The organism is Streptomyces sp. NPDC047971, assembly GCF_040653355.1.
In the GTDB taxonomy this organism is placed as follows: Bacteria; Actinomycetota; Actinomycetes; order Streptomycetales; family Streptomycetaceae; genus Streptomyces.
The window spans coordinates 1-55,487 of the sequence record NZ_JBEZNW010000001.1 but is presented as its reverse complement, the minus strand read 5'-3'; the positions used below and the strand labels follow the sequence as shown (position 1 = coordinate 55,487).

57 protein-coding genes (1 of these 57 running past the window's edge) are annotated in these 55,487 nt (G+C 72.5%); 36 read left to right on the top strand and 21 right to left on the bottom strand.

Translation table 11 applies throughout. The features are described from left to right. Both AB0D99_RS00285 and AB0D99_RS00280 read left to right on the top strand, forming a co-directional pair. On the top strand, nt 1-400 hold the 3' portion of the coding sequence (locus AB0D99_RS00285) for a hypothetical protein (RefSeq protein ID WP_362354988.1). It extends 161 nt beyond the left edge of the window; the window shows 400 of its 561 coding nt (coding positions 162-561); the start codon falls outside the window, past its left edge; it ends in the stop codon at nt 398-400. Next, nucleotides 301-1,764, top strand: a complete 1,464-nt coding sequence (locus tag AB0D99_RS00280; RefSeq protein WP_362356009.1) for a protein kinase — start codon at nt 301-303, stop codon at nt 1,762-1,764. Before AB0D99_RS00285 ends, AB0D99_RS00280 begins: the two co-directional genes overlap by 100 nt. Nucleotides 1,765-1,804: 40 nt before the next feature. Here the strand turns inward: AB0D99_RS00280 and AB0D99_RS00275 are convergent, their stop codons facing one another. Continuing rightward, complete coding sequence (locus AB0D99_RS00275) at nt 1,805-2,659, bottom strand: helix-turn-helix transcriptional regulator (protein WP_362354985.1); 855 nt, start codon at nt 2,657-2,659, stop codon at nt 1,805-1,807. 101 nt (nt 2,660-2,760) lie between these two features. On the opposite strand from AB0D99_RS00275, the gene AB0D99_RS00270 reads away from it, so the two are divergent. Further along, nucleotides 2,761-3,309, top strand: coding sequence for a YceI family protein (locus tag AB0D99_RS00270; protein ID WP_362354982.1), 549 nt, complete (start codon nt 2,761-2,763; stop codon nt 3,307-3,309). 95 nt (nt 3,310-3,404) lie between these two features. Here AB0D99_RS00270 and AB0D99_RS00265 read toward each other — a convergent pair whose 3' ends face one another. Continuing rightward, nucleotides 3,405-5,759 (bottom strand): excinuclease ABC subunit UvrA, encoded by a 2,355-nt coding sequence (locus AB0D99_RS00265; protein ID WP_362354979.1) that lies wholly within the window; start codon nt 5,757-5,759, stop codon nt 3,405-3,407. A gap of 9 nt (nt 5,760-5,768) precedes the next feature. Beyond that, nucleotides 5,769-6,800 carry an LLM class flavin-dependent oxidoreductase gene (locus AB0D99_RS00260; RefSeq protein ID WP_362354976.1) on the bottom strand — a complete coding sequence of 344 codons (1,032 nt, stop codon included), beginning with the start codon at nt 6,798-6,800 and terminating at the stop codon, nt 5,769-5,771. 127 nt (nt 6,801-6,927) lie between these two features. On the opposite strand from AB0D99_RS00260, the gene AB0D99_RS00255 reads away from it, so the two are divergent. Continuing rightward, nucleotides 6,928-7,410 carry a hypothetical protein gene (locus tag AB0D99_RS00255; RefSeq protein WP_362354973.1) on the top strand — a complete coding sequence of 161 codons (483 nt, stop codon included), beginning with the start codon at nt 6,928-6,930 and terminating at the stop codon, nt 7,408-7,410. An 8-nt stretch (nt 7,411-7,418) separates the two neighbouring features. Here the strand turns inward: AB0D99_RS00255 and AB0D99_RS00250 are convergent, their stop codons facing one another. The 3 genes from AB0D99_RS00250 to AB0D99_RS00240 are packed head-to-tail and all read right to left on the bottom strand — an operon-like array spanning nt 7,419 to nt 9,231. Continuing rightward, nucleotides 7,419-7,634: a dodecin gene (locus AB0D99_RS00250; protein ID WP_362003037.1), complete on the bottom strand. Its 216-nt coding sequence runs from the start codon at nt 7,632-7,634 to the stop codon at nt 7,419-7,421. Nucleotides 7,635-7,666: 32 nt separating this feature from the next. Further along, nucleotides 7,667-8,431, bottom strand: a complete 765-nt coding sequence (locus AB0D99_RS00245) for a GntR family transcriptional regulator (protein WP_362354969.1) — start codon at nt 8,429-8,431, stop codon at nt 7,667-7,669. 32 nt (nt 8,432-8,463) lie between these two features. After that, nucleotides 8,464-9,231: a GntR family transcriptional regulator gene (locus tag AB0D99_RS00240; RefSeq protein ID WP_362354966.1), complete on the bottom strand. Its 768-nt coding sequence runs from the start codon at nt 9,229-9,231 to the stop codon at nt 8,464-8,466. Between the two features lie 173 nt (nt 9,232-9,404). On the opposite strand from AB0D99_RS00240, the gene AB0D99_RS00235 reads away from it, so the two are divergent. The 8 genes from AB0D99_RS00235 (at nt 9,405) to AB0D99_RS00200 (ending at nt 18,702) form a co-directional block, all read left to right on the top strand. Continuing rightward, a complete protein-coding gene (locus AB0D99_RS00235) occupies nt 9,405-10,664 on the top strand; it encodes an extracellular solute-binding protein (RefSeq protein ID WP_362354963.1) in 1,260 nt (419 codons plus the stop codon). Continuing rightward, nucleotides 10,661-11,563, top strand: coding sequence for a sugar ABC transporter permease (locus AB0D99_RS00230; RefSeq protein WP_362354960.1), 903 nt, complete (start codon nt 10,661-10,663; stop codon nt 11,561-11,563). The genes AB0D99_RS00235 and AB0D99_RS00230 overlap by 4 nt, the downstream gene beginning before the upstream one ends. Then, complete coding sequence (locus tag AB0D99_RS00225) at nt 11,560-12,393, top strand: carbohydrate ABC transporter permease (RefSeq protein ID WP_362354957.1); 834 nt, start codon at nt 11,560-11,562, stop codon at nt 12,391-12,393. Before AB0D99_RS00230 ends, AB0D99_RS00225 begins: the two co-directional genes overlap by 4 nt. Nucleotides 12,394-12,402: 9 nt before the next feature. Continuing rightward, the gene (locus AB0D99_RS00220) at nt 12,403-13,905 is read left to right on the top strand and encodes a beta-N-acetylhexosaminidase (RefSeq protein ID WP_362354954.1); all 1,503 of its coding nucleotides are present in this window, start codon (nt 12,403-12,405) and stop codon (nt 13,903-13,905) included. Continuing rightward, nucleotides 13,902-15,344, top strand: a complete 1,443-nt coding sequence (locus AB0D99_RS00215; protein ID WP_362354951.1) for a cellulose binding domain-containing protein — start codon at nt 13,902-13,904, stop codon at nt 15,342-15,344. Before AB0D99_RS00220 ends, AB0D99_RS00215 begins: the two co-directional genes overlap by 4 nt. 203 nt (nt 15,345-15,547) lie before the next feature. Beyond that, nucleotides 15,548-16,798: an extracellular solute-binding protein gene (locus tag AB0D99_RS00210; RefSeq protein ID WP_362356006.1), complete on the top strand. Its 1,251-nt coding sequence runs from the start codon at nt 15,548-15,550 to the stop codon at nt 16,796-16,798. A 138-nt stretch (nt 16,799-16,936) separates the two neighbouring features. Continuing rightward, nucleotides 16,937-17,827 carry a GNAT family N-acyltransferase gene (locus tag AB0D99_RS00205; RefSeq protein WP_362354948.1) on the top strand — a complete coding sequence of 297 codons (891 nt, stop codon included), beginning with the start codon at nt 16,937-16,939 and terminating at the stop codon, nt 17,825-17,827. Beyond that, the gene (locus AB0D99_RS00200) at nt 17,824-18,702 is read left to right on the top strand and encodes a lysophospholipid acyltransferase family protein (RefSeq protein ID WP_362354945.1); all 879 of its coding nucleotides are present in this window, start codon (nt 17,824-17,826) and stop codon (nt 18,700-18,702) included. The genes AB0D99_RS00205 and AB0D99_RS00200 overlap by 4 nt, the downstream gene beginning before the upstream one ends. Here AB0D99_RS00200 and egtD read toward each other — a convergent pair. From egtD to egtA, 4 genes are read right to left on the bottom strand one after another with little or no spacing between them, the layout of a single operon-like run. Beyond that, complete coding sequence (gene egtD / locus AB0D99_RS00195; RefSeq protein ID WP_362354942.1) at nt 18,597-19,562, bottom strand: L-histidine N(alpha)-methyltransferase; 966 nt, start codon at nt 19,560-19,562, stop codon at nt 18,597-18,599. The two genes, AB0D99_RS00200 and egtD, sit on opposite strands and share 106 nt — an antisense overlap. Continuing rightward, nucleotides 19,559-20,311 carry an ergothioneine biosynthesis protein EgtC gene (gene egtC / locus AB0D99_RS00190; protein WP_362354939.1) on the bottom strand — a complete coding sequence of 251 codons (753 nt, stop codon included), beginning with the start codon at nt 20,309-20,311 and terminating at the stop codon, nt 19,559-19,561. Before egtC ends, egtD begins: the two co-directional genes overlap by 4 nt. Further along, nucleotides 20,311-21,627 carry an ergothioneine biosynthesis protein EgtB gene (gene egtB / locus AB0D99_RS00185; RefSeq protein WP_362354936.1) on the bottom strand — a complete coding sequence of 439 codons (1,317 nt, stop codon included), beginning with the start codon at nt 21,625-21,627 and terminating at the stop codon, nt 20,311-20,313. Before egtB ends, egtC begins: the two co-directional genes overlap by 1 nt. Next, nucleotides 21,624-22,883 carry an ergothioneine biosynthesis glutamate--cysteine ligase EgtA gene (gene egtA / locus AB0D99_RS00180; RefSeq protein ID WP_362354933.1) on the bottom strand — a complete coding sequence of 420 codons (1,260 nt, stop codon included), beginning with the start codon at nt 22,881-22,883 and terminating at the stop codon, nt 21,624-21,626. The genes egtB and egtA overlap by 4 nt, the downstream gene beginning before the upstream one ends. A gap of 132 nt (nt 22,884-23,015) precedes the next feature. Here egtA and AB0D99_RS00175 point away from each other — a divergent pair, with 132 nt between their 5' ends. Continuing rightward, nucleotides 23,016-23,846, top strand: a complete 831-nt coding sequence (locus AB0D99_RS00175; protein WP_362354930.1) for a TIGR02452 family protein — start codon at nt 23,016-23,018, stop codon at nt 23,844-23,846. Between the two features lie 4 nt (nt 23,847-23,850). On the opposite strand, the gene AB0D99_RS00170 is transcribed toward AB0D99_RS00175, so the two are convergent. Further along, nucleotides 23,851-24,267: a type II toxin-antitoxin system PemK/MazF family toxin gene (locus AB0D99_RS00170; RefSeq protein WP_362354927.1), complete on the bottom strand. Its 417-nt coding sequence runs from the start codon at nt 24,265-24,267 to the stop codon at nt 23,851-23,853. Nucleotides 24,268-24,382: 115 nt separating this feature from the next. Here AB0D99_RS00170 and AB0D99_RS00165 point away from each other — a divergent pair, with 115 nt between their 5' ends. Next, the gene (locus tag AB0D99_RS00165; RefSeq protein WP_362354923.1) at nt 24,383-24,544 is read left to right on the top strand and encodes a hypothetical protein; all 162 of its coding nucleotides are present in this window, start codon (nt 24,383-24,385) and stop codon (nt 24,542-24,544) included. Nucleotides 24,545-24,752: 208 nt separating this feature from the next. Here AB0D99_RS00165 and AB0D99_RS00160 read toward each other — a convergent pair whose 3' ends face one another. The 3 genes from AB0D99_RS00160 to AB0D99_RS00150 all read right to left on the bottom strand — a co-directional run bounded on the left by AB0D99_RS00160 (nt 24,753) and on the right by AB0D99_RS00150 (nt 27,194). After that, the gene (locus AB0D99_RS00160) at nt 24,753-26,171 is read right to left on the bottom strand and encodes an SPFH domain-containing protein (RefSeq protein WP_362354920.1); all 1,419 of its coding nucleotides are present in this window, start codon (nt 26,169-26,171) and stop codon (nt 24,753-24,755) included. A gap of 82 nt (nt 26,172-26,253) precedes the next feature. Beyond that, nucleotides 26,254-26,472, bottom strand: a complete 219-nt coding sequence (locus AB0D99_RS00155) for a hypothetical protein (RefSeq protein ID WP_362354917.1) — start codon at nt 26,470-26,472, stop codon at nt 26,254-26,256. Nucleotides 26,473-26,486: 14 nt separating this feature from the next. After that, nucleotides 26,487-27,194, bottom strand: a complete 708-nt coding sequence (locus AB0D99_RS00150; RefSeq protein WP_362356004.1) for an alpha/beta fold hydrolase — start codon at nt 27,192-27,194, stop codon at nt 26,487-26,489. Nucleotides 27,195-27,367: 173 nt separating this feature from the next. Here AB0D99_RS00150 and AB0D99_RS00145 point away from each other — a divergent pair, with 173 nt between their 5' ends. The 3 genes from AB0D99_RS00145 to AB0D99_RS00135 all read left to right on the top strand — a co-directional run bounded on the left by AB0D99_RS00145 (nt 27,368) and on the right by AB0D99_RS00135 (nt 30,034). Further along, complete coding sequence (locus AB0D99_RS00145) at nt 27,368-28,390, top strand: LacI family DNA-binding transcriptional regulator (protein ID WP_362354914.1); 1,023 nt, start codon at nt 27,368-27,370, stop codon at nt 28,388-28,390. A 33-nt stretch (nt 28,391-28,423) separates the two neighbouring features. Further along, nucleotides 28,424-28,690, top strand: coding sequence for a hypothetical protein (locus tag AB0D99_RS00140; protein ID WP_362354911.1), 267 nt, complete (start codon nt 28,424-28,426; stop codon nt 28,688-28,690). A 156-nt stretch (nt 28,691-28,846) separates the two neighbouring features. Further along, entirely contained in the window at nt 28,847-30,034 is a 1,188-nt protein-coding gene (locus AB0D99_RS00135; RefSeq protein ID WP_362354908.1) for a thiolase family protein, read from the top strand. An 85-nt stretch (nt 30,035-30,119) separates the two neighbouring features. Here AB0D99_RS00135 and trxA read toward each other — a convergent pair whose 3' ends face one another. Further along, nucleotides 30,120-30,485: a thioredoxin gene (gene trxA / locus AB0D99_RS00130; protein ID WP_362354905.1), complete on the bottom strand. Its 366-nt coding sequence runs from the start codon at nt 30,483-30,485 to the stop codon at nt 30,120-30,122. A gap of 197 nt (nt 30,486-30,682) precedes the next feature. Here trxA and AB0D99_RS00125 point away from each other — a divergent pair, with 197 nt between their 5' ends. Next, nucleotides 30,683-32,134, top strand: coding sequence for an NAD(P)/FAD-dependent oxidoreductase (locus AB0D99_RS00125; RefSeq protein ID WP_362354902.1), 1,452 nt, complete (start codon nt 30,683-30,685; stop codon nt 32,132-32,134). Continuing rightward, complete coding sequence (locus tag AB0D99_RS00120) at nt 32,131-32,994, top strand: 3'-5' exonuclease (RefSeq protein WP_362354900.1); 864 nt, start codon at nt 32,131-32,133, stop codon at nt 32,992-32,994. Before AB0D99_RS00125 ends, AB0D99_RS00120 begins: the two co-directional genes overlap by 4 nt. 43 nt (nt 32,995-33,037) lie before the next feature. Here the strand turns inward: AB0D99_RS00120 and AB0D99_RS00115 are convergent, their stop codons facing one another. Next, nucleotides 33,038-33,652: a TetR/AcrR family transcriptional regulator gene (locus AB0D99_RS00115; RefSeq protein ID WP_362356001.1), complete on the bottom strand. Its 615-nt coding sequence runs from the start codon at nt 33,650-33,652 to the stop codon at nt 33,038-33,040. A 141-nt stretch (nt 33,653-33,793) separates the two neighbouring features. Here AB0D99_RS00115 and AB0D99_RS00110 point away from each other — a divergent pair, with 141 nt between their 5' ends. Both AB0D99_RS00110 and AB0D99_RS00105 read left to right on the top strand, forming a co-directional pair. Continuing rightward, nucleotides 33,794-35,188, top strand: coding sequence for a cytosine permease (locus tag AB0D99_RS00110; protein WP_362354897.1), 1,395 nt, complete (start codon nt 33,794-33,796; stop codon nt 35,186-35,188). Nucleotides 35,189-35,218: 30 nt separating this feature from the next. Further along, nucleotides 35,219-36,883 (top strand): amidohydrolase, encoded by a 1,665-nt coding sequence (locus AB0D99_RS00105; protein ID WP_362354895.1) that lies wholly within the window; start codon nt 35,219-35,221, stop codon nt 36,881-36,883. Nucleotides 36,884-36,931: 48 nt separating this feature from the next. On the opposite strand, the gene AB0D99_RS00100 is transcribed toward AB0D99_RS00105, so the two are convergent. The 3 genes from AB0D99_RS00100 to AB0D99_RS00090 all read right to left on the bottom strand — a co-directional run bounded on the left by AB0D99_RS00100 (nt 36,932) and on the right by AB0D99_RS00090 (nt 38,534). After that, nucleotides 36,932-37,582 carry a DUF305 domain-containing protein gene (locus AB0D99_RS00100; RefSeq protein WP_362354892.1) on the bottom strand — a complete coding sequence of 217 codons (651 nt, stop codon included), beginning with the start codon at nt 37,580-37,582 and terminating at the stop codon, nt 36,932-36,934. Nucleotides 37,583-37,694: 112 nt separating this feature from the next. Then, on the bottom strand, nt 37,695-38,105 hold the full coding sequence (locus AB0D99_RS00095; protein WP_362354889.1) for a DUF6153 family protein: 411 nt from the start codon (nt 38,103-38,105) through the stop codon (nt 37,695-37,697). Nucleotides 38,106-38,189: 84 nt separating this feature from the next. Then, nucleotides 38,190-38,534 carry a tetratricopeptide repeat protein gene (locus tag AB0D99_RS00090; protein WP_362354886.1) on the bottom strand — a complete coding sequence of 115 codons (345 nt, stop codon included), beginning with the start codon at nt 38,532-38,534 and terminating at the stop codon, nt 38,190-38,192. A 154-nt stretch (nt 38,535-38,688) separates the two neighbouring features. Here AB0D99_RS00090 and AB0D99_RS00085 point away from each other — a divergent pair, with 154 nt between their 5' ends. The 7 genes from AB0D99_RS00085 (at nt 38,689) to AB0D99_RS00055 (ending at nt 47,771) form a co-directional block, all read left to right on the top strand. Next, on the top strand, nt 38,689-39,654 hold the full coding sequence (locus tag AB0D99_RS00085) for a pirin family protein (RefSeq protein WP_362354883.1): 966 nt from the start codon (nt 38,689-38,691) through the stop codon (nt 39,652-39,654). A gap of 133 nt (nt 39,655-39,787) precedes the next feature. Continuing rightward, the gene (locus tag AB0D99_RS00080; RefSeq protein WP_362355999.1) at nt 39,788-40,285 is read left to right on the top strand and encodes an SDR family oxidoreductase; all 498 of its coding nucleotides are present in this window, start codon (nt 39,788-39,790) and stop codon (nt 40,283-40,285) included. 164 nt (nt 40,286-40,449) lie between these two features. Then, on the top strand, nt 40,450-42,267 hold the full coding sequence (locus AB0D99_RS00075) for an ABC transporter ATP-binding protein (RefSeq protein WP_362354880.1): 1,818 nt from the start codon (nt 40,450-40,452) through the stop codon (nt 42,265-42,267). Next, nucleotides 42,264-44,003, top strand: a complete 1,740-nt coding sequence (locus AB0D99_RS00070; protein ID WP_362354877.1) for an ABC transporter ATP-binding protein — start codon at nt 42,264-42,266, stop codon at nt 44,001-44,003. The genes AB0D99_RS00075 and AB0D99_RS00070 overlap by 4 nt, the downstream gene beginning before the upstream one ends. A 111-nt stretch (nt 44,004-44,114) precedes the next feature. Next, nucleotides 44,115-46,286, top strand: coding sequence for an aminotransferase class III-fold pyridoxal phosphate-dependent enzyme (locus AB0D99_RS00065; RefSeq protein ID WP_362354874.1), 2,172 nt, complete (start codon nt 44,115-44,117; stop codon nt 46,284-46,286). A gap of 28 nt (nt 46,287-46,314) precedes the next feature. Further along, complete coding sequence (locus AB0D99_RS00060; RefSeq protein WP_362354871.1) at nt 46,315-46,929, top strand: methyltransferase domain-containing protein; 615 nt, start codon at nt 46,315-46,317, stop codon at nt 46,927-46,929. 197 nt (nt 46,930-47,126) lie between these two features. Then, a complete protein-coding gene (locus AB0D99_RS00055; RefSeq protein ID WP_362354868.1) occupies nt 47,127-47,771 on the top strand; it encodes a ScbR family autoregulator-binding transcription factor in 645 nt (214 codons plus the stop codon). Nucleotides 47,772-47,856: 85 nt separating this feature from the next. Here the strand turns inward: AB0D99_RS00055 and AB0D99_RS00050 are convergent, their stop codons facing one another. After that, the gene (locus AB0D99_RS00050) at nt 47,857-48,198 is read right to left on the bottom strand and encodes a YkvA family protein (RefSeq protein ID WP_362354865.1); all 342 of its coding nucleotides are present in this window, start codon (nt 48,196-48,198) and stop codon (nt 47,857-47,859) included. A gap of 240 nt (nt 48,199-48,438) precedes the next feature. Between AB0D99_RS00050 and AB0D99_RS00045 the strand changes: the two genes are divergently transcribed. From AB0D99_RS00045 to AB0D99_RS00015, 7 genes are all read left to right on the top strand, one after another. Then, nucleotides 48,439-49,068, top strand: a complete 630-nt coding sequence (locus tag AB0D99_RS00045) for a hypothetical protein (protein WP_362354862.1) — start codon at nt 48,439-48,441, stop codon at nt 49,066-49,068. Continuing rightward, nucleotides 49,068-49,829, top strand: a complete 762-nt coding sequence (locus tag AB0D99_RS00040) for a hypothetical protein (protein WP_362354859.1) — start codon at nt 49,068-49,070, stop codon at nt 49,827-49,829. The genes AB0D99_RS00045 and AB0D99_RS00040 overlap by 1 nt, the downstream gene beginning before the upstream one ends. A gap of 168 nt (nt 49,830-49,997) precedes the next feature. Then, nucleotides 49,998-50,684, top strand: a complete 687-nt coding sequence (locus tag AB0D99_RS00035) for a DUF4230 domain-containing protein (RefSeq protein ID WP_362354856.1) — start codon at nt 49,998-50,000, stop codon at nt 50,682-50,684. Nucleotides 50,685-50,775: 91 nt separating this feature from the next. Further along, on the top strand, nt 50,776-51,315 hold the full coding sequence (locus AB0D99_RS00030; RefSeq protein ID WP_362354853.1) for a VanZ family protein: 540 nt from the start codon (nt 50,776-50,778) through the stop codon (nt 51,313-51,315). A gap of 95 nt (nt 51,316-51,410) precedes the next feature. After that, nucleotides 51,411-52,364 (top strand): aldo/keto reductase, encoded by a 954-nt coding sequence (locus tag AB0D99_RS00025; RefSeq protein WP_362354850.1) that lies wholly within the window; start codon nt 51,411-51,413, stop codon nt 52,362-52,364. 150 nt (nt 52,365-52,514) lie between these two features. Beyond that, on the top strand, nt 52,515-52,958 hold the full coding sequence (locus AB0D99_RS00020; RefSeq protein ID WP_362354847.1) for an ATP-binding protein: 444 nt from the start codon (nt 52,515-52,517) through the stop codon (nt 52,956-52,958). 133 nt (nt 52,959-53,091) lie between these two features. Next, nucleotides 53,092-53,952 (top strand): RNA polymerase sigma factor SigF, encoded by an 861-nt coding sequence (locus tag AB0D99_RS00015; protein ID WP_362354844.1) that lies wholly within the window; start codon nt 53,092-53,094, stop codon nt 53,950-53,952. Between the two features lie 323 nt (nt 53,953-54,275). Here the strand turns inward: AB0D99_RS00015 and AB0D99_RS00010 are convergent, their stop codons facing one another. Then, nucleotides 54,276-54,722 carry an SsgA family sporulation/cell division regulator gene (locus AB0D99_RS00010; RefSeq protein ID WP_362354841.1) on the bottom strand — a complete coding sequence of 149 codons (447 nt, stop codon included), beginning with the start codon at nt 54,720-54,722 and terminating at the stop codon, nt 54,276-54,278. 270 nt (nt 54,723-54,992) lie between these two features. On the opposite strand from AB0D99_RS00010, the gene AB0D99_RS00005 reads away from it, so the two are divergent. Then, entirely contained in the window at nt 54,993-55,361 is a 369-nt protein-coding gene (locus AB0D99_RS00005; protein WP_362354838.1) for a PRC-barrel domain-containing protein, read from the top strand. The last annotated feature ends 126 nt before the right edge of the window (nt 55,362-55,487 follow it).

Sequence of the window (55,487 nt, the reverse complement as noted above, 5' to 3'; positions counted from 1 at the left end):
CGGCGCGGTTGTCGGGGAGCTGGCCCTGGGAGTGGCCGGGGGCGTCGGCCTGTGGTTCGCGCTGCCCCACGAGGTCCTCGGGGACTCGCTCGTGCTGGGGCGCCCGGTCGTCTTCCAGACCGGGGAGTGGCTGTCGGACGTCTACGGATACTCCCTGGCGATGGCGTGGATCCTGTACGTCCTCTTCGCCGCCCTGGCGTCGGTGCTCTGGCCGGTGCTGTGGTCGCGGACCCATCACACTCTGGTGACCACCGGCGTCGACGGGGGGTCGTGGACCGCGACCCCGACGGCCGCCGGCGCGTGGGCGCTCTGGTGGCCGTCCGCTTCGCGCTCGGGCTCTTTCTCCCGGTGGGCCTCGCCCTGGCGGCCTTCGCCTGCCAGGCCGTCGCCTACGGGGTGAGTCGCCGGTACCGGCACGGCGCGGCGCTCCCGGACACCGTGGCCCCGGCCCGGGCGGGCAGGGTCCACGGCGCGGAGACTCCCGTCGGACGGCCCCCGGCCGGGCAGGACGGCGACGGCCGGGCCTCCGAGCCGCCGAACCCCTCCGACCAGGCCCTCGCCGAGGCGCCGAACCCCTCCGACCCCGCCCTCGCCGAGGCGCCGAACCCCTCCGACCCCGCCCTCGCCGAGCCGCCGAACCCCTCCGACCCCGCCCTCGCCGAGCCGCCGAACCCCTCCGACCCCGCCCTCGCCGAGGCGCCGAACCCCTCCGACCCCGCCCTCGCCGAGGCGCCGACCTCCGGGCCCGGGCCGGCCCCGGCCGCCCGGCCCGTCGCGTACGTGCCGACGCGGCAGGACCGCCCCGACGCCCGCGTGCCGGCGCAGGCAGGCCCGGTCGCCGACGCCCTGACGCCCTTCCCCCACCGGCCGCTCCTCCCCGGCGAACCCCAGACGATCGGCGGCTACCAGCTGCTCGGCCGGATCGGGTCCGGCGGCATGGGAACGGTCTACCTCGCCCGGCGGGAGGGCGCGGCGACCCAGGTCGCGCTCAAGACGATCAACCCCGAACTCCTCGACAACGCCGATCTGCTGCGCCGCTTCCAGCGCGAGTCCGAGGTGCTGTCGATGGTCTCCGGCGCCTATACCGCCCGCGTGCTCGACTCCGGTGTCGACGCCGTACGCCCCTACCTGGCCATGGAGTTGCTGGACGGACGTCCCCTCGACGTCCATCTCGCGGAGCAGGGACCGATCCGTGCCCCCGAGGCCCTGCGGGCGCTGGCGCTCGCACTGGCCGTGGCGCTGTCCGGGGTGCACCGGCTCGGTCTGGTCCACCGCGACCTCAAGCCCGCCAACATCATGCTGACGACGGCCGGCCCGCGGCTGCTCGACTTCGGCATCGCGGACCTGGTGGACGGCACCAGACTCACCCGCACCGGCGCCGGACCGGGGACCCTGACCTACATGGCGCCGGAACAGTTCGGCGAGGAACGCGTCGGTCCGGCCGCCGACGTATGGGCGTGGGCCTGCTGCGTGGTCTGCGCGGCGCACGGCACCAGCCCCTTCTCGGCGACCAGCACGGGCGCGGTGATCCGTCGGATCGTGGACACCGGCCCCGAGCCGTCCGCGCTGGCGGCGGTACGGGGCCTGGACCCGGACCTCGCGGCAGCCGTGGAACGGGCGCTGGCCGTCGACCCGGTGGGACGTCCGGCGGACGGCGCGGGTCTGGTGGAGCTGCTCACCTCGCCGGCGGAGGCGCGGCACGAGCCGACGCTCGTGGACGTCCGCGAGGAGATCACCCGGGGCTGGCGCACCCTGGCCCTCTGACGGTCACGGCCCCGCCGGCCCGCCCGCCGCGGGGCCCCGCTCAGCCGCCGACCGCGCGCAGGGTCCCGGGGCGGCGGCCCATCAGGCCGTCGAGCGCCGACGACGTCGCCTCGTCCGCCGGCAGATGCACCACCAGGTGCTGGCCGTCCGCCTCGGGCAGCTCCAGCACCTCGTAGGCGAGCCGCAGTTCCCCGGCCTCCGGGTGGACGAACCGGTCGACGCCCGAGCGGGCCCGCAGCAGCCCCGGCGAGCGCAGCCGGTCGGAGAAGGCCGGGCCCGCCGTCACCGTCAGCTCCCGGGCCAGTTCGGCCATGTGCGCGTCCGAACCGGTCACCGCGAAGGACAGCGCCCCCACCTGCTGGTCGGCCACCCGGTCCCAGTCGGGGAACACCTCACGGGCCCGGGGGTCGGTGAACACGAAACGCAGCAGGTTCGGCGGATCCCCGTCCAGCAGCCCGGCAGGACCGGCCAGCCGTGCGTAGCCCTCGGTGTACGCCACGGTCTCGCCCAGCATGTTCGTCACCGCGGCCGGGGTGGGACCCAGCCGGTCCAGCAGCGCGCGGACCGTCGCCCGCACCTCGCGGGCCGGATCCGGGGTCATCGCGCACATGTGCCGCTGCATCCCCGACTTCATCAGGTTGCGCAGGTGCACCCGGGCGTCCAGCGGCAGTCGCAGCGCCTCGCTGAGCGCGCCCAGGACCTGTGGGGACGGATTGCGGTCCCGTCCCTGCTCCAGCCGGGCCAGGTACTCGACGCTGATCCCGGCGAGCATCGCCAGCTCCGTCCGGCGCAGCCCCGGCGTCCGCCGCCGCGGCCCCGCCGGAAGCCCGGCCTCCGCGGGGGTCATCGCCTCGCGGCGGGCGCGCAGGAAGGCCCCCAGTTCGTTGTCGCTCATCCACCGATCGTACGAGCGCGGGACCGGCGGAGGGTGGCCCTGTCACTACCAGCCTCGGCACGGCCTTCCTCCGCCTCCCGCCGGGCGGCAGCGTGAAGCCCATGACCACCGAATCGCACAGCACCACCGCCCTTCCGCTGGCCCCCGGCGACTGGGTCTTCGACCCGCTGCACTCCTCCGTCGGCTTCACCATCCGTCACCTCGGCATCTCCAAGGTGCGCGGCCGCTTCAACGAGCTGACGGCCGAACTCCGCGTCGGCGACACCCTCGACACCTCTTCCATCACCGCGACCGTCGCCCTCGCCTCGATCGACACCGGCAACGCCGACCGCGACGCCCATGTCCGTGCCGCGGACCTCCTGGACGTGGCGAAGCGGCCGACGATGGGCTTCCGCTCCACCCGTATCGCCGGCACGGGCGAGGAATGGACCCTGGAGGGCGACCTCACCATCGGCGACGTGACCCGGCCCATCACCTTCGACGTCGACTTCGGCGGCGTCGTCGACGTCCCCATGGACGGCAGCAGGCACGCCGGATTCGACGCGACGGGAGAGTTCCGGCGCAGCGACTTCGGGCTCGACTTCGCTCCCGGCTTCCTCGGCGACGTGATCAAGGTGAACCTGGAGGTCCAGTTCGTCGAGCCCCGGTAGACGCCGGCCGTCTCACACGTCGAGCCGGGCCGCTGCCGGACACGGCGGCACGTCTCACACGTCGAGCCGGCCTGCCGGAGACGGCGCGGCACGTCTCACACGTCGAGCCGGGCCGCCAGATACGGTGCGGTCCGGCTCGACGCCGCGCGCGCCACGTCGGTGGGCGTTCCCTCGGCGACGATCAGGCCGCCGTCCTCGCCGCCGCCGGGGCCGAGGTCGAGCACCCAGTCCGCCGTGGCGACCACGTCCATGTCGTGCTCGACGACGATCACCGTGTGACCGGCGTCGACCAGGCCGTGCAGCTGCCCCATCAGCACCTCGACGTCGGCGGGATGCAGGCCGGTCGTCGGCTCGTCCAGGACGTAGAGGGTGTGGCCGCGGCGGAGCCGCTGGAGCTCGGAGGCGAGTTTGATGCGCTGGGCCTCGCCGCCGGAGAGCTCGGTCGCGGGCTGGCCGAGCCGCAGGTAGCCCAGACCGACGTCGAGCAGGGCGCGCACGCTGCGCGCGGCGGCCGGGGTGTCCGCGAAGAACCCGGCCGCGGCCTCCACCGTCAGATCGAGCACCTCGGCGATGGTGAGCCCGCGCAGCCGCACCTCCAGGGTCTCCGGGTGGTAGCGGGCGCCGTGGCAGTCGGGGCAGGGCGCGTACGTGCTCGGCAGGAAGAGCAGCTCGACCGAGACGAATCCCTCGCCCTGACAGGTCTCACAGCGCCCGCCGGGCACGTTGAAGGAGAACCGCCCGGCCTTGTAGCCGCGGGCGCGCGCCTCGTCGGTGGCGGTGAAGAGCTTCCGTACGACGTCGAAGAGGCCCGTGTAGGTGGCGAGGTTGGAGCGGGGAGTCCGTCCGATGGGCCGTTGATCGACCGTCACCAGTCGTTCCACTCCCGCCAGTTCCTCCGACAGCTCGCTCACCAGCGTCGACTTCCCCGATCCCGAGACACCGGTCACGGCCGTCAGGACCCCGAGCGGGAAGGCCGCCTCCAGGTCCCTGAGGTTGTGCCGGGTGACCGGGCCGGTCCGCAGCCAGCCGGTGGGCTCGCGCACCGCCCGCGCGGCCGGCCCGGCGCGGTCGAAGAGGAAGCGGCGGGTCGCGGACTCCTCGACGCCCGCCAGCTCGTGCGGCGGGCCGCTGTGCAGCACCCGGCCGCCGTGCACCCCCGCCAGGGGGCCGACGTCCACGATCCAGTCGGCGTGACGCACCACGTCCAGGTGGTGCTCCACCACGAAGACCGAGTTGCCGGCCGCCTTGAGCCGGTCGAGGACCACCAGGAGCGCCTCGGTGTCGGCCGGGTGCAGCCCCGCCGACGGCTCGTCGAGGACGTACACGACGCCGAAGAGCCCGGAGCGCAACTGGGTGGCGAGCCGCAGCCGTTGCAGTTCGCCGTTGGACAGGGACGGGGTGCTCCGGTCCAGGCTCAGATAGCCGAGGCCGAGCTCCGTGACCGTGCCGATCCGCGCGAGCAGGTCCCCGGTGAGCACCTGCGCGGTCTCCGAGCCGTCGTGCGCGGCGAGCAGTCCCGCCAGCGCCGTCAGCGGCAGCGCGGCCAGCTCGGCGATCGTGCGGCCCGCGAAGGTGACGGCGAGGGCCTCCGGACGGAGTCTGCTGCCCCCGCACACCGGGCACGGCTCACTGGTCAGGAAGCGCTCCGCCTTGGCGCGCAGAGTCGCGCTCCTGGAGTCGGAGAAGGTGTGCATCACATAGCGCCGGGCGCTCATGTACGTCCCCTGGTACGGGCGTTGGATGCGCCCCGCCTCCCGTACCGGATGGACCGTGACGACCGGCTGCTCCTCCGTGAAGAGGATCCACTCACGGTCCTTGGCGTCCAGCTCCCGCCACGGCCGGTCGACGTCGTGCCCGAGGGCGTCCAGGACGTCGCGGAGGTTCTTGCCCTGCCAGGCGCCCGGCCAGGCGGCGATCGCGCCCTCCCGGATCGACAGCCCCGGGTCCGGGACGAGCAGTTCCTCGCTGGTCCGGTGCACCCGGCCCAGACCCTGGCAGGACGGGCAGGCCCCGGCGGCGGTGTTCGGCGAGAACGCGTCGGAGTCCAGCCGCTCGGCCCCCGAGGGGTAGCAGCCGGCGCGGGAGAACAGCATCCGCAGCGAGTTCGACAGGGTCGTGACCGTGCCGACGGACGAGCGGGCGTTCGGCGACGAGCGGCGCTGTTCGAGCGAGACCGCCGGCGGCAGCCCGGTGATCTCCCCGACCTTCGGCGCGCCCACCTGATGGATCAGCCGCCGCGCGTAGGGCGCGACGGACTCGAAGTAGCGCCGCTGGGCCTCCGCGTAGATCGTGCCGAAGGCGAGGGATGACTTGCCCGAGCCCGACACCCCGGTGAAGACGGCGAGCGCGTCGCGGGGAATGTCGACGTCGACGCCTGCGAGATTGTGCTCGCGGGCACCGCGAACGCGGACGTACGGGTCGTGGCGCTGGTCGTCGGAGCTGTCGGGCATTCCTCGATACTAGGCGTTTGCGCTGGTCAGCCGCGTACGCAGGCCCGCGACACGGGCGAGCGCGCGGTAGGAGTCGCGCAGCGCCTCGCGATCGTACGTACTGGTCGTGACCAGCACCTCCCGCGCCCCGCTCTCCTCCACGACCCGCTCCAGCGCGTCGGCGACCTGCTCCTCCGTGCCGTACACGTGCCCCCGCAGGCCCGATTCGAAGAACTCGCGCTGCTTCTGCGTCATCGTGAGCGCCTCGATCCGCTCGACCGGCAGGAGCGGCGGGAACACGCCCTTGGTGCGCGAGTAGGCGAGCGACCACGCCTCCGGGATCAGCAGTCGCCTGGCCTCCTCCTCGGTCCCGGCCACGGCGACCGTGCCCGCGACGACGACGTACGGCTCCTCGGACCAGCGGGAGGGACGGAAGGAGGCGCGATAGGCGTCGACGGCGCGCAGCATCCGCTCCCGGCCCCGCAGATCACCGATGACCATCGGAAGGCCGGCCTCGGCGGCGATCGTCGCGCCCTCCCCGGTCGCGAGGACGTACGGCGGCACGCGCAGGCCCTCGGCCGGACGGGCATGCACCTGCGGATGCGCGGTCTGGGTGCCGGTGAACCAGCCGAGCAGTTCGGTCAGCTGCTCCGCGAACCGCTCGGCATCGTCCTTGTCCCGGCCGAGCGCCCGCCGGATCCCGTCGGTGAAGCCGACCGAGCGGCCGATCCCCATGTCGACCCGGCCGGGGTACAGCGACTCCAGGACGCCGAACTGCTCCGCGACGACCAGCGGCTGGTGGTTCGGGAGCATCACCCCGCCCGTGCCGACCCTGATGGAGGACGTGGCACCGGCGATCGCGGCGGCCAGGACGGTGGGGGCCGAGCCAGCCACACCGGGCACGCTGTGGTGCTCCGACACCCAGAACCGGTGGTATCCGAGCGCCTCCGCCTCCCGGGCGAGATCCACCGTGGCCCGCAGGGCGACGGACCCGTCCTCGCCCTCCCGGGTCCGGGAGCGGTCGAGGACGGAGAGACGGATGCCGTCGAGAGAAGGGGTCACGAAGGGTTCAACGCCGCGGCGCCGCGAGGATTCCCGCGGGGGCGGCGGGCCCGCGGTGTCGCTCCCCCCGGTGTCCGGCCCGTCCGTCGTGACGGACAGTGCCGACGGGCCCGCCTACGCTGTCCGTGTGACACGCAACAGCAGGCCCGTGGCCGTCTTCGATCTCGACAACACCCTCGCCGGCACCGCCCACCGCCAGCACTACCTGGAGGGCCGGCCGCGTGACTGGGCCGGCTTCTTCGCCGCCGCTCCCCAGGACCCGCCGCTCGCGCAGGGTGTCGCCCTCTGTCTGGAGGCCGCCGAGGAGTGCGAGATCGTCTATCTCACCGGGCGTCCCGAGCGCTGCCGCAAGGACACCGTCGCCTGGCTCGCCGCGCAGGTACTGCCCGACGGGCGGATTCACATGCGCCGCAACAACGACTTCCGTCCCGCGCGGGTCACCAAGCTGGAGATCCTGCGCGGGCTCGGCCGCGAGGTGCGGATGCTGGTCGACGACGACGAGCTGGTCTGCGACGCGGCCGCACGGGCGGGCTTCCGGGTCGTCCGCGCCCGCTGGGCGGCGGCGTCGGAGGAGCTGAGGGACGCCCAGGAGAAGGAGGGCCGCACCTGACCCACCGGTCAGTCGCCCTCCTCCAGCCGGAAGCCCACCTTCAGCCCGACCTGGAAGTGCGCGATCGCCCCGTCGACGAGGTGGCCGCGCACCTGCGTCACCTCGAACCAGTCGAGGCCGCGGAGCTTCTGCGAGGCCCGCTCGATACCGTTGCGGATGGCCTGGTCCACGCTCTCCGTGGAGGTGCCGACGATCTCGGTGACGCGGTAGGTGTGGTTCGACATGGGGCCGAACTCCTCTCCTTGGGCCTGGGGGGTCACTCCACCGTGCCCCACCACGCCCCGGTCCGCGACACGTCGGGCGCCGGGTGGTCGGCGGCCCCGTCGGAGAGGGCCAGCCGGGAGACGATCCGGTAGCGGTCGCCCCGGTACAGCGAGCGGACGTACTCCACCGGCCGCCCGCCCGTGTCCGAGGTGATCCGGTCGAAGAGCAGGGCGGGGGAGAGCACGGGGACGCCGAGCAGCTCGGCCTCCTCCTCGCTCAGGACGGTCGGCTCGATCGACTGGACCGCGTGCGCCGTCCGGATGCGGCACGTCTCGCGCAGATGGGCGTAGAAGCCCCTCTCCATGTCGGCGGGGGTCAGCCCGGGCACCAGATCCGCCGGGACGTGCAGATGTTCCAGGGCGATCGGGGCCCCGTCCACCTGCCGCAGCCGCGCGACGTACACGAGCTCCGCCGCGGGGGAGACCTTCAGCTTCCGCCCGATCCGCGCGCCCGCCCGGACGGTACGGAACTCCAGCACCGTGCTCGTCCAGCTGCCGCGGCTCCGGGGCGCGCCCGCCGCGTGGTCCTCGGCGACGAGCTCCTGGGTGATCTTGGCCGGTGCGACGAACATGCCGCGTCCGTGCTCCCGCACGAGCACGCCCGTCGCGACGAGTTCGTCGACGGCGGCGCGCAGGGTGGGGCGGGAGACGCCGAGGGTGGCGCACAGGGTGCGCTCCGAGGGGATGGCGTCGCCGGGGCGGCGCCCGTCGATCACGGCCAGCAGATGCTCGCGTACCCGCTCCCGCTTGAGCTCCATCGCCCAGCCCTCCCCGGCCTGTCGTCCGGCGGTCAGTATGCATCCCCCGCGGTCGAGGAGGTCACGACGCCGTCGCGGGTGAAGTCGAGCCGGGACACGATCCGGTAGCGGTCGCCCCGGTACACCGAGTGGACGTACTCCACCGGCCGGCCCGAGGCGTCGAGGGTGAGGCGCTCGATCAACAGCGCGGGCGAGAGGACGGGGACGTCCAGAAGGGCCGCCTCCGCCTCGCTGACGACGGTGGGTTCGATGGACTGTGTCGCCTCCCGGACGTGGACGCGGTGGTGGTCCCTGAGGTGGTCGTAGAGGTCGCCCGCCTCCAGTTCCTGCGCGGTGAGCGCTTCCGGGACCAGGTCGGCCGGGATGTGGAGGTGCTCGATCGCCATGGGGGAGCCGTCGACCAGGCGGAGCCGGGCGATGTAGAGCAGCTCGGCCGCGGGGGAGAGGCGGAGCTTGCGGCCGATGCGCGCGCCGGCCCGGATCCTGGCGGACTCGAGCACCGTGCTGGACCAGCTTCCGGAGGCGCGCGGCACGGTGAAGGCGGCGTCGTCCGGGGCGAGTTGCTGGGTGATCTTGGCCGGTGCGACGAACATGCCGCGTCCGTGCTCCCGTACCAGCGCGCCCGTCGCGACGAGTTCGTCGACGGCGGCGCGCAGGGTGGGGCGGGAGACGCCGAGGGTGGCGCACAGGGTGCGCTCCGAGGGGATGGCGTCGCCCGGGCGGCCTGCCTCGATGAGGCCCAGCAGATGTTCCCGTACGCGCTCCCTCTTCAGCACCCCGCCCGAGGGGCCGTCCTTCATACGTTCTCCCTGACTGGTCAACTGGTAAGTCTCATCCTAACCAGACGGCCATGCCGTTGAATGAGTGAACAGCGCATATTTTTCAAGGGGTTGACGGCCACATTGGTCCATGCCACCTTCTGGTCACGCATCTGACCACTTGACCAATTGGTCAACCAATCAGCGAGGTGCCCGTGACCATCCGCCCTCTCGCCGGCCCCGTCGCCCTCATGGCGACCCTGGCGCTCTCCGTCACCGCCTGCGGTTCCGCCGACGACCCCGCGAACGCCGACGGGGCCGCGAAGGTCACCGTCTGGATCATGAAGGACAGCGTCACCGACGACTTCCTCACCCGCTTCCGCACCGACTTCGAGGCGACGCACCGGGGCACCACCCTCGACATCCAGATCCAGGAGTGGGACGGCATCGGCGAGAAGGTCACCGCGGCCCTGGCCAGCAAGGACGCCCCCGACGTGATCGAGGTCGGCAACACCCAGGTCGCCCAGTACGCGGCCAGCGGCGGTGTCCGCGACCTCAGCGCCAAGGTCGCCGACCTGAACGGAGCCGACTGGCTGCCCGGGCTCGCCGAGCCCGGGAAGGTCGACGGGAAGCAGTTCGGCATCCCCTGGTACGCGGCCAACCGCGTCGTCATCTACCACAAGGAACTCTTCGCCAAGGCCGGCATCACCGCCCCGCCGAAGACCCGAGCCGAATGGCTCACCGTCACCGCCGCGCTCAACAAGGGCTCCACGCAGGGCATCTACCTCCCCGGGCAGAACTGGTACACCCTGTCGGGCTTCATCTGGGAGGAGGGCGGCGACCTCGCCGTACGGAACGGCGAGGAGTGGAAGGGCACGCTCGACACCCCGCAGGCCCTCGCGGGCATGGACTTCTACCGGCGGCTCCAGGCGCTCGGCAAGGGGCCCAAGGACTCCGACGAGGCCAAGCCGCCGCAGGCCGATGTCTTCGCCAAGGGCGACGTCGCCCAGATCATCGCCGTCCCCGGTGGCGCGAAGATCGTCGAAGAGGCCAATCCGGCGCTCAAGGGCAAGCTCGGCTTCTTCCCGGTCCCCGGGAAGACGGCGGACAAGCCGGGCGCGGTCTTCACCGGCGGCTCCGATCTCATCGTCCCCGAAGCCTCCGCTCACCCCGACGCCGCCTACGAGGTCGTCAAGGCGCTCGCCGGCGAGAAGTGGCAGACGGAGATGGCCCGAACGATGAGTTACGTCCCCAACCGCACCTCGCTCGCCACGGTGATCCAGGACGACGAGGGCACCGCCGCCATGGCCGCCGGCGCCGCGCAGGGCCGCGCGACGCCCAACTCCCCCCAGTGGGCGGCCGTGGAGGCCACCAACCCGATCAAGCAGTACATGACCGCCGTGCTCACCGGCACCGACCCGGCGCGGGCCGCGAAGGACGCGTCGGAGAGCATCACCAAGACCCTCGGCTCGTGAGCCGGCCGCGTCGTGGGGCCGCCCTGTGGCCCTACGTCCTCGTCGCGCCGACGGTCCTCGGCGGGGCCCTGCTCCTGGGCTACCCCCTCGTCCGCAACCTGGTCATCTCCTTCCAGCAGTACGGCATGGGTGAACTGATCCGGGGCGGAGCCGGGTTCGTCGGCCTCCGGAACTACCGGACGGTCCTGACCGACCCGGAGTTCTGGGAGGTCGTCCGACGCACCTTCTGGTGGACCCTCGTCAACGTCGTCCTGATCATGGTGATCGGCACGCTCGTCGCGCTGATGATGCGACGCCTCGGCCGGCGGATGCGGATCCTGGTGACGAGCGGGCTCGTCCTCGCCTGGGCCAGCCCGGTCATCGCCACCACCACCGTCTTCCAGTGGCTCTTCGCCTCCCGGCTCGGGATCGTCAACTGGGTGCTCGTCCGCCTCGGATTCACCTCCTTCGAGGGGTACTCCTGGCTCGCCGACGGCACCGCTGCCTTCACCGTCCTCGTCCTGCTCGTCGTATGGCAGTCGGTCCCCTTCGCCGCCATCACCCTGCACGCCGCACTCCTCACCGTCCCGGAGGAGCTGTACGAGTCCGCCCGTCTCGACGGAGCGGGAGCCTTCCGGATCTTCCACTCGATCACCCTGCCGCTGCTGCGCCCGATCTTCGGTCTGGTCCTGTGCCTCGAAGTCATCTGGGTCTTCCGCTGCTTCGCCCAGATCTGGGCCGTCACCAGGGGCGGGCCGGGCGAGGCGACGACCACCCTGCCGGTCTACGCCTACCGGGTCGCCCAGTCGCTGCACCGCTACGACCTCGGCGCCGCCGTCTCCACCCTGACGGTGCTCATCCTCGTCGCCGTGCTGATCGCCTACTTCCGTCAGATGCTCCGGCAGGAGGCCGACCGGTGAACGCCCGCGCGCTGCGCCGAATCCCCCTGAACACCGCCGCCGCGACCGTCTTCGTCCTCGCCGTCTTCCCGGTGTACTGGATGGTCTCCACGGCCTTCAAACCCACGCCCGACATCCAGGCCGAGACACCCGTCCTGCTGCCGACCTCCCTCACCTTCGAGCACTTCGCGCATGCCGTGGAGGCGGACGGGTTCTGGCTCTTCTGGCGCAACAGCCTGATCGTCACCGCGGGGTGCGTCCTGCTGGCGCTCGTCGTGGCGCTCGGCGCGGCCTTCGCCGTCGCCCGGATGCGCTGGCGGGGCCGGCGCGCCTTCGTCCTCATGGTCTTCATCGCGCAGGTGGCGCCGTGGGAGGCGCTGTTGATCCCGATGTACGTCATCGCCCGGGACGCCGACCTGCTCGACCGGCTGGGGACGCTGACCCTGATCTACTTCATGATCACCCTGCCGTTCACCGTCGTCACCCTGCGCTCCTTCCTCGCCGCCGTCCCGGCCGAACTCGAAGAGGCGGCCCAGGTCGACGGCTGCACCCGCGCCGAGGCCTTCCGCCGGGTGACCCTGCCCCTGCTCGCGCCCGGTCTGCTGGCCACCTCGCTCTTCGGATTCATCACCGCCTGGAACGAGTTCGCCTTCGCCAACATGCTGATCATCAAGAACCAGGACGACCGGACCCTGCCCGTCTGGCTCTCCTCCTTCTCCAATGTCTTCGGCACCGACTGGGGCGCCACCATGGCCGCCTCCACCCTTTTCGCCCTGCCCGTCCTCGTCCTCTTCCTGGTCCTTCAGGGCCGGGTCGCCGCCGGGATGACCGGCGGAGCCGTGAAGGGATAGCGCGTCGTCATGTCCGTGCCCCGACTCGTCCCCCAGCCCACCCGACTCCACGTCCTGCGAGGCCGGTTCACCTTCGGCTCCGACACCGCGCTCACGATCGGCCCCGGCGCGGGAGCCGCCGCGGAGCTGCTGCGCACCCTTCTGGGCACGCCCACCGGGCTCCGGCTGCCCGCGCGCCCGGACGGCTCCGTCGTCCTCGCCCTCGACCCGGCCCTCACCGGTCTCGGCGTGGAGGGCTACGGCCTCACCGTCGGACCCGAGGGCATCCTGCTGCGCGCCGCCCGCCCCGGCGGACTGCTCGCCGGAGTCCAGACGCTCCGTCAGCTCCTGCCCGTCGAGGCCCTGCTCGACGAGCCCGTCGCGGGCGTCGCATGGTCCGTGCCCTGCGTACAGATCACCGACGTGCCGCGCTTCTCCTGGCGCGGAGCGATGCTCGACGTCGCCCGCCACTTCCGGCCCGTCTCCTTCCTCCGGAGATACGTCGACCTCCTCGCCCTCCACAAGCTCAACGTCCTCCATCTCCACCTGACGGACGACCAGGGCTGGCGGATGCCGGTCGCCGGCCGCCCCCTGCTCACCGAGATCGGCGGCCTTCCGCACGGCGGTGCCTACACCCGTTCCGAACTCGCCGGGCTGGTGCGGCACGCGGCCGAGCGGGGCGTCACCGTCGTGCCCGAGATCGAGATGCCCGGCCACGCCCGGGCGGCCCTGGCCGCCTACCCCGAACTCGGCAACCGGCCGGACCGCACCCTCGGCGTCTGGGACCGCTGGGGAGTGTGCGACACCGTCCTCGGGGTCCACGACGGCGTGCTCGACTTCTGCCGCGAGGTCCTCGACGAGGTCATCGACGTCTTCCCCTCGCCGCACGTCCACATCGGAGGGGAGGAGTGCCCGACCACCGAATGGCATGCCTCGCCCGAGGCGCTCCGGCGCGTCCAGGAGCAGGGGCTCGACGGACCGGACGCCCTGCACGGCTGGTTCATGGAGCGGATCGGGCGCCACCTCCTCGACGCGGGCCGCCGGCCGCTCGGCTGGACCGAGACCGGCGCCGATCTCCCCCCGTACTTCACCGTGATGCCCTGGCGGGACACCGAGCACGGGCGTACGGCCGCGCGCCGCGGCCACCAGGTCGTCATGGCGCCCCACCGCTCCACCTACCTCGACTATCCGCAGTCGGCCCGGTTCGACGAACCGCCCGGCCAGCCGGGCCTCGTGGTCGATCTGCGCGCCGTCCACGGGACCGATCCCGCCCCGGCCCACTGGAGCCCCGAGGAGGCGGCGCGGGTCCTCGGCACCCAGGCACAGCTGTGGACCGAGTTCGTCCCCACCGACGCGCATGCCGAGTACCTGACCTTCCCCCGGATCTGCGCCCTGGCCGAGACCGCCTGGAGCGGGCGCCGGGACTGGCCGGGCTTCCAGGCCCGGCTGCGCCACCACCGGACCCGGCTCGACACCCTCCGGGTGCCGCGCCGCCTTTCCCCCACCTCCGTCCAAGGAGAGGAACCCCGATGAGCAACCGACCGACGAACGCCCGACCGATCGGCACCGGCCCGCGGATGCGTGCCGCACTCGCCGTCGCCGCCGTGACCGGCCTCGGCGCCACCGCGCTGACCGCGCTCCCGGCCGTCGCGGCCGGCGAGGCCGTCACCGTCCAGTACCGGCAGAGCGCCACCGGGAGCGATCAGGTCGAGCCCTGGTTCAGGGTGGTCAACACCGGTTCGTCGACCGTGCAGTTGAGCCAGGTCAAGGTGCGCTACTACTTCAAGGCCGACCCGGGAGCCTCGTACACCTACGCCTGCTCCTGGGCGGTGAAGGGCTGCGCCAATCTGACCGGCAGCTTCGGCACGCTCGCCAACCCCACCGCCACCGCGGACCGCTATCTGGAGGTCGGCTTCACCGCCGGCGCCGGCAGCCTCGCCCCCGGAGCCGACACGGGCGACATGCAGCTGCGCTTCCACCGCTCCACCTGGCAGCCGCTGAACCAGAGCGACGACTACTCCTTCGGTCCGTCCCAGACCACGTACGCGAACTGGAGCAAGGTCACCGCCACCGTCGGCGGGGTCCAGGTCTGGGGCACCGCCCCGGCCGGGAACGAACCCACCCCGACGCCGACGGACCCGACGACCCCGCCGCCGACCGGCGGCGCCGCGCTCTTCGACGACTTCGACTACACCGACCACACCGATCCGGCGATCGCGGCCCATGGCTGGAGCGTGCGCGCCAACTCCGGTGGGCCGGGCGTACCCGGCGCCGGCTGGGCTCCCGAGAACGTGACCTTCGCCGAGGAGGGCACGAACTCGATCATGAACCTGAGGACCTCGACCGCCGGCACCGCCGAGTCCACCAAGCAGACCGAGATCCTCACCCGGGCCACGAAGTTCAAGAACGGCACCTACGCGGCCCGGGTCCGGTTCTCCGACGCACCGCTCTCCGGACCCGACGGCGACCACCTCGTCCAGACCTTCTTCACCATCAACGACCTCAAGGCCCCGATGGCGGACGACTACGCCGAGTACGACTTCGAGTACCTGCCCAACGGCGGCTGGGGCGAGCCCGCGAACATCCTCTACACCACCTCGTGGGAGACCTACCGGCCCGACCCGTGGGAGGCGGTCAACCAGCACTCCGAGATCCGCGCGAGCTACGCGGGCTGGCACGACCTGGTCCTGACCATCGACGACAGCACCATCGTCTACTACGTCGACGGCCAGGAGTTCGGCCGGCACGACGCCCGCTATCTGCCCGAGCGCCCGATGTCCATCAACTTCAACCAGTGGCTGATCGACCTCGCCGGGCAGAGCTCCACGACGGCGCGCGCCTACGACCAGAAGGTCGACTACGTGCTGCACGTGAAGGACCAGGTGCTGACCCCGGACCAGGTGGCCGCGAAGGTCGCCGCGTACCGCGCGGCGGGCACGGCCTTCGAGGACTCCGTCCCGGCCGTCCCGTAGCCCCTGCCCCGTACGTACCGGGCATAACGGGCGGGCGTGCCCGGCGCGCCCGCCCGGAACCCGATCCTCCAGGACTTGACCGCTCGGTTGGTCCAGACCAGAATCCAGGCCACATACCCGCGCGAACACGCCGTTCGGTCCCCCCACGACGGGTCAGCTCCCCATGCCGTACTCCATTTCATGGAACGCAGAAGGTGACCTACGTGAAGAACCGCCATCTCGTCTGTCCGCTCGCAGCCGCCACCGCCCTCGCCCTCGCGGGGTGCGGGCTCCTCCCCGGAGCCGCCGCGGAGTCCCGCACGGTCAACGTCTGGCTGATGCGCGACAGTGTCAGCGAGGACTTCCTCACGCGCTTCACCGAGGCGTACGAGGCCGAGCACCCCGGCATCGAACTGGAGTTCACCATCCAGGAGTGGACCGGCATCGGCAAGAAGGTCACCGAGGCGATCGGCGGTGGCGGCGGCCCCGACGTCATCGAGGTCGGCAACACGCAGGTGGCGCAGTACGCGGACACCGACAAGCTCTACGACCTCACCCTGGAGTCCGTGCGCGACCTCGGCAGCGAGGACTGGCTGCCCGGTCTCGCCGAGCCCGGCCGCATCGGCGGGACCCAGTACGGCATCCCCTGGTACGCCGCCAACCGCGTCGTCATCTACCACAAGGACCTCTTCAAGCAGGCCGGCGTCACCGAGCCGCCCGCGACCCGGGCCCAGTGGCTCGACGACACCGAGAAGCTCAACCGCAACGGCTCCCAGGGCATCTACCTCGCGGGACAGGACTGGTACACCCTCGCGGGGTTCATCTGGGACGAGGGCGGCGACCTCGCGGAGGACAAGGGCGGCGACTGGATCGGCGCCCTCGACAGCCCGGCCGCGCTGCGCGGCATGGACTTCTACAAGGACCTGCAGTCGCTCGGCTCCGGACCCAAGAACGCCGACGAGCAGACCCCGCCCCAGGCCGAGGTCTTCGCCCAGGGCGATGTCGCCCAGATCATCGCCACCCCCAGCGCCGTCGCCGCCATCACCAAGGCGAACCCGGCGCTCAAGGACAAGCTCGGCTTCTTCCCCATACCCGGCAAGAAGGCCGGACAGCCCTGCGCCGTCTTCACCGGCGGTTCCGATCTGATCGTCCCGGAGAACGCTCCCGAGCGGGACCGGGCCATCGACGTGGTCAAGGCGCTGGCCGGCGAGAAGTGGCAGGCCGAGCTCGCCCGAGCCATGAACTACGTGCCCAACAAGACCTCCCTCGCCTCCGTCGTCGCAGGCCAGGAGGCCACCGCCGTGATGGCCGTCGGCGCGGCACGCGGAAGGGCCACCCCCAACTCCCCGCAGTGGGCCGACGTCGAGGCGTCCAACCCGATCAAGCCGTACATGACGGCGGTCCTGCAGGGTGAGGACCCGAAGGAGGCCGCCGCGGCGGCCTCGGAGGAGATCACCCGGACCCTCGCCGAATAGCATTCAGCGATCGCACACCCGCGATCCCCCGAACGGTCATGTCGAATCCAGTCGGTGACGGAAGAAGTAGGGAGCCGGACCACCGCTCACGCGGTCCGGCCCTCACCGTCCCCCTTCCGTACGCCGGAGGAGCCCGACATGCCCGCACCGTCGCCCGCAGCCGCCGCGGCCCCCGCAGTCCCCGTCCCCGCCGGTCTCCCCGTGCCTGCGGACGTCCCGTCGGGCGCCCCCGCCACGGCCCGCGCGTTCACCGGAGTCCCGGCCCAGCCCCGGCCGACGGCCCCCGCAACCGGGCCGGAGCCCCGCTACCTCGTCGGTCTCGCCCGCACCCAGGACGACGTCCGCGCCGCCCAGCGGCTGCGCCACCAGGTCTTCGCGGGGGAGATGGGCGCCCGACTCGACGGACCCGAGCCGGGCCTCGACACCGACGCCTTCGACGCCTACTGCGACCACCTCCTCGTACGGGAGGAGGCCACCGGCGAGATCGTCGGCACGTACCGGGTGCTGCCGCCCGACCGCGCCCGGATCGCCGGACGCCTCTACTCCGAGAGCGAGTTCGACCTCGGCCGGCTCGCCCCGGTCCGCGACGACCTCGTCGAGGTCGGCCGCTCCTGCGTCCACCCCGCCCACCGCAACGGCGCCGTCATCGCCCTGATCTGGGCCGGGCTCGCCCGCTACATGACCCGCACCGGCCACAACTGGCTGGCCGGCTGCTGCTCGATCCCGCTCGCCGACGGCGGCACCCTCGCCGCCGCCACCTGGGACACCGTCAAGGCCAAGCACCTCGCCCCCGAGGAGTACTGGGTCACCCCGCACAAGCTCTGGACCCCCGACGGAGTCACCCGCCCCGAGGGCCGCGTGGAACTCCCGCCGCTGCTCCGCGGCTATCTGCGGCTCGGCGCATGGGTCTGCGGCGCGCCCGCCCACGACGTCGACTTCGGCGTGGCGGACCTCTACGTCCTGCTGTCGCTGCGCAACACGAACCCTCGCTACCTGCGCCACTTCCTCTCCCTCGCCCCGGCGCAGTGACCGCCGCCGGGTCCGCCTCGCCCTGGCTGCCGGCCTCGCCGTGCGCACCCGATCCCTGTGCGCGGCACACGGGACCGCCCGCCGGGTCCGTCCGCGCCGCGGCACGGCTGGCGACGGGTGTCGCCGCCGTCCTGGCCGGGGTGCTGCTCGCCCCCCTGGCGGCGCCGCTGCCCCCCGCCGGCCGTCGGGCGCTCGTCCGACGGTGGTGCCGCCTGGTGCTCCGCGCCTTCGGCGTCCGCCTGAAGGTCACCGGAGCCCCCGCGCCCGCCGAGGGCCCCCTGCTGGTCGTCGCCAACCACATCTCCTGGCTGGACATCCCGCTCGTGGCCGCCGTCCTGCCCGGCCGGATGCTCGCCAAGCGCGAGATCCGCGCCTGGCCCGTGCTGGGGCCGCTCGCCGCCCGGGGCGGCACTCTCTTCATCGACCGTGACCGGCTGCGGGCGCTGCCCGCCACCGTCCGCGCGATGGCGCGGGCGCTGGCGGGCGGGGGACGGGTGATCGTCTTCCCGGAGGGGTCCACCTGGTGCGGCCGGGGCGGGGGAGCCTTCCGGCCGGCCGCCTTCCAAGCCGCCCTGGACGCCTCCGTACCCGTCCAGCCGGTCCGACTGGACTACCGGCCGACCGGACCCGCCGCCTTCGTCGGGGACGACCCGCTGGCCGCCTCGCTCTGGCGGATCGCGCTGGCCCGCGGGCTCACCGCGGAGGTCCGGATGCTGGATCCGATATCCACCCTCCACCATCCGGACCGTCGCTCCCTGGCCCGTGCGGCTCAGCGGGCGGTCGCCAGCGACAGCGCGAACCGCTCCTTCTCGTCCGTCCACCAGCGGGTCAGTTCGAGCCCGGCTTCCGCCAGCTCGGCGCGCACGCCCGCCTGACGGAACTTCGCCGACACCTCCGTCCGTACCTCCTCACCGGCCTCGAACGGCACCACCAGATCCAGCTCGGGAATCTTCACGGTGAGCGCGTGACGCGCCCGCAGCCGCATCTCGATCCACTCCCGCTCCCGGTCCCAGAGCGCCACATGGTCGAAGTCGTCGGGCCGCACGTCCGAGTCCAGCTCGCGGGCGATCACCGCCAGCACGTTCTTGTTGAACTCGGCCGTCACCCCGGCGTCGTCGTCGTAGGCGGCGACCAGCGTCGCCTCGTCCTTCACCAGGTCCGTGCCGAGCAGCAGGGCGTCGCCCGGCGCCAGCATCGCCCGGACCGAACGCAGGAACACCGCGCGCTCGTGGGGCAGCAGATTGCCGATCGTGCCTCCCAGGAACGCGACCAGCCGTGGTCCGGGCGTACCGGGCAGAGCCAGCCCCCGGGTGAAGTCGGCCACCAGCGCGTGGATGTGGAGCCCGGGCCGCTCCGCCAGGAGCGACTCCGCCGCACCCCGCAGCGCCGATTCGCTCACGTCCACCGGGACGTAGCTGTCCAGCTCGGGCAGGAGCGCGTCGATCAGGAACCGGGTCTTCTCCGAGGAACCGGACCCCAGCTCCACCAGCGTCCGGGCCCCCGTCGCCGCGGCGATGTCGTTCGCCCGGGCGATCAGGATCTCCCGCTCCGCGCGGGTCGGGTAGTACTCGGGGAGCCTGGTGATCTCCTCGAACAGTTCACTGCCGCGCGCGTCGTAGAACCACTTCGGCGGCAGCTCCTTGGGCAGACGGGTCAGACCGTGCAGGACGTCGGCGCGCAGATCGGCGTCCGTGGCGTCCTCGGGAAGGGTGCGGGTCAGCTGGAACGGACTCACGAGGAGGGCTCCTTGAGCGAGGTGAGGGTGACATCGGCGCGGGTGGCGGTCAGCAGGGTGCGGTCCGGCACCTCGCGCCAGAGCGGATCGTCGTCGTAGGGCTCCGAGGCCACGACCGTGCGATCGGGGCGCCGCAGATACCAGAGGGAGTTCCCCCAGGCGGTCGCGGCGATCTCGGTGCCGTCGGTGAGCAGGAGATTGAGGCGGGACTCCGGGTCGGCCTCGGCGACCTCCCGGGCCGTGTCGGCGAGCGCCCGGCCGGGCGAGTCGCCGGCTCGCAGCCGGTGCAGCACGAGACCCCACACCAGCGCCGAGTCGGTGCGGGCCTCCAGCGCGAGCAGTTCACCGGCGGTCAGGGACGCGGCCGTCGACGTCAGCGAGTCGGGCCAGCCCTCCACCGCTCCGTTGTGGCTGAACAGCCACGACCCCGCCGCGAAAGGCGCCGCCGCGGCCTCCCCGTCCGGGCCGGGCCGGGTGGCGCCCCGGACCGCCGCCAGCAGCGCACCGGTGCGCACCACCCGCGCGAGATCGGCGAGCGAGGGATCGCCCCAGATGGGCGCGGCCCTGCGGTACCGGGCCGGGACCGGGTCCCCGTCGGCGTACCACCCGACGCCGAATCCGTCCGCGTTCACGAGCCCGCTGCTCTGGCTGCGCGGCTGCCACGCCTGCCGCTCCAGCGAATGGGGCGGCCGCAGCAGCAGCTCCCCGATCGGCACCGGCTCGCCGATGAAGGCGAGATGGCGGCACATCAGACGAGCTCCGCGTCCCGTGCGGTCCGGAAGCCGGAGAAGATCTGCCGGCGCACCGGGAGGTCCCAGTTCCGGAAGGTGCCCCGGCAGGCCACCTCGTCCACCGCGAAGGAGCCACCGCGCAGCACCTTGTGCGCCGGACCGAAGAAGACCTCCGAGTACTCCTTGTACGGGAACGCGGTGAAGCCCGGATACGGCAGGAAGTCGCTGGCCGTCCACTCCCACACGTCCCCGATCAACTGCCGTACCCCGAGCGGTGAACCGCCCCGCGGGTAGCTGCCGACCGGGGCGGGCCCCAGATGGCGCTGGCCGAGGTTGGCGTGCTCGGGCGCCGGGTCCGCGTCGCCCCACGGATAGCGGCGCGAACGCCCGCTCGTGGGGTCGTGCCGGGCCGCCTTCTCCCACTCGGCCTCCGTGGGGAGCCTGCGCCCGGCCCAGCGGGCGTACGCGTCCGCCTCGTACCAGCTGACGTGCACCACCGGCTCCTCCTCGGGGACCGGCTCCGTCACGCCGAACCGGCGCCGCATCCACTGCCCGCCGTCGCGCCGCCAGAACAGCGGGGCGGCGATGCCGTGCCGGTGGATCTGCTCCCATCCCTCCGCCTGCCACCAGCGCTCGTCGCTGTAGCCGCCGTCCGCGACGAAGGCCATGTAGGCGCCGTTGCTGACCGGGACGGTGTCGATGAAGAACGCCTGGACCGTCCGTACGTGCGCCGGGCGCTCGTTGTCCAGCGCCCACGGCTCGTCCGACGTGCCCATCGTGAACGGCCCGCCGGGGACCAGGACCTCGGCGGGAAGTCCGCCGGTGGCGGTGACCGGCGGCGGGGGAGCGGTCAACGCCCTCGGCCCCTTGCGCAGCTGATGAGTGATCAGCATGGTCTCGTCGTGCTGCTGCTCGTGCTGCGCGATCATCCCGAAGGCGAAGGCCGCCTCGACGAGCGGCCGGCCCTCCAGCGGGGTGGCCGCCAGCACGTCCAGCACCCGGCCGCGCACATCGGAGGCGTAGGCCCGGGCCTCGGCCGGCGGAAGCAGGGGCAGCGAGGGGCGACTGGCGCGCGGGTGCTCGAAGGCGTCGTAGATCGAGTCGATCTCCGGGCGCAGCGCGTCACGCCCCGCGACGGCCCGCCACAACCACTGCTCCTCCTGGTTGCCGATGTGCGCCAGGTCCCACACCAGCGGAGACATCAACGGCGAGTGCTGCGCGACGAGTTCGTCGTCCTCGACGCAGGAGGTGAGCAGCGCGGTGCGCTCCCGCGCGGTCGTGAGCGCGTCGAGCGCGCGCCGCCGCAGGGCCGAGGGATCCGTGGCCACGGTCATGACGCCACCTCCTGGAGATCGTCGGCGGGACAGCTGCCGAGGAGTACGTACCGTTCGTGGAAGGCGGCCACCGCCCGCTGTACCGCCGCGCTCGCCCCGATCCGGGGGAGCGCCTCCAGCGCGGCGGGGAACGCCACGAGCGCGGCGGCGTGCAGATCGGGATCGGTGAGCCCGTCCCTGGCCGCGGCCAGCCAGAGCGGGTTGCGCGGCGGGGCCTCCGGGCCGGCCCGCTCGGCCAGCGGCTTGACGGCCCGGTACACGCTCTCGGCGGCCTCGGGGTCGTCGAACAGCGCGGCGGTCACGGCCACCGGCACGATCCAGCCGTCCGGACCGCGCTGGGCGTCGACCATCCGCAGCTCCAGATGGCCGCGCGGCCGCACCGGCGGGAACAGCGTCGTCAGGTGGTAGCGCAGGTCGTCCTCGTCGGCCGGGCGGGGGCGGCCGGTGCGCAGCCACTCCCGGAACGTGAGCCCTTCCGGCACCGCCCACGGTGCCTCCTCGCCCCGTACGCACATCACCGGGGTGTCCAGGACGTGGGTGGCCCAGGCGGCCCTGGGTTCCCCGTCCGGAGCGGGGGCGAGCGCCCGGGCCGGGTCGAGATCGGTCCACAGCGACTGCCGGGTCGACCGCCAGCCGGTCCTGCGCCCGCCGTGGACGGACGAGTTGGCGAACGCGGCCACCAGGACGGCGCCGAGCAGATGGGCCAGCTGCCACCGGCGGTGGTAGCCGAGCGGTCCCGGCTCCTCGTGACCGGCGTCCAGGCAGATCTGCACCGACGCCGAGTCGCACATCATGGCCCGGCCGGAGGGTCCGGTGCGATCGAGGGCGGCCTCCATCGCGTCGTACCGGGGCTCGCGCAGGAGCCGCTCCCGCGGCGCGTGCCAGGGATCGACCCCGTAACCGCTGAGCGCGAGCCCGAGGGGGGCGAGCGCGTCACGCACGGCGCGGAGATCGGCCGAGAGGGTGTCGACACATCCCATGAGGGAGGCGGCGGGCGGCGAGCTGAGCTCCAGCTGTCCGCCGGGTTCGAGGGTGATGGCCGAGGCCAGCCGCAGGGACCGTACGGTGTCGACGGCCGAGGCCAGCCGCCGCGGGTGGACGGGAAGCCGCGGGTCGCGCAGCTCGTGGACGAGCCATTCCACCTCCACCCCGAGCGCGCGGGGTGGGCCCGTCTTGAAGCAGATACATCGCAGCAGGTCCTCGGCCTCGTCCACGGTGAGGGCGGAACCGCTCCGCGGTATGCCGCTCGACGACATGTCGTTCCTCCTGTCTCGGAAGGCGCTGATTCCACCTAAAGCCACGTCCGACCGGCGTGCAAGAGCGCCCCTCCGGCACCCCGGTGAATATCCCGTTGCCCCGGAAGAGCCGATTCGATCAAGCTTGCGTCCATGAGCGCACGACTGCGGGGGATCGCGAAGGAGACCGAGGAGATCGTCGAGAAGGGCCGCTACCGGGCCCCCGGCGGGCGGATGGTCTCGATCGAGGCGGAGCTGAACGCGGCCGTGGCCGGCACCCGGCTCTACGGCCCCGAACCCGTTTCCGTCCCCCTCGCCGAGGACCCCGGCCGGACCACCGCCATCACGGTCACCGACGAGAGCAGCCTCGTCGCCGCGCGCCGGATGACCAGGGCCGACGCCGGCCCGGTGGCCGTCCTGAACTTCGCCTCCGCCCGCAACCCCGGCGGCGGGTACCTCAACGGCGCACAGGCCCAGGAAGAGGCCGTCTGCCGGGCCTCCGCCCTCTACACCACCCTGCTGCGCGCTCCCGAGTACTACGCGCACCACCGCGCGGAGAGGGACGCCTTCTACTCGGACCGCGTGATCCTCTCTCCGGGGGTCCCGGTCTTCCGCGACGACCGCGGCGGGCTTCTGGGCGAGCCGTTCACGGTCGGCTTCCTCACCTCGCCCGCGCCCAACGCGGGGGTGATCCGCCGGCAGACCCCCGAGCTCGCCGACCGTGTCCCCGCCGTGCTCGCGGCCCGCGCCGAACGCGTCCTGGAGACGGCCGTGGCCGGCGGCTACCGGCGGCTCGTCCTCGGCGCCTGGGGCTGCGGCGTCTTCCAGAACGACCCGGCCGAGGTCGCCGCCGCCTTCCGCGCGCTCCTGACGGGCGGAGGCCGCTTCGCGGGCCACTTCGACGAGATCGTCTTCGCGATCCTCGACCGCACCAGGGACCGGACCACGCTCGGAGCCTTCCAGCGGGTGCTGGCGGGCGCCTGACCGGCTACGACCAGCCGTACCGCTCGATCAGGCGCTCCACGACCCGGTCGAAGCGGGACCGGTCCAGGGCGCACGCCTCCCGGCGCATCCCCGTCTCGTGGACCCGCAGCACACGGTCGAGGTCCACCCAGGACTCACGCCGCGCGCTGTCCCAGTCACCGACCCCGATGGCCACCCACTCGCGGTCACCGTCGTGCCGCTTGCTGGACAGCTGCACGGCGAGCAGCGTCCCGGCCTCCTCCCGGGCCACCACGAGCACGGGACGGTCCTTGCCGCGTCCGTCGTTCTCCTCGAAGGGCACCCAGGTCCACACGATCTCCCCGGGGTCCGGGTCGCCGTCGCGGTCGGGGGCGTAGGACGTGCGGACGGGGCCGATCGCCTGCGGGTCGGCCTCGGTCGTGGAGTACGGGAAGGTCGTCACGGGGCCACCGTAGGCCCCCGGCCGGGAGCGTCGTCCCTGACATGCGGTGTTCGCACTCGCGTGCGAGGCTGAAATCGGCCCCAGCGTCCGATTTTCGCTGTCAGGAGGCACGATCGTGGGCAAGAAACAGACCCGGGTGAACCGCGGTGCCCGTACGGGCGGTCACGAGCACAGGACCGAGGCGACGAAGGAACAGACGCCGACCGTACGCGAGACCCCGCGGCCGATCATCGAGCAGGTCTCCCACAAGAAGGAGCGGAAGTTCGGCCACAACTGACTTTCGCACGACCGATCTTCCACCCGCCCGAGCCGTCCCTGCGTGAGGGAGGCCGGACGTGGACGCGCGACCGGGCCCGGCGCCGAGGAGGCGCCGGGCCCGGCCCGTCGTCGTGCGGCCAGTCGTGCGGCCAGTCGTGCGGCCCGTCGTCGTCCGGCCCCGTCGTCGTGCGGCCAAGGGCGACCGGCCGCACGACGCGACCGGGCGGCTACACCCGGTCGTCGCCGACCGGGATCGCCTCCGCCCGGGGCGCGGGCGGCGCCGCGCCGTTCGGCGAGGGAGCGTCCGAGGCCCGGGCGTCCGGACCCATCGTGGCGAGCAGCTGACGGGCCAGACCGAGGCCCGTCCCGCCCATGGTCAGCGCCTTGGCGAACATCTCGGCCATGCCGTCGGCGCCGTTCAGCAGGACCATCTGGTCCACGTTGCCGAAGGCGGAGGCGCCCGCCTCGACGATCTCCGGCCACTTCTCGGCCAGCTGCTGCGCGACCACCGCCTCCTGGTTCTCGGCGAGGGCCGCCGCCCTCGCCTTGATCGACTCGGCCTCGGCGAGACCCTTCGCCCGGGTCGACTCGGCGATCGCGAGCCCCTTCGCCTGCTGGGCCGCCGCCTCCGCCTCACCGGTCAGCCGGGTCGCCGCCGCCTTCGCGGCACTGGCCAGCTCGGTCTCCTTGGCCTCCGCCTGCGCCGCCGAGATCCGGGCGTCGCGCTCGGCGTCGGCCCGCGTCCGGGTCGTGTACGCCTCGGCGTCCGCGGGCTTGCGGACATCCGCCTGGAGCTGTTGCTCCTTCCGGTGCGCCTCCAGCTCGGCGACCCGGGTCTCCTGGACGACGACCTCCTGCCGCGCCCCGGCCTCGGCCAGCGGACCGGCCTGCCGGGCCTTGGCGGAAGCCTGGTCCCGCTCGGCCTGATAGCCGGCCTGCAGGATCTCGCTGTCCCGGGTCGCCTCCGACATGCGGGCCGCGGCCTGCTGTTCGGCCTCCGTCGCCCGCCTGTTGGCCTCCGCCTGCGCGATGCGGGCATCACGCTGGACCGCCGCGGCATGCGGCGCGGCCAGGTTCTTGATGTATCCGGTCGGGTCCTCGATCTCGTGGATCTGCAGCGAGTCGACGATCAGACCCAGCTTCTCCATCTCCGTGCCACAGGCCGAACGGGCCTGTCCGGTCAGCTTCTCCCGGTCACGGATCATGTCCTCCACCGTCAACCCGCCGACGATGGCGCGCAGATGACCGGCGAAGACGATGTGCACCCGCTCCGACATCAGCTTCTGCTGGTCGAGGAAACGACGGGCCGCGTTGGCGATCGACACGAAGTCGTCGCCCACCTTGAAGATCACCACACCCCGGACCTTGAGCGGAATGCCCTGGTGGGTGACGCATTCCACCTGCAGCTGGGTCTCGTTGAGGTCGAGCGAGAGTTTCCGTACCGCCTGGACCCCCGGCAGCACGAGCGTGCCGCGCCCGGTGACGATCCGGAAGCCCATCCCCTCGCCGAGCCCCTCCATCTTGTGGTTGGAGCCGGAGATGATGAGCGCCTCGTTGGGTTCCGCGACGCGCCACATCAGTTTGAACAGTGCGATGAGAACGAGGACGGCGCCGATCGCGCCGCCCACCAGGATGCCGATGCCCATGGGCAGCTCCCCCTTCACCGGAGCCGTGCGGATCCGGTGAAGGGAGTGTGCGCCTCCTCACGGCAGGCGCTCAACGGGTCGGTCAACTGTCGTACGCGGCTGTGACATAGACGGTGCGTGGAGGGAGATGTTCCATGACCATCACGACCGTTCCGGTCTCGATCCGCTCCCGGGGATCGGCGGCACGGGCGAGGAAGTGCTCGGCGCCGCCCCGGATCCGGACGATCACCTCGCCGACGAGGCCGGGCCCGACGGTGCCGGTCACCCGGCCGAGCAATCCCACCATCGAGACGTCGTCCATGACCACACGGTACGTCAGATCCAGCCTTCCAGGGCCGTCATGAACCCGTCGAAGTCGTCCCGGTGGATCGTGTGACCCGCGCCCGCCACCGTACGGAGTTCGAACCCGCGCTCCTTGAGCATCCGCGCCTTGTCGGCGGGGACCACGAAGCTCGGGTCGGCGAGCGTGACCAGGGAGGGGACCGCCGGGGGCCCGGGCCACATGTCCAGGCCGACGACGTCCACCAGACCATGGGCGGTCCGCTCGTCCCAGAGCCGCAGCGTCTCGACCTCGATGTCGAGATCCACCTCCGCCCAGCGGCGGTTGAGGATCCTGATGTGGTCACGGGTGAGCGCCTTGCCCTGGGTGAACATCTCCGGGCGGTAGCCCTCCTCACCGGCCGGCAGGTGCCATGCCGGGTCGGAGTAGACCGCGCGGCGCGGCGCGAGCCGGTCCACGGCGGTCGCGAGGGCGAGTGCGCCGAGCGAGTGGCCGAGCGCCAACTCGATCCCGGCGGGAAGGTTCTCGACGAGGTCGTCGGCGTAGTCCGACGGGCGGTAGCCGCCGGGGCCCTCGGCGCGCGGACTCAGGCCGTGACCGCGCAGATCCACGGCGATCACCCGGTAGCCGCGTTCGGCCAGGGCCGGTCCGACCTGCCGCCAGGTGCGGTGGTCGGCCATGATGCCGTGGACCAGCAGCGCGATGCGGTCACCGGATCCCCAGGTGGTGGAGTTGAGTCGCACGTCGATGCCTCTCGGTGTCGTCTTCTCGTCTTCGGCGCGGGTACGGATCGGGCGCACGGCGAGCGCGCCGAGCACCGACAGTACGGCGGCGACGAGGCGCGGCGGGGTGCGGTACCCGGTTCCGGCCATCCGCCGTTCCCCGGGCAGGACCGGTCTGGAAGGATGCCGGAGCGATGAGCCAGTCACCCAGACAGTCCGCCGGACGTGCCGTCCCGACCAGTGCCGACGTCGCCCGCCTCGCGGGCGTGTCCAGAGCGACCGTGTCGTACGTGCTCAACAACACCGAGGCCGTGCGGATCAGCGAGCCGACGCGCCGGCGGGTGCGGGAGGCGGCGGAGGAGCTCGGCTACGTGCCCCACGCCGCGGCCCGCAGCCTGCGCGCCGGTCACAGCCGGATGGTTCTGTTGCCGACCGCGCGGGTGCCGGTCGGCCCGCTCTACGGCACCTTCCTCAACGAACTCCAGTGGGCGCTGCGCCGACTCGACTACACCGTGGTGCAGTACGGCAGTCTCGGTCTGGACGGGGACGAGGCCGCCCGTGCCTGGGCGGAGCTCCGTCCGGTCGCGGTGGTCTCCTTCGGCGAGGTCGAGCTGACCCCGAACGGTGTGGAGATCCTCAAGCGCTCCGGCGCGAAGGCCGTGATCACCGTCGGCCCGCGGCGGGTCGAAGGAACGCACGCGCTGGTGATGGACCAGGGGAGGGTCGGGCGCGTCGCCACCGAGCACCTGGTCGGGCGCGGCAGGCGCCGGATCGGCGTGGTGGTTCCCGAGGAGCCGGGTCTGGAGATGTTCTCGGGGCCGCGGCTCGACGGCGCCCGCCAGGCGGTGGCGGGAACGGACGCCGTCGTCGTACCCCTGCCGCTGCGGTACGAGGAGGAGTCGGCGAACGAGCTCGCCGGGAGGTGGCGCGCGCTCGGGCTCGACGCCGTCTTCGCCTACAACGACGAGTACGCGATGCTGCTGATGCGCGCCCTGCAGGACGCCGGGGTCCTCGTCCCCGAGGAGACGGCGGTCGTCGGCTGCGACGATCTGCTGCTCGGGCGGCTGCTGCGGCCCCGGCTGACCACGGTCCGGATCGACATGGTGATCGGCCGGCGCCTCGCCGAGCTCGTCGACGGCGCGGTCCGCGATCCGGAGGGCACCCCGGAGGCGAGGGACCTGATGGCCTCGCAGCTCGTGCCCCGGGAGTCCGGCTGAGCGCTCGGGGCCGTGGCGGCTTAGCGTCGAGGCATGAGCACCTTTCCGAGGCGTTTCGAGATCCTTCTCGTTCCCGAGCACGTGGAGGACCGGGGCGGAGCGTCCGTCGAGGACAGCGCGGTCCGCTCGGCGGTCGTCGAGGCCACCGGCCGGACCGGGGCCACCGGGTACCCGCGCTACGAGGGACACGGCCTGGCGGCGGACATCGACCCCGAGACACGCACGGTCGAGGCGCTTTTGGTCGACGGCCGCGAGCTGGACTACGGACTGACGGCGCTGATCCGGCACACCACGGGGTAGCGCCCGCGGGGCCCGGCGGCGTCGGTTCGTCCACCACGCGTCACGGGGGTGCGACCGTTGACAGGAGGCGCCGCCCGACGGAGACTCGCCGCGCAAGGCGCTGAAGGAAAATTCACCAGGCGAACGCTTCACCGCAGGTCACGTGGGAGAGAACCGATGAGCATCCGCGACGTCTACATCGTCGACGCCGTCCGCACGCCGATCGGCAAGTTCGGGGGCGCGCTCTCCTCCGTACGGCCCGACGACCTCGCCGCGCACGTGGTCAAGGCGCTCGTCGACCGTACGCCCGATCTCGACCCGGCCCGGATCGACGACGTCTGCTTCGGGGACGCCAACGGCGCGGGCGAGGACAACCGGGACGTGGCCCGCATGGCCGTCCTGCTCGCCGGGCTCCCCACCTCCGTGCCGGGCGTCACGGTGAACCGCCTCTGCGGATCGGGTCTCGAGGCGGTCATCCAGGCCGCCCGCGCCATCGCGCTCGGCGACGCCTCCGTGGCGATCGCCGGCGGCGTCGAGTCGATGTCCCGCGCCCCCTGGGTCCTGCAGAAGCCGGAGCGCGCCTTCCCGGCCGGTCACCAGCAACTGCACTCCACGACGCTGGGCTGGCGCATGACCAACCCGCGGATGCCCGCCGAATGGACCGTCTCGCTCGGCGAGGGCGCGGAGCTCGTCGCCGACAAGCACGGCATCACCCGCGAGCAGCAGGACGCGTTCGCCCTGGCCAGTCACCAGAAGGCCGCCGCCGCGTGGGGCAAGGGGCTCTACGACGGCGAGGTCGTGCCGTACGGGGACGTGGACCTCGCCCGTGACGAGTGCATCCGCGACACCACCTCGATCGAGGCCCTCGCCAAGCTGAAGCCTTCGTTCCGCCGCGAGGGCGGCACCGTGACCGCGGGGAACGCCTCGCCGCTCAACGACGGCGCCGCCGCCCTGCTCCTGGTCGACGAGGAGGGGCTGCGGGAGACCGGGCGCGAGCCGCTGGCGCGCGTCCGCGCCTCCGCCGTCACGGGGATCGAGCCCCAGCTCTTCGGGCTCGGACCGGTCGAGGCGGTCCGGCGCGCGCTCGGGAAGTCCGGACGCTCCTTCGACGACCTGACGACCTTCGAGCTGAACGAGGCGTTCGCCGCCCAGTCGCTCGGCTGCCTCGCCGAGTGGCCGGAACTCGACCCCGAGATCGTCAACCCGCGCGGCGGCGCCATCGCCATCGGCCATCCGCTGGGCGCCTCCGGAGCGAGGCTCGCCGGCTCGGTGGCCCACCAGCTCGCCGCGGCGGGCTCGGGCACCGGCCTCGCCGCGCTGTGCATCGGCGTCGGCCAGGGACTGGCCCTGGTCCTGGAGCGCTGATCCGGGGCGGTCGGACGCGCGCGTCCGCCGGGGAACGCCGAAAGGGGCGGTACGGGATCACCCGTACCGCCCCCGCGGATCCCCGCTACTGCTGCTTCGCGTCCTCGATGGACTTGCGCACCTCGTCCATGTCGAGCTTGCGCGCCTGACCGATCACGTCCTCCAGAGCGGCCTCCGGCAGAGCGCCGGGCTGTGCGAACACGGCCACGTTGTCGCGCACGATCATCAGCGTCGGGATCGACCGGATCTCGAACGCGGCGGCCAGCTCCTGCTGCGCCTCGGTGTCGACCTTGGCGAACACCAGGTCCTCGTGCCGCTCCGACGCCGCCTCGAAGACCGGCGCGAACTGACGGCACGGACCGCACCAGGAAGCCCAGAAGTCGATCAGAAGGAAGTCGTTGTCGCTCACGATCTGGTCGAAGTTTTCCTTGGTGAGCTCAACAGTGCTCATGCTCTCTACCTCTCCGGGTCTCCTGGCGGGTGTCCCTCACGGTCCCCTGGGGACTCGCCCCGCACAACGGCGTATCGAGCCGCGCTATTCCGCGCTCGCTCCGCGCTGTCCGGCGCGTGCACGGCTCTCCTTCCGAGCGTGCACGGCCGCGCCTTCCCCTGTGGCCCCGGCGCACACCTGCCAGCAGACTGGGGCCCATGACACATGAGGTGGAGCACGAGTACGACGTGGTCGTCCTGGGGGCGGGCCCGGTCGGCGAGAACGTGGTGGACCGGGCCCGGGCGGCCGGACTGAGCGTGGCGGTCGTGGAGAGCGAACTGGTCGGCGGCGAGTGCTCGTACTGGGCGTGCATGCCCAGCAAGACGCTGCTCCGCCCGGCCATCGCGCGCTCCGACGCCCGCAAGGTGCCGGGGCTGCGCCAGCTGGTCCAAGGGCCGCTGGACGCGGCTGCCGTGCTCGCGCACCGCGACTACTACGTCTCCGACTGGAAGGACGACGGCGCCGTCCGCTGGCTCGACTCCACCGGCGCCCGGCTCCACCGCGGCCACGGCAGGCTGCGGGGCGCCCGCAAGGTCGCCGTGGAGGGACCCGAGGGCGAGCACCACCTCCTCACCGCCCGGCACGCCGTCGCCGTCTGCACCGGGACCCGTGCCGCGCTGCCCGATCTGCCCGGGCTGACCGGGGCCAGGCCCTGGACCAGCCGCGAGGCCACCAGCTCCCACCACGTACCCGGCCGGCTGATCGTGGTCGGCGGGGGAGTCGTCGCCGCGGAGATGGCGACCGCCTGGCAGGCCCTCGGCTCCCAGGTGACGGTCCTGGTGCGCGGCAAGGGGCTGTTGCCCCGGATGGAGCCGTTCGTCGGCGAGCACGTCGCGGACGCCCTCACCGAACGCGGCGCGGACATCCGGACCGGCGTCGACGTCGCCGCCGTCGTACGGGACGGGAGTACGGGCCCGGTCACCGTGGTCCTGGAGGGCGGCGACCGGGTGGAGGGCGACGAGGTCCTTTTCGCCACCGGCCGGCGCCCGCGCACCGACGACATCGGACTGGAGACCGTCGGCCTGGAGCCGGGCTCCTGGCTGCAGGTGGACGACACGCTCCGCGTCACCGGCAGCGACTGGCTGTACGCCGTCGGAGACGTCAACCACCGCGTCCTGATGACCCATCAGGGCAAGTACCAGGCCCGGATCGCCGGAGCCGCCATCGTCGCCCGCGCCGCCGGGGCCGAGGTCTCGGAGACCGAACGCTGGGGCGCGCACACGGCCACCGCCGACCACGCGGCCGTGCCGCAGGTCGTCTTCACCGACCCCGAGGGCGCCTCGGTCGGCCTCTCCCTCGCCGAGGCCGAACGCGCCGGACACCGGGTCCGCGCCGTCGACCTCGACCTCTCGGGCGTGGCGGGCGCGGGCCTGTACGCGGACGGCTACCGCGGCCATGCCCGCATGGTCGTCGACCTGGACCGCGAGACCGTCCTCGGCGTCACCTTCGTGGGACCCGGCATCGGCGAACTGCTCCACTCGGCGACCGTCGCCGTCGCGGGAGAGGTCCCCATCGGGCGGCTCTGGCACGCCGTCCCCGCGTACCCGACGCTGAGCGAGGCGTGGCTGCGGCTCCTGGAGGCGTACCGGGACGGTGCGGGGACGTCGTGACCCCCGGGGCCCCCGACCTCGCCAACGACCACGACGGGCCCTGCGCCGTCTGCGGAGCGGTCGTGCCGGCCGGCGCCGGAGTGCTCAGGCACGGTCCGGCCGGCGGCTGGCAGGTCTTCCACCCCGGGCACGTACCGGAGCCCGCGCCGCCGCCCCGGCAGGATCTGCCGGGCTGGCACCGGCGCCGGCTCCTGGCCCTGGACATCACGACCACCGGATACCGGGCGGGCGTCGACAGGATCCTCACCGCGGCGGTGCGCGGGAGCGACGGCGCCACCGGAGACTGGATCATGGATCCCGGCTCCGATGTCCCGCCCCCGGCGCTCGGCACGCCCTCCGGCGCCGCCCGCGAGCGCGCCACGGCGGAGGGCAGGCCCGCCGCCCGGGCCCTGGACGAGCTGGCCGCCCTGGTCGCCGGCCATCTCGCGGCGAACGAGATCCTCGTCGTCTGGTTCGCCCCCTACGTCCTGACCATGCTCCACGCCGAACTGCTCCGCCACGGCGTGCCCACGCTGCCCGACCGCCTCCCGCACGGCGTGGCACCCGTCTGCGACCCCCTGGTCCTGGACCGCCACGCCGACCGCTACCGCCCCGGCTCCCGCTCCCTGCGGGCCGTCACCGCCTGGTACGGCGTCCCGCACGCGCATCCCGGGGAGGCCGCGTCCGACGCGGAGGCCACGCTGGAACTGGCCCAGGTCCTCGCCTCCTCGTACCCGGCGGTCGCCCGGCTCTCGCGCCCCGCGCTGCACACCGAGCAGATCCGCTGGAACGCCGAGCAGTCCCGCCGCCACCCCGACGCGCCGGAGTGGCCGTTCGCCGCGGTCGAGCCGCTGCCCTGGGCGGACCCGCCGGCCGCCTGACCGCCCCGTCCGCCCGGACCTCCGGTCGCCGAACGTCCCCGCCTCAGGCCCTCGGGATCAGCAGGTCCGCCGCCGCCCGGGCCGCCTCCAGGGCGGGGCGGGCGTCCGTTCCGGAATCCTCGCCGAGGACCACGCGCGTGCTCAGTCCGTCCAGGAGTGCGAGGAGTTCGGAGGCGCGGGCCGTGATGCCGGCCGCGTCCATCGGCGCGAACCGGGCCTGGGCCACGCCCTTGGCGAGCAGCGCCTCCAGGTCCTCCTGCCAGCCGCGGTCCAGCTCCCGCTGGGCTTCGCGCAGGGCTTCGTTCCCCGGCGTGCGGGGCCAGAGCTCGATCCAGAGGGTCCAGCGCGGATCGCGCGGGCCGCGCGGGAGGTAGAGCCGCAGGAACAGGTCGAGCTTGCGTTCCGCCGTCAGCCGCCGCGCGAGCAGCGCCCGGCGCTCCTCGGCGAGGGCGGCCTCGCTCCAGCGCAGCACGGCGAGGAGCAGCAGGTCCTTGCTGCCGAAGTAGTACAGGATGTGGCCACCGCTCGTGCCCAGGCGTTCGGCCAGCGCCGACATGGTCAGCGAAGCGAGCCCGCCCTCGCCGATGGCCGCCATGGCCTCCTCGAGCATCCGTTCCTGGGCGATGTGCCCGTCCCGCCGCCGCGCTGCCCCTGCCACCCGCTCCGCCTCCGTCACCCCTGGCCCGATGGTCACGACTTTAACCGGGGGCCCGCAGGGTCTTGACGCGGCGGACCCCTCTCCCACATCTTGAATGCCATTCTAAGTTCTAGAACGGCATTCAAAGTCTGGGGAGTGCGCATGGTGCAGATGGAGACAGCGGCGGACGTCCGCCGCGACCAGGTCTTCCAGGTCGAGGGCCACGGAATCGACCCCATTCCGGACGCCGAACGCCACGGAAGCGCCAAGGACGTCTTCTGGCTCTGGTTCGGCTCCAACCTCACCTTCACCTATGTGATCAACGGAGCTCTCGCCGTCGCCTTCGGGCTCTCCTTCTGGCAGGCCACCGCGGTCGTCGTCCTCGGCGGGCTCTCCTTCTTCGTGATCGGCGCCGCCGGACTGAGCGGCGTCCGCACCGGCACCGCCACCCTCGTCATATCCCGAGCGGCCTTCGGCGTCCGCGGCAACTGGCCCGCCGGGCTGCTCAACTGGGTCGTCAGCATCGGCTACACCATCGTCAACACGGTCGTCGGCACCCTCGCCCTCGACGCCCTCTTCGCCGACCTCGGCTGGAGCGGCGGCCAGACCTCACGCGCCGCGGCCCTGTTCGTCACCCTGGCGCTGACCTTCGCCGTCGCCCTGTGGGGCCACGCGACCGTCCAGTTCGCCGAGCGCTGGATGGCCTACGCCCTCGCCCTGGGCTTCGCGGGGCTGCTGGTGTTCGTGCTCCCCGGCGCGGACACGGCCGTACCGGCCGAGGGGCCCGGCGCCGCCGGCTGGAGCCTCGCCTTCGTCGTCATGCTCGCGGGCCCCTTCTCGTACCTCCCGATGCCCGCCGACTACACCCGCTACCTGCCCCGGACCACCTCGCTCAAGGCCCTGACCTGGAGCGGCGCGCTCGGTGGCTTCCTCTCCTCGGTCGCCCTGGGCGTCGCGGGCGTGGCCGCCGCGACCCAGGCCGACATGACGGACGCGGTCGCCGGTGCCGAAGGGCTGCTCCCGGGCTGGTTCCAGCCGCTCTTCCTCGCCCTGATCCTCGGCGGCTCCGTCACCAACTCGATCATCACGCTCTACTCCTCCAGCCTGAACCTCCAGGTCCTCGGCATCCCGTGGAGCCGCGCCCGCGCCATCGTGATCAGCGCCGCCGTCACCGCCCTCGGCTCCCTCGGCGCCCTCTTCCTCACCGACTTCACCACCTCGCTCCTCGCGTTCCTCTCCCTCCTGATCATCGTCTTCGCCCCCTGGGGCGGTGTCTTCCTCGCCGACATGGTCCTGCGCCGCTGCGCCTACGACTCCGCCGCCCTGCACGCGGGCCCGGACGGCGGCTACTGGTACCGCTCCGGCTGGCACCCGGCCGGGATCGCCGCCCTGCTCGCCGGGATGGTCTTCGCCGCCCTCACCTGCGACTCGGAGCTTTGGACCGGTCCGCTCGTCGCCCCGCTCGGCGGCGCCGACCTCACCCTCCTCGGCGCGGTCGTCTCCGCGGTCGTCTACGTCCTCCTCGCCCGCCGCGACGTCACCCCGGCGCGGCCGTAACACCCCTGAAAGAAGCTGGAGTCCGTACCCATGAACAGCAGCACCACCCCCGCCGATCTCGTCGTCACCCGGGCCAGGGTCCACACCGTCGACCCCGGCCGGCCCGAGGCCGAAGCGCTCGCCGTGCGCGACGGACGGATCGTCTGGCTCGGCGCGGACGCCGACGCGGCCGTCTGGGTCGGACCCGACACCCGGATCATCGACGCGGGGGGCCGGCTCGTCCTGCCCGGGTTCATCGACGCCCACAACCACGTACGCCTGGGATCCGACGACGCCTGCGTCCAGCTCGCCGGCGCCCGCACCCTCGACGAGATCCACCAGCGGATCCGCGCCTGGCACACGGACCACCCCGACGCCCCCTGGATCGAGGCCGAGGCGTTCGACTACTCGGCGATCCCCGGCGGCCGGATGCCGACGGCCGCCGATCTCGACCCCGTCACCGGTGACACCCCCGCACTCGTCCTCAGCTACGACGTGCACACCGCCTGGCTCAACACCGCCGCCCTGAGCCGTCTCGGCATCGACCGGGACCATGTCGACGTGCCGTTCGGCACCGCCGTGACGGACCCCGAGACCGGCGAACCCACCGGGTTCGTCACGGACTTCGCGATCAAGGGGCTCTCCCGCGCGGGCCACCGCGCACTGCGCGAACTCGGCGTGCCGTGGGCCGCGCCGGACCGCCAGTACGGCCGGCTGGCCAAGAGCCTCGACGACGCCGTCGGCTACGGCATCACCACCGTCGTCGAACCCCAGAACTCCCTCGACGACCTCGCCCTCTTCGAGCGCGCCCGCGCCGAGGGACGGCTCCGCTCCCGGATCGTCGCCGCGCTCTTCCACCCGCGCGGCACCACCGAGGGCGACCTCGACGAGTTCGCCGCCGCGGCAAGGAAGTTCGACGACGAACGCTTCCGCGTCGGCCCGCTCAAGCTGTACATCGACGACGTCGTCGAGCCCCGCACGGCCGCCCTCCTCGAACCGTACGCCGGGTGCGGACACCACCGCGGCGACACGTTCTACCCGCCGGAGGAGTTCGCCGACCTGCTCACGGCGCTCGACGCGCGCGGCTTCCAGTGCTTCGTGCATGCCACCGGCGACCGCGGCATCCGCACGGTCCTCGACGCCGTCGCCCGCGCCCGCGCCGTCAACGGAGAGCGCGACGCCCGCCATCAGGTCGTCCACGTCGAGTGCCTCGACCCCGCCGACACCCCGCGCTTCGCCGAGCTCGGTGTGGTCGCCTGCATGCAGCCCCGGCACGCGGCGCCCGACATCGCGGGCCCGGGCCAGGACTGGGCGGAGAACATCGGCCCCGACCGCTGGCACAAGGCGTGGCCCCTGCGCAGCCTCCATGCCGCGGGAGCCGTCCTCGCCCTCTCCAGCGACTGGAACGTCGCCGAGATGGATCCGATGGTCGGGATCTACACGGCGGTCACCCGCCGGCCGCTCCACGGCGGCGGCGAGCCCTGGACCCCGGAGGAGACGATCGACGTCGCCACCGCCGTCGAGGGCTACACGATGGGTTCGGCGTACGCCAACTTCCTCGACGACGAGCGCGGATCGCTGAGCGTCGGCAAGCTGGCCGACTTCGTGGTCCTCTCCCGCGACATCCTCCGCGTCGACCCGGAACTGATTCCGGGAACGGTGGCCGAGACCGTCGTCGTGGGCGGCGAGATCGTCCATACGGCCGCGGACCGCTGAGGCACGCGGCGGCCCTCCCGGAACGGAGGGCCGCCGCACGCCGGACCGTCAGAGACGGCCGAGGATCTTCCGCAGCTCCGTGATCTCGGCGGACTGCGTCCGCACCACGTCGTCGGCGAGCTTCTTCGCCGTCTCGTTGCGGCCGTCCTTCTGCTCGGCCCTCGCCATCACGACGGCGCCGTCGTGATGGGCGATCATCAGCTCGGCGAACTTCCGGTCGAAGGCCCTGCCCTTGAGGGACGCCAGGTCCTTCATGTCCTGCTCGGACATCATTCCGGCCATGTCATGACCGCCGTGGGCGCCGCCGTGACCGCCCTGAGCGGCCGACTCCGGCCTGCCCCAGCCCTTGAGCCAGGACCTCATCTTCCGGATCTCGGGATCCTGGGCCTTCTCGACGTCGGCGACGATCTTCCTGATGCCGGAGTCCTCGGCCCGTCCGTCGGCGAGCTCCGCCATCGCGAGGGCCTGCTCGTGGTGCGGGATCATCGCCTGCGCGAACGCCACGTCGGCGTCGTTGAAGGCGCCCGGGGCGCCGGAGAAGGCGGAAGGGGCGGCGGTGGGGGACGCGCTGGTCCCCGCGCCGTGGTCCATCCCGCTCGTGGAGGTACCGGAGCCGCAGGCGGAGAGCAGGAGCGCCGCGGCGGTCACGGCGCCGGCGAGCGCGAGCTTCCTGCTGGTGGGGTTGTCGAAGGCACGCATGTGTCACACCTCGTGTGCTGTCGTACGGCGTACGCGAGCGACGCGTACGCGCGGAAATGGCTGAACCGACGCTTCTGCGGGCAGCACGAAGTGCCCGCGGTGGCGGTTCGGCCTAGATCCGCAGAACGGACAGCTGGGCGAGGTCGGGAGGTATCGGCGGCGGGGCGTTCGGCCCCGGTGCGTGGGTGAGTCGGCCGAGGAGCCGAGCCGTCCAGTCGGGACGGCGCCCGAGCGCGGCGAGGACGAACCGCGCCAGCGCCCAGATGCCGAGGACCGCCACGCAGAGCGTGGTCATGTCCATATCCATGCCGCCGTCGTGGGAGGAGACCGGCGCCTCGTCGCCCGTCTGGTGGGTGGTGGCGGAGACATGCGTCATGCCGTCCGCCGCGGCGTCCGACGGGCTCTCCGGGTGGCCCACGGCGTGCATCACGAAGACGCCGAGGGCCAGCACCACCACGAGCAGCAGCTGCGCCACGGCGCCGCCCGCTCGTGTGTTGCCGCGTCCCGCTCGTCCCGTACGCACGACTCGAACCTCCCGCGACGACCTTACCCAATCGCCCCGGTCGCCTCGCGCGGGCCGTCGCCCTTCGGGGGAGCGGCCACGGGCTCAGCCGAGCTGCTCACCGGCCATCGCGGCCGCGAGCCGCAGATGGGGAGCGGCTTCGGCCGCCCGTCCCTGGCGCTCCAGGGTGCGGCCGAGCATCAGCCGGGCGTACTGCTCCACCGGGTCCCGGTCGAGGACGGCGCGCAGCTCGGTCTCGGCGCGGGAGAGCTGCGCGGAGTGGTAGTAGGCGCGGGCGAGCAGGAGGCGCTGCGCGGTCTGCTCGGGGTGCTCGGCGACCAGTCCGCGCAGGATGCGGACGGCCGTCAGGTACTCCTTCGCCTCGAAGAACAGCTGGGCGCGGTCCCAGCGCTCACCGGCTGTTCCGAACTCGTGGTACGTGTCGTTCACTTGCGCTCCCTCGTGGGATCCCTACGCTGCCGTCCGGTGGGGCGGCACTTCCGTCAACACCGTAGAGTGGTTGAAGATTCCACTACGTGGCCGCTGTGAACTTCCGTGTGGAGACACGCCCACGTCGTCCCCGGAGAGGAATAGGTTGAGCGTCATGAGCAATCTTGATCGTCAGGCCGCCCTCAGCGTCTGCGGCGGCCGCGGCTTCGTCGTCGCCGAGCCGGTACGGGAACTCCTCAGCCCCCGCCGTGTCCAGCTCGGCGAGTCGACCGAAGTCCGCCGCCTGCTCCCGAACCTCGGCCGCCGCATGGTCGGCGCCTGGGCGTTCGTCGATCACTACGGTCCCGATGACATCGCCGACGAGCCCGGGATGCAGGTCCCGCCGCACCCGCACATGGGGCTCCAGACGGTGAGCTGGCTCCATGACGGCGAGGTGCTGCACCGCGACAGCACCGGCAGCCTCGAGACGATCCGCCCGCGCGAGCTGGGTCTGATGACCTCGGGCAGGGCGATCTCGCACTCCGAGGAGAGCCCCAGGTCGCACGCCCGCTACCTGCACGGCGCACAGCTGTGGGTGGCGCTCCCGGACGCCCACCGCCACGTCGAGCCGCACTTCCAGCACCACACGACGCTCCCGCAGGTCACCGCCCCCGGCCTGACGGCCACGGTGATCATGGGCGAACTCGACGGCGCGCGGTCCCCGGGCACCACCTACAGCCCGCTGATCGGCGCCGACCTCGCCCTCGCGGCGGGCGCGGAGACGAGTCTCCCGCTGGAGCCGGACTTCGAGTACGCGGTCCTGTCGATGTCGGGCGAGGCCCACGTCGACGGCGTCCCCGTCCTCCCCGGCTCGATGCTCTACCTCGGCTGCGGCCGCACGGAGCTCCCCCTGCGGGCCCTCTCGGACGCCGGCCTGATGCTCCTGGGCGGCGAGCCGTTCGAGGAGGAGATCGTCATGTTCTGGAACTGGATCGGACGGTCCCACGAGGAGATCGCCCAGGCTCGGGAGGACTGGACGCGGGGGACGAGGTTCGGCGAGGTGAAGGGATACGACGGCGCTCCGCTGCCCGCCCCCGAACTCCCGCCCACACACCTCAAGCCGCGTGGCCGGGTCCGCTGACCCCTGCTCCGTGCCGCCGCGGTCCCCGGGTGCCGGCCCCGCGCGACGCCGCGTTCCGCGGGAGCGGTGAGCGGGGGAGGCCGACGGCCTTCCCCCGCTCACCCCGCCGTACGGACGACGCCTACGGGGCGACCTGCCGCCGTGGAGCGGACACCACCTTCGCGAACGTCTCGGCGGCGAGTTCGACGACGCGGCCTGGGACTCGGCGCTCCAGGTGAACCTGAAGGCCGTCTTCCACCTGGTCCGGTTCCTCCGGCCGCTGCTGGAGGCGGCGGCGGTCACGGGCGACCCGGCCCGAGTCGTCAACATCGGTTCCGTCGACGGGCTGCACGTACCGTCGGCGGAGATCTACTCCTACGCGGCGAGCAAGGCCGCCATGCACCATCTGACCGGGCACCTGGCCGGCCGGCTCGCTCCGCGCGTCGCGGTCAACGCCATCGCGCTCGGCCCCTTCGAGTCGGACATGCTGCAGGAGTCGCTGGCCGCCGAGATCGGCCTGGGTTCCCCCATGCGCCGGCCCGGTGGCCTCGACGACCTCGCGGGCATCATCCAGTTCCTGGGTTCCCGGGGTTCGGCGTACCTGACCGGCACGGTCATCCCCTTCGACGGCGGCCTGTCGATCACCCGGTAGGCGGGGGAGAACGGCACGGAAAAAGGAAACGGGTCAATCAGCCTGTTTCTTGGTAGGTTGGTGGACGTGGACATGGCCTGCCAGGCCCATGTCCACGAGCTCCAACTGTTCTGGCGGCCGGCCGGAGCGGGGGGTCGACGTCGACGGAAGGTGACAGGGACGCGATGAAATCGGAGCAGGCGCAACCGTTGGAAGCAGTGGGTCTCGGAGAGTTATTGCGCCCCGTCACCTCGCGACTGGGCGCGGCGATCGGGCTGCAGGCCGTCGGGGCCGTGGTCGCCGTCGTGCCGTTCGCCGCGGTGGCGGAACTGGCGAGGGTGCTCCTGGTGGAAGGCCCGGTCGACAGGGGCGCGGCATGGACCGTCGCCGCCGTGGCGGGCGGCGCGCTGATGCTGTGGCTGGTGCTGAACACCGCGGCGGGAGCGCTCGCCCATGCCGCGGACCTGGACTTCCAGCTCTCGGTGCGACGCCGGTTGGTCGACCGGCTCGGCCGGGTGCCACTGGGATGGTTCACCGATCGCGGAGCCGGCGGCATCGGCAAAGCGGTGCAGCACGACGTGGACACCATGCACCACCTGGTGGCCCACTCCCTGCTGAACCTCACCGCGAGCGTGGTCACACCGCTGGCGACCCTGGTCTACCTCTTCGTGGTGGACTGGCGGATGGCGTTGATCCTGATGATCCCGCTGGTCATCGGCATCGCGCTGTTCATCAAGATGATGGTGAGTCTGGACGCGCAGACCGCCGCCTACGAACAGGCCCAGGAGCGCATCGTCTCCAGGGTCATCGAGTTCGTCGAGGGCATCGCCGTGGTCAAGATGTTCGGGCAGGCCCGGCGGGCGCACCGTCAGTACGCGCAGGCCGCCGACGACTTCACGACCTTCTTCATCGCCTGGATCTCCAAGGGCTACCGGGCCACCGCGGCCTCGGCCCTGATCCTCGGACCCGTCAGCATTCTGCTCACCGTCCTGGTCGGCGGAACGGCCCTCGTCACCTCCGGTTCCCTGGACCCGCTCGACCTGCTGCCGTTCGCCATCCTGGGCCTGAGCGTGGCCGCCCCGCTGCAGGCTCTCGACTTCCACGGCCACGACATGGAGATGGCCGGGGCGGCGGCCAAGCGCGTGGGCGCCCTGCTCGCCGCTCCGGAACTGGCCGTCCCCGCCTCACCCCGGCGGCCGGAGACCGACGGCGGCGTCCGGGTGGAGCTGTCCGGTGTCGAGTTCGCCTACGACGCGGACCGGCCGGTCCTCAGCGGCATCGACCTGGCCCTCGAACCCGGCAGCGTGACCGCCCTCGTGGGCAGCTCCGGTTCGGGCAAGACGACACTGGCGAAGCTGCTGCCCCGGTTCTTCGACCCGACCGCGGGCACCGTGACGGTCGGCGGCGTGGACCTGCGCGACATCGACCCCGACCAGCTCTACCGGCTGGTGTCGTTCGTCCTGCAGGACGTGCAGCTGCTCGACGCCACCGTGCGGGACAACATCCGGCTCGCCCGTCCCGACGCGGACGACGAGACGGTGCGCCGCGCCGCGCGCGCGGCCGCCATCGACCAGCGCATCGAGGAACTGCCGGACGGCTACGACGCGATGGTGGGCACGGACGTCCGCTTCTCCGGCGGCGAGGCGCAGCGGATCTCCATCGCCCGGGCGATTCTCGCGGACACCCCGATCGTGGTGCTCGACGAGGCGACCGCCCACGCCGACCCCGAATCGGAGGCGCAGATCCAGGACGCGCTCTCGGAACTGGCCGTGGGGCGCACCGTGCTCGTCGTCGCGCACCGGCTGGCGTCGGTGGTCGGCGTCGACCGCATCGTGGTCCTCGAACAGGGCCGGATGGTCGAGCAGGGCACGCACGAGGAACTGCTCGCCGCCGGGGGCCGCTACCAGCGGATGTGGAACCTGCAGGAACAGGCGGGCACCGAGGGGCCCGACGACCACGACGCCTACGCCGGCGCCGGCATCGCGAAGGAGGAGGGGCGATGATCCGTCGACTGTTCACCGCACTGGGCCCGAAGCACGACCGCGCGCTGCGCAGGCTGCTGGCCTGGTTCACCCTCGCCGCCGTACTCCAGGGCGTCGCGTTCGTCATGCTCGTCCCCGCCCTGCGGGAACTGCTCGGCGACGAACCGGAACGGGCCTGGCCGTGGGTGATCGCCCTCGCGGTCCTGTGGCTCGGCTTCGCGGCGGTGAGTTACCCGGCGACACTGGCCGGATACGGCACGGGCGCGGACATGAGCCGTGACCTGCACCACCGGATCGGAGACAAGGTCGCCCAGCTCCCGCTGGCCTGGTTCACCCCCGACCGCGTCGGCGGACTCGGGCGCCTGGCCTCGCAGCGCGTGGTCGACATCATGGGCGTGCCCGCCCACCTGTTGCACCAGTTGGTCGACACCTTCGTCACACCCGCCGTCGTGGTGCTGGCCATGTTCCTCTTCGACTGGCGGCTGGCCCTGTCGATGACCGTCGCCGGGATCGCCGTGGCGCTGGTGTACCGGGTGGCGGGCCGCGGCATGGCGGCGGCCGACCAGGAGGCGGACCGCATCCACGCCGACGCGGCCGTGCGGATCGTGGAGTTCGCCCGCGCCCAGCCGGTGCTCCGGGCCTTCGGCCGCACGGCGCAGGGGCACGCCGCGCTCGACGACTCGCTGGTCGCGCAGCACGCGGCCGGCCGGCGCATGCTGCGCGCCGGCATGCCCGGCCTGGTCTGGCTCGCCTTCATCGCGCAGGCGTCGTTCCTCGTGCTGCTGGCACTCGGAACCCGCCTGGCGCTCGGCGGATCGATCGAGGCGGCCGAGTTCATCGCCCTGCTCGTGCTGTCGGCCCGGTTCGTCGAGCCCATCATGCTCACCTCCGAACTGGGCGGCGCCATCCGGGTGGCCGAGAACGCGCTGACCGAGATCAACGAGCTGATCGACACCGAGACGCTGCCCGAACCGCGGACGTCGCGCCGGGCGGACGGCGCCGACATCGAACTCGACGACGTGCGCTTCGGCTACCACGGCTCCACGGTCCTGGACGGACTGTCGATGCGGGTGCCGCAGGGCCGGATGACCGCGCTGGTGGGTCCGTCCGGCGCCGGAAAGACGACCGTGATCCGGCTGATCGCGCGGTTCTTCGACCCGGACGCGGGCGCGGTACGCGTCGGCGGGGTCGATGTGCGCGAGATGCGCAGCGAGGACCTCACCTCCGTCATCTCGGCCGTGTTCCAGGACGTCTACCTCTTCGACGGAACGATCCTGGAGAACGTCCGTCTCGGCAGGCCCGACGCGACCGACGAGGAGGTCTACGCCGCGGCCCGCACGGCGCGCGTCGACCAGATCGCGGACCGGCTGCCGGGCGGCTGGGACGCGCCCGTCGGAGAGGGCGGCAGCCGACTCTCCGGCGGTGAGCGCCAGCGCATCTCGATGGCGCGCGCCCTGCTCAAGGACACCCCGATCGTGCTGTTCGACGAGGCGACCGCGGCACTGGACGCCGAGAACGAGCACGCCCTGCAGGAGGCGATGTCGGAACTGGCCCGGGACCGTACCGTCCTGGTGATCGCGCACCGGCTCCACACCCTGCGCGAGGCGGACCACATCATCGTGCTCGGCGACGGCCGGGTCGTGGAGGAGGGCGTCCACGACGACCTCGTCGCACGCGACGGCCGGTACGCGCACTTCTGGCGGGAACGCCGCCGTGCGCAGGGCTGGCACCTCGCCAAGTCCGCGGCGGTGCGCTGACCGCGGCTCCCCGACCGGACACGGGCGGCGCAGGCGCCTGCGCCGCCCGTGTCCCTCACACCCGTTCCCTTTCCCACTTCCCGTAGTGATCAGCGAATCCGAGGAGCATCCGTGGAGCGACAGTCGACCGAGGGCTCGGTGTTCAGACCTGCGACCACCGGTCTGCTGGACCGAATAGAGCGCCGCATCACCGATCAGACGTGCACCTTTCTGACGTCCAGCAACTACATGAACGAGGCCAGCACCAAGCTGGCCTACCTCATCAGCTCGTCGCTCACGGCGCGCGGTGGCGCCCCGCTGTACCGAAGCTTCCTCATCAACTCGACGGTCGAGGCGCTCTCCGGCGCGATGAAGCTGGCCCGGCAGACCTCCGTGCGCCACAAGCGGCACGACGGCGGCTGGATCCTGATGATCGACGCGAAGGGCGTCTTCGCGCCCTTCGTCGACCCCACCGCCAAGGGCGTGGAGCGAGCCATGACCCCGCACGTCGTGGTCGTGCCCGGCGCCGCGCAGGCGATGGAGGCGTTACCGGAGCACCCCTGGTCGGCCGTCGTGGTCGTACGCGACGGATCGGCCGGCACGTCGGCGGCCGAACTGGAACCGCTGCTCAAGACCGTCCGCTCCCAGGGCGGGATGGTCGTGCTCTGCGACAGCGAACTCGAACTCGGCGACGTCAGCCTCTTCACCGGACCGCTGGGCGCCGACGTGATCGTCTACGGGGAGGGCATCGGTGGACACCAGGTGCCGTTCGGCTGCTTCACCATGACGGAGCAGGCGTACGAGATCTGGAACAACGACGTCGACTGCTACGCCCAGACCTCCACCTTCGGCGGCAACACCTTCTGTGCCGAGGTCGTGCTGGCGACCCTCGACGAGTACGGGCTGATCAGCCCCGAACAGCGCAGGACACTGGCGGAGATCGACGCCGACCGGGACACGATGCGCGCGTACTGGGCGCGGTACATCAACCCCTCCATGGCCAGGATGGAGATGATCGTCGGCATGCACCTGGAGGTCGAGCGCGCGAGCGGCGCCCGGCTGCGACTCGACGACGGACGCGAGATCCTGGACTGCTGCGGCGGATTCGGCAGCAACTTCCGCGGGCACAACCCGCCCGACGTCCCCGCCGAAGTGCTCGCGGTCCACGATCCGGAGCACGACTACTACGCGGACCTCGAAGAGTTCCTCACCGGGCTGACCGGCTTCGCCAAGGCGTTCCCCGCGGTCAGCGGGGCGACCGCGGTCGACCAGGCCGCCGCCCTCGCGATGCTGGCCAACCCGACCCGCACCAAGGTGGTCACCTTCACCGGCAACTTCGCCGGGAAGTCCTTGTTCGCCATCAACCTGAGCAAGGAGGGCCCGCAGGTCACCGAATCCGACAAGGACGCCTTCCGCCCCTACTACCACGACCTGGTCTACATCGACCCGTTCGCCGACGACGCGGTCCACCGACTCCAGCAGGTGCTCTCCTCCGGAGAGGTCGCGCTGGTGTGGTTCGAGGCCATCCGCGGCGGCATGTGCCAGCGCCTGCCGGAGCCCGTCCTGCGCACGGTCGAGCGGCTGCGCGGCACGGGCGGCTACCTGATCGGTGTCGACGAGGTGCTGTCCGGCGGCTGGCGCACCGGGAACGACTACCTCGCCCACGAACAGATGCTGGGCCACGTCGACCTGGTGGCGATCGGCAAGGCCATGACCGACATGCTCTTCCCGGTCTCCTCGGTGCTGTGCACCCAGGAGGTGTACGACCGGGCCATGGCGACGGACGCCGGCCAGGTCTCCATGCGCGGACGGTACTTCCGCAACGGACTGGGCGCACACATCGCGCACCACGCCCTGCGGCAGATGAGCGACCCGGCCGCGCGCGAGCGGGCGGTGGCGGCCCAGCGCGTCCTCGAATCCGGGATCCGGCGCATCGCCGAGGAATCACCCCTCTTCGGGAAGGTCGAGGGCCGGGGAGCGATGCTGCGCCTCCGGCTGAACGACACCTACTTCCCCTTCGGCAGGTCCACGTTCGGCGTGCTGCTCGAAATGGCGGCGGCGCAGATGGTCTTCGAGCGCAGCGGGATCTTCGTGTTCATGCTGCGCTTCCTGCACCGCACCATGACGACCGAGGAGGACGCCCGCGAGGTGGTCCGCCGGCTGGAAGCGGGAATGCGCGGCGTCCGGCCTCGGCACCTGTACCGCTTCATGGCGAGCAGGATGCTCTACGCGATGTCGGCGCGGAGGCTCTCCGGCCTGGTGGCCGGACGGCTCGCCCGGCCCCGATACGTCACCGGCAAGTGAGAACACGGACCGAGAGAGGGCGGAGCTGATGGTCGGCAAGCAGGAGAAGTGGCGCGCGTACTGGGACAAGATGGCGGCGGGCTACGACAAGGACATGAAGTTCTGGGACCGGCTCCTCTACGAGGGTCAGCGGGAATGGGTGTGCGGCCGGGCGGAGGGAGAGGTGCTGGAGGTCGCGATCGGGACCGGTCTCAACCTGCCCTTCTACCCGTCCGGCATCAGACTGACCGGCATAGACATCAGCGACAGGATGCTGGAGGCGGCGCGAGCGCGCGCCGACGAACTGGGGCGTGAGGTCGATCTGCGCACGGGCGACGCCCACCGGCTCCCCTTCGAGGACGAGACCTTCGACACGGTCGTCTGCACGCTGAGCATGTGCGCCATTCCCGACGTGGACCGGGCGATGCGCGAGATCCACCGGGTGCTGCGTCCCGGCGGCCGGTTCGTCTGCATCGACCACGTGGTGAGCCCCAACCGGCTGCTCCGGGGCATCCAGGGGATCATCGAGCGGTTCAGCGTGCCGTCGGCGGGTGAGCATCTGCGCCGCCGCCCGATCGAGAACGTCCGCGCGACGGGCTTCGACATCAAGGAGTCGGACCGCCTCAAGGGCGGGCACGTGGAGCGCCTGGTCGCCACCAAGTAGCCCTGGGCCGCGAAGGGCGCGGGCGGCGGAAGGGGAGTGCACGGGCGGAGGGCGGGGCGACGTACGGTTCGGGCACGGGCGCCGTCGGCCCGGGCCCCGCGGTACGTGTGGCGCACCCATGTCGAGGGCCGGTGAGATCGGTCCGGATAGGTTTGAGCGATGTCGACAACAGTTGCCCCGTTGGGAGGGTCCAACGGATGAGAGAAGTTCAGCAGGAACGGGCGTTCGCGACCCGGCAGCACATCATCGAGAGCGCCGCGGCCGTCTTCGACACCGCGGGGTTCGCCGGTGCGAGCCTCGGCCGGATCATCGAGCGGGCCGGGACGACCAGAGGTGCGCTGCACTTCCACTTCCCGGCCAAGGAGGCTCTCGCCAAGGCGGTGCTCAACGAGCACAACAGCCGGATGACCGCCGTCGTGGAGGAGATCACCCGAAGCGACAGGAGCGCGCTGGAACAGATCGTGGTGATCTCCCGGACGACCGCGCGGATGATCGACAAGGACGTCATCGTGCGGGCCGGCACCCGGCTGCTGATGGAGCTCACCTACACCGGCGAACTGCCCGTCGCGTACCGGATGTGGATCGACGCCTGCGAGAACATGGTCCGCCAGGCCATCGAGGACGGTGACATCGTGCCGACGGTCTCACCGGACGCCGTGGCCTACCTCGTCATCTCCGGCCTGGCCGGCATCCAGATGGTCTCCTCGGTCCTCACCGGCCGCAGCGACCTGGACCAGCGGGTCGACGAGATGTGGGAGGTGCTGCTCCTCGGTCTCGTTCCGGCCGACCGCCGGTGGAAGGTGGACGGTCTGATGAAGTCCGCGCCCCACGACCGGACATGACACGGCGAAGCCGCCCGGCGCCCGTGCGGGGCCGGGCGGCCGCACCCGAAGGACCGGTCGCGCCGGCCGGGACCGGGTGTCGTCGTCACCGGCGCGGGGGCGTCTTCGGCGGACCGCCGACCGGGGCCTCCGTGCCCGTCCGCAGCCTCCCGGGCTCCGCGCCGCTCCTGGCGGCCGCCGCGTGCAGCGCCCGCAGGGCGACCAGGAGCACGCCGATGTCGTCCAGGTAGACCGGGTCGGGGATCAGGTCGACCGGCGAGACGGTGTACACCACGGCGACCCAGAACAGGGCCTTGGGCTGCAGCGGGACGTCGGCGTCCAGCAACAGCCTGCGGGCCCGGAAGACACGTACGAGCAGAACGGCCGCGAATCCCGCCACCACGAGCACGAGAACCACGGCCACGATGAGCCAGAGGGCGCTGTCCATACTGCTCTCCTACCCCCGGAACGCCCCGGGTGCGCAGATCGTCCGCAGAAGTCCCAGGGTACGACGCCGGCCCGCCGGCCCGCGTCGGAGGCCGCCCGCCCCGGCGCTCCCCCGTCCGCCACTCCGGCGACAACGGCACGGTTCGTGTTTGACCGCCGGAGAAGCGGCAAGCCGAACCGACAGGCGCCCAGCAAGCAGTGACGAACAGCCAACCAGGAGTCACGATCCAGGAAGGCAGCCATGTCGACCCTGACCGCAGTTCTCATCATCGCGGCGTCGGTCGCCGCGCTACTGGCGGCCGGTGTCCTGCTCCGGGCCCGTATGGGCACGGGCGGCGACACACGCTCCCTCAAGCGACGCTTCGGCGCCGAGTACGACCACACCCTCGAACGGCACGGCGGCGACAGCGAGTCCGCCCACCGCGACCTGCGCGAGCGGGCCGAGCGGTACGGCGGCATCCGCCCCCTGCCGCTGGAGCCCACGGTCCGCGAGCACTACACCGCTCAATGGACCACGATCCAGGAGCGCTTCGTCGACTCGCCGCGGCAGGCCGTGGCCGACGCCGACGACCTCCTGACACGGATCGCCGCCACGCGCGGCTTCCCGGACGCCGACCGGCTCGACGAGCAGCTCGCCGCCCTGTCGGTGCACCATCCGGACCATGTGGAGGGCCTGCGCGCGGTACGCCGAGCGGTGCACGCCGAGTCCTCCTCCACCGAGGCGTCGCGGGAGGCCCTGGTCCGGGCCCGCGCCCTGTTCGAGGACCTGACAGCGGCCGGGAGGCCGACCGGTACGCAGGCCGTCCGGCCGCGCTCGGCGCCCGGGCGGAACCTCGGGCAACTCCTGAAGCCGAAGGGAAGTGGCGCGTGATGGCACGCGAGAACCGTGACCGGTGGACGGCGGGCGGGGCCGACGGAGACGCGGGCCGCGAGTCCGCGCCCCCGGAGGCGGCCGGCGGACCGGCGCCCGCCGGACGCGGGGGAGCCCCGTCCGTGGCCGTACCCGCCCAGCGCGCCGGCCATCCCGTGACGCCCCCGGCACCACCGGTCGCCCCGCCGCCGCCCCCACCTCCGGCGATGCCCCTCTCGCCGTCCCCGCAGTCCGCAGTCCCGCCCGGCGACCCCGGTGCCACGGGCCGGAGCGGCGGGAGCCGCACGCAGGCTCCCGCGGCATCCCCCGCCGCGCCGCGCGGACGGGACACGGCGGACCTCTCGGGCCACAGCGCCGCCCACGGCGACGGCCGGGACTCCGGCCACGGAGCCGGGGCCGAGCCGGGCGCCGGCGGCAGGGTCGACCCCGCGCCGGGTCCGGGCGACGGGCCCGCAGCCGACGGCGACGGCGAGCACACCGGACACCTGCTCGGCGACGGCGAACGTGACCGGCTCGGACAGCGGCTGCACCACGCGCTCGCGGGGTTCGTCGACTCGCCGCACGATGCGGTCGCCGAGGCGGCCGAGGTCCTCGCAGCGGCGGAGCGCGAGCTCATCACCTCCCTCAGGGACCGCCGCCACGCGCTGCGGGAGGGCTGGCGGGAGAACGGCGACCCGGACGACCCCGGCCCCGACACCGAGCAGCTCCGGCTCACCCTGCGGAGCTACCGCGAGGTGATGGAGCGGCTGCTCCGGGCATGACCCGGCGTCACCCACCGCGACGGACCGCGGAACACAGAAGCCCCCTGGCCCAGGGGGCTTCTGTCGTGCCGGGCCACGGCTCGGGAACCATCCGTACCGGTAGGCCCAACCAGCCCCAGAACAGGGCAGGTCGGGAGTGAGGGCGCGCGGGCGGGGCACCAGCGAGACATGCGAGAAGACGCAGAAGACACGCCTCCGCGCACCACTCCGCCACGTGACAGGGCCCCGCGCAGGTGGTCCGCCGTCGCCGCCGTGCTCGTCGTGCTCTCCCTGGTCCTCTTCCTCCTGGGACGGTTCGTCCACGTGCCGGGACTGGACGACGTGTTCGGGGTCGACACGCACGACCGCTCCGGCCCCGCGGTGCTGAAGTCCATCCAGGACATGCACCGGTACGAGGGCGCCGCGGGCAACTACCAGGTCGTGGTCGACCTGGAGAAGGACGCCCGGCTGCTGCCCGACTCGATCCGCGGCACGCGCACGCTCTTCGTCGCGAGCGGCAGCGTGGCCGCCTACGTCGACTTCGGCGGCATCCGCCAGGGCAGCGTGACCGTCGACGAGAAGCGCACCACCGCCACCATCCGTCTGCCCCGCGCACGGCTCGCCGAGCCGTCCGTCGACCCCAAGCGCTCCTACACCGTCTCGAAGCAGCGCGGACTGATCGACCGACTGGGCGACCTGTTCTCCGACAACCCGGCCGACGAGCGCGCCGTGCACATCCTCGCCGCCGACCGCATCGGCGCCGCCGCGAAGGAGAGCGATCTGACGCGGCGTGCGGAGAAGAACACCACGTCGATGCTCCAAGGTCTGCTCCGCGGCCTCGGCTTCGAGCACGTCACCGTCACGTACTCGGCATAGCCGGCTCCGTACCGGCCATGCGGGAACCCGGGTGTCCGGACCCCCATCGGGGGTACCCGTGACCCCCATGAAGAACTCCGGAGTTGGGGCCATGACGTCACGTATCGGATGGGGCCGCGTCACGACCGAGCGGCAGCCGAAGGAGAAGACAGAGAAGCCGGGGCGCTTGGTCCGTCTGGGCGTCACCGTGCTGGCCCTCGCCGCGATGGTGGCCTTCGGCGTCGTCCTCGCCCGGCTGACCCTCCAGCCGTCGCCGGCCTCGGAGGCGCTCACCCACACCAACCTCTCGCCGGGGGACTCGATCCGCGCCTACCTCGGCCAGCCGGCCTTCCGGGACACCGTCAAACAGCTCGGCGGCAACATCCTCCTGGGTGTGCCGTTCGGCCTGCTGCTCCCGGTCATGTCCCCCCGCAGCCGTGGTTTCGTACGGATCACCCTGCTGACGGTGGCGACGATGCTCCTGGTCGAACTGGTCCAAGGAGCCCTGATCACGGGGCGGGCCTTCGACATCGACGACGTGATCCTCAACACCGCGGGCGCGCTGCTCGGCTACGCCCTCGTGGGCCGCCGCCTGGGCAGGGCGGTGTATCCGCGGCGCCGGGCCCGATGGTGGTCGCGGCGCCGCGCCTGACCCGGCTGCCCGCGACGGGTCCCGTTCCCCCGGGCGGGGGAGGACCCCGCCACCGGCCCCGGCGCCCTCTCGCGCGCGTGTGCGAGAGTGGCCCGGTGACCACTCCCGAGAAGACCGACCACCGCCTCCTCTTCGGCTGCATGGGCCTGGGGGGCGGATGGGACACGGAGCCCCCCACGGCCGCCGACATCGACGCGGCGGAGGCCGCCGTGCGGGCGGCGCTGGACAGCGGCATCACCGCCTTCGACCATGCCGACATCTACCGGCACGGCAAGTCGGAAGCGGTCTTCGGCGAGGTCCTGGCCCGCTCGGCCGGACTGCGCGAGCGGATCACCCTGCAGACCAAGTGCGGCATCCGTCTGGCCGAAGGGACCCGCCCCGGCCTGTACGACCTGCGAGGCTCCTCCATCGTCCGCGGGGTCGAGGAGAGCCTGCGGCGGCTGCGCACCGACGTCCTCGACGTCCTCCTGCTGCACCGCCCCGATCCGCTGGCCGACCCCGCCGACATCGGCGAAGCCCTGACCTCGCTCCACCGGCAGGGACTCGTCCGCCGCTTCGGTGTCTCGAACATGAACGCCGCGCAGATCGCACGGCTCCAGGCCCACATGGACCTGCCGCTCGTGGCCGACCAGCTGGAGATGAGCCTGCACCGGCGGGCCTGGCTCGAGGACGGCGTCCTCGTCAACACGCCCGAATCCGCGGCCAACGGATTCCCCGCCGGCACCGTCGAGCACTGCCTCACCCACGGCATCGGGCTCCAGGCGTGGGGGGCGCTCGCCCAGGGCCGCTACACCGGAGCGCAGCAGACCCCGGAGGAGACGGCCACGGCCGCGCTGGTGACCTCGCTCGCCGAGGCCAAGGGCACCACACCGGAGACGATCGTCCTCTGGTGGCTGCGCCGCCATCCGGCCCGTATCACCCCCGTCATCGGCACGTCGAACCCGGAGCGGATCCGTGCCTGCCGGGACGCCGCGACCAGAGAGCCCGACCTGAGCCACGACGAGTGGTACGCCCTGTGGGTGTCGGCACGCGGCGCCGCCCTGCCGTAGCCGCCCCGGGACGCGGTTCCGCGGGCGCCGTCCCGGCGACGGCGTGGCGCCCCACCTCGTACTCGTCGGAGGCGGGGGTGTGGACCGGCGCTCAGCGGAAAGGCGAGGGAGAGGACAGGAAGGCGAAGGTCACGCACGGGAGGAGCGGCGATGAGTCAGGTGATCACGAGGCGAAGCGCGATGTGTCGGCCGTCGCTGTCGGCGAGCGTGTCCTACGAGGGCACCGACATGGACGACCGGATGATCGCCTCGGCCCGTGACTTCGCGGCCGACTTCCTCACCGCCGTGCCGGCCGCCGGTGGCGACCCGGTGTCCGACGAGCGCGTCGACATGGCACGCCTGGTGGTCAGCGAACTGGTGACCAACGCGGTCCGGCACGCGCCGGGCCCCTGCCGGATGCTCCTCGAATGGTTCGAGGACGCCCTGGACATCTCGGTGGCCGACGGGCTCGACGCCGCTCCCGTGGCCCGGCCCCCCGACCCTCAGCGCATCGGACAGCACGGGCTGGAGATCGTGATGGCGGTCTGCGAGAGCGTGAGCGTGGAGCCGCAGCCCTACGGGAAGCGCGTCCGGGCCCGTCTCTCCCTCGCGTGACACCCCTCGGCGAGGCGCTTCGGCCGGGGCTCTCGAACCGGTGAGGAATTCCCTGACATGCTCCGCGGAAGTCGGGGTAGGCGAAGACCTCACGGGGGCAACCGTTGCCAACCGACGAGAGAAGGTCATCAGAGTGCCGACTGAGGTGACGACGGAGACGAGGGCTGGCGTAGAGGCGGGGCCGGAGGACCTTCCCGTCCTCGATTCGCCCCGCAAGGTCGCTCCGAAGGACGCGCGCGAGCTGTCGAAGGTGTTCTTCGACAAGCTGGCGGAGTTGGAGGAGGGGACGCACGAGTACCAGTACGCGCGCAACACGCTGATCGAGATGAACATGTCGCTCGTCCGCTACGCGGCAGGCCGCTTCCGGGGGGCCCGCGGGGACGAGATGGAGGACATCGTCCAGGTCGGCACCATCGGTCTGATCAAGGCCATCGACCGCTTCGACCTCTCCCGGCAGGTGGAGTTCACCAGCTTCGCCATCCCCTACATCGTCGGTGAGATCAAGCGCTTCTTCCGTGACACCTCCTGGGCGGTCCACGTGCCGCGCCGGTTGCAGGAAGCGCGGCTGGAGCTGGCGAAGGCGACCGAGGAGCTGAGCTCGCGGTGCGGACGCGCACCGACCGTGGCCGAGCTGGCGAGCCTGATGAACCTCAGCGAGGACGAGGTGATCGAGGCGCGCATCGCTTCCAACGGGTACAACTCCGCGTCGCTCGACGCCGCCATAGGCCCCGACGGCGAGGACGACGCCTCACCGCTCGCCGACTTCATCGGCGTGGAGGACGAGGCGCTCGAACTCTTCGAGGACTTCCACACACTCGCGCCGCTGCTCGTCCAACTCGACGACCGCAGTCGCAGGATCCTGCACCTGCGGTTCGTCGAAGAGCTGACGCAGTCGGAGATCGGCAGTGAGCTCGGCATCTCCCAGATGCACGTCTCCCGACTGCTCTCCCGCAATCTGGCGCTCCTGCGCAAGGGCATGCTCGACGAGTCGTAGCACGGTTCGACCCCGACGGGTGCCCCTGGCGGAACGGCCTCACCGACCCCCTTCCGGTGAGGCCGTTCCGTGTGGTGAAGAGGTGGAGCGGGTCACGGGCTCGGGCCGCCCGGCCACTCACGGGAGGCCGCGGCGCCTCACCGTCCTCCCCTCCCACGCTCTCCGCACACCGGCTCGGCCGCGAGGCGGCGGTGAGGGCGACGGCGCCGGCGGCGAGAGCGGCAACCGACCCACGCGGCAGCCCGGTTGTCGCCGTCGCCATCGCCGTCGCCGCCGTCGAGGCGCCGGCGAGCACCCTCCGCCCGTACGGGCGGAGGACCGCCCTACGGGCGCGCGAAGAGCTGAGAGGTCTCGGCCGCCCAGTCGATCCGGTCGGCCTCCTCTCCCTCGGCCACGGCGGCGTAGGTGCCGCCCAGCCAGTTCCGCAGGCCCGCGCGGTCGATGTCGACCACGGCGAACGCCCCGACCGGGCCCAGCCGCATGCGGACCCGGCCTTCCCTGCCACCGCGGCGCAGCGGCCAGAGCCGGACGTCGCCCTCGCCGCTCAGGACGCGGGTCCCCGAGCGCAGCAGCTCCCGGGAGAAGGTCCATTCGACGGCCCTGCCCTGCGGCCGCCGGAAGGTCACGCGTACCGCCCAGGGGTCGCCGGGGTCGTAATGGAACGTGGCCCCGACGGGCAGCGAGATGCCTCCGTGGACCTGACGGACGGTCGTGTGCCACGACCGTGTCGGGGACGGCTGGGCGGTTTCGTGCGGGTTCGACTCGGTCATCGTCACCGGTTCCGTCGCGGAGGGCGCGCCGCGGTGCGAGCGGCGCCGTACCTTCGGCTCGTAACCCGGGACGGGGATTTCACGCGTCCTCGCCGGAACGGGGCCGGGATCGTTCGCCCGAGGCCGTGCGGCGAGATCCGGAGGAGTGAGCCGGCGCGGCCGGGGCAGGCGACCCTCAGGCGGGGAACGCACCCGCCGCGCAGGACACACGGAAGAGGAGGACGGCGGACATCCGCCGGCCCTCCTTGCCACCGGAGGAGTTGTTTTCGCGTGACTGAGCACCCGTGGAGCTACACATCGACCTCGGGCCATCTGGCCGGCACCCGCTTGACCGGCTACAAGGTCGAGGCGATCGACGGCAGCATCGGGAAGGTGGACAAGCACTCCGACGAGGTCGGTGACGCCTATCTGGTCGTGGACACCGGGGTCTGGATCTTCGGCAAGGAAGTCCTGCTTCCGGCCGCCACCGTGGTGCGGATCGACGTGGAGGAGCGGAAGATCTTCGTCGACCGGACGAAGGAGCAGATCAAGGACGCTCCCGAGTTCCACCGCGACAAGCACCTCGAGGACCGCGACTACCGCCATGAGCTGAGCATGTACTACGGACTGGGAGGTCCCTTCGGGGGCCCGATGGTCTGAACCGGCGGGAACGCGGGGCCCGGACTCGACGAGTCCGGGCCCCGCGCCGGGGTGGGGCCCGGCCCCCACGCCGGGCGGGCCCACCACACGCGCGGCAAGCACAGGAGCCCCGGGCCGCCCCCCCGA

Coding starts and splice junctions, on each gene's coding strand:
- AB0D99_RS00275 (WP_362354985.1), bottom strand. CDS start 2,659: ATGAGCGACAACGAACTGGGGGCCTTCCTGCGCGCCCGCCGCGAGGCG.
- AB0D99_RS00245 (WP_362354969.1), bottom strand. CDS start 8,431: ATGGAGCTCAAGCGGGAGCGGGTACGCGAGCATCTGCTGGCCGTGATC.
- AB0D99_RS00270 (WP_362354982.1), top strand. CDS start 2,761: ATGACCACCGAATCGCACAGCACCACCGCCCTTCCGCTGGCCCCCGGC.
- AB0D99_RS00070 (WP_362354877.1), top strand. CDS start 42,264: ATGATCCGTCGACTGTTCACCGCACTGGGCCCGAAGCACGACCGCGCG.
- AB0D99_RS00020 (WP_362354847.1), top strand. CDS start 52,515: ATGAGTCAGGTGATCACGAGGCGAAGCGCGATGTGTCGGCCGTCGCTG.
- AB0D99_RS00045 (WP_362354862.1), top strand. CDS start 48,439: ATGTCGACCCTGACCGCAGTTCTCATCATCGCGGCGTCGGTCGCCGCG.
- egtB (WP_362354936.1), bottom strand. CDS start 21,627: ATGACCGTGGCCACGGATCCCTCGGCCCTGCGGCGGCGCGCGCTCGAC.
- AB0D99_RS00040 (WP_362354859.1), top strand. CDS start 49,068: ATGGCACGCGAGAACCGTGACCGGTGGACGGCGGGCGGGGCCGACGGA.
- AB0D99_RS00265 (WP_362354979.1), bottom strand. CDS start 5,759: ATGCCCGACAGCTCCGACGACCAGCGCCACGACCCGTACGTCCGCGTT.
- AB0D99_RS00035 (WP_362354856.1), top strand. CDS start 49,998: ATGCGAGAAGACGCAGAAGACACGCCTCCGCGCACCACTCCGCCACGT.
- AB0D99_RS00220 (WP_362354954.1), top strand. CDS start 12,403: ATGTCCGTGCCCCGACTCGTCCCCCAGCCCACCCGACTCCACGTCCTG.
- egtC (WP_362354939.1), bottom strand. CDS start 20,311: ATGTGCCGCCATCTCGCCTTCATCGGCGAGCCGGTGCCGATCGGGGAG.
- trxA (WP_362354905.1), bottom strand. CDS start 30,485: ATGAGCACTGTTGAGCTCACCAAGGAAAACTTCGACCAGATCGTGAGC.
- AB0D99_RS00050 (WP_362354865.1), bottom strand. CDS start 48,198: ATGGACAGCGCCCTCTGGCTCATCGTGGCCGTGGTTCTCGTGCTCGTG.
- AB0D99_RS00100 (WP_362354892.1), bottom strand. CDS start 37,582: ATGCGTGCCTTCGACAACCCCACCAGCAGGAAGCTCGCGCTCGCCGGC.
- AB0D99_RS00060 (WP_362354871.1), top strand. CDS start 46,315: ATGGTCGGCAAGCAGGAGAAGTGGCGCGCGTACTGGGACAAGATGGCG.
- AB0D99_RS00105 (WP_362354895.1), top strand. CDS start 35,219: ATGAACAGCAGCACCACCCCCGCCGATCTCGTCGTCACCCGGGCCAGG.
- AB0D99_RS00140 (WP_362354911.1), top strand. CDS start 28,424: ATGAGCACCTTTCCGAGGCGTTTCGAGATCCTTCTCGTTCCCGAGCAC.
- AB0D99_RS00075 (WP_362354880.1), top strand. CDS start 40,450: ATGAAATCGGAGCAGGCGCAACCGTTGGAAGCAGTGGGTCTCGGAGAG.
- AB0D99_RS00135 (WP_362354908.1), top strand. CDS start 28,847: ATGAGCATCCGCGACGTCTACATCGTCGACGCCGTCCGCACGCCGATC.
- AB0D99_RS00155 (WP_362354917.1), bottom strand. CDS start 26,472: ATGGACGACGTCTCGATGGTGGGATTGCTCGGCCGGGTGACCGGCACC.
- AB0D99_RS00240 (WP_362354966.1), bottom strand. CDS start 9,231: ATGAAGGACGGCCCCTCGGGCGGGGTGCTGAAGAGGGAGCGCGTACGG.
- AB0D99_RS00010 (WP_362354841.1), bottom strand. CDS start 54,722: ATGACCGAGTCGAACCCGCACGAAACCGCCCAGCCGTCCCCGACACGG.
- AB0D99_RS00125 (WP_362354902.1), top strand. CDS start 30,683: ATGACACATGAGGTGGAGCACGAGTACGACGTGGTCGTCCTGGGGGCG.
- AB0D99_RS00030 (WP_362354853.1), top strand. CDS start 50,776: ATGACGTCACGTATCGGATGGGGCCGCGTCACGACCGAGCGGCAGCCG.
- egtA (WP_362354933.1), bottom strand. CDS start 22,883: ATGTCGTCGAGCGGCATACCGCGGAGCGGTTCCGCCCTCACCGTGGAC.
- AB0D99_RS00250 (WP_362003037.1), bottom strand. CDS start 7,634: ATGTCGAACCACACCTACCGCGTCACCGAGATCGTCGGCACCTCCACG.
- AB0D99_RS00145 (WP_362354914.1), top strand. CDS start 27,368: ATGAGCCAGTCACCCAGACAGTCCGCCGGACGTGCCGTCCCGACCAGT.
- AB0D99_RS00110 (WP_362354897.1), top strand. CDS start 33,794: ATGGTGCAGATGGAGACAGCGGCGGACGTCCGCCGCGACCAGGTCTTC.
- AB0D99_RS00160 (WP_362354920.1), bottom strand. CDS start 26,171: ATGGGCATCGGCATCCTGGTGGGCGGCGCGATCGGCGCCGTCCTCGTT.
- AB0D99_RS00215 (WP_362354951.1), top strand. CDS start 13,902: ATGAGCAACCGACCGACGAACGCCCGACCGATCGGCACCGGCCCGCGG.
- AB0D99_RS00055 (WP_362354868.1), top strand. CDS start 47,127: ATGAGAGAAGTTCAGCAGGAACGGGCGTTCGCGACCCGGCAGCACATC.
- AB0D99_RS00085 (WP_362354883.1), top strand. CDS start 38,689: ATGAGCAATCTTGATCGTCAGGCCGCCCTCAGCGTCTGCGGCGGCCGC.
- AB0D99_RS00205 (WP_362354948.1), top strand. CDS start 16,937: ATGCCCGCACCGTCGCCCGCAGCCGCCGCGGCCCCCGCAGTCCCCGTC.
- AB0D99_RS00175 (WP_362354930.1), top strand. CDS start 23,016: ATGAGCGCACGACTGCGGGGGATCGCGAAGGAGACCGAGGAGATCGTC.